Annotated in this window: 43 protein-coding genes and 1 rRNA gene (1 of these 44 running past the window's edge); 17 read left to right on the top strand and 27 right to left on the bottom strand. The window is 59.2% G+C overall.

Annotated elements, in window-relative coordinates; all coding sequences use genetic code 11:
* The 3 genes from relA to cysM form a co-directional block, all read right to left on the bottom strand.
* A protein-coding gene (relA, locus tag BVK86_RS24455) for a GTP diphosphokinase (RefSeq protein ID WP_075948829.1) crosses the window boundary here: on the bottom strand, positions 1 to 640 show its start. 1,604 nt of this gene lie to the left of the window's left edge; the window shows 640 of its 2,244 coding nt (coding positions 1-640); its start codon is at positions 638 to 640; its stop codon lies beyond the left edge, outside the window.
* 121 nt (positions 641 to 761) lie between these two features.
* Entirely contained in the window at positions 762 to 2,114 is a 1,353-nt protein-coding gene (rlmD, locus tag BVK86_RS24460; protein WP_075948830.1) for a 23S rRNA (uracil(1939)-C(5))-methyltransferase RlmD, read from the bottom strand.
* Positions 2,114 to 3,016, bottom strand: a complete 903-nt coding sequence (cysM, locus tag BVK86_RS24465) for a cysteine synthase CysM (protein WP_075948831.1) — start codon at positions 3,014 to 3,016, stop codon at positions 2,114 to 2,116. The genes rlmD and cysM overlap by 1 nt, the downstream gene beginning before the upstream one ends.
* A 416-nt stretch (positions 3,017 to 3,432) precedes the next feature.
* Between cysM and BVK86_RS29605 the strand changes: the two genes are divergently transcribed.
* A complete protein-coding gene (locus tag BVK86_RS29605) occupies positions 3,433 to 3,813 on the top strand; it encodes a hypothetical protein (protein ID WP_139315802.1) in 381 nt (126 codons plus the stop codon).
* Between the two features lie 50 nt (positions 3,814 to 3,863).
* Here the strand turns inward: BVK86_RS29605 and BVK86_RS24470 are convergent, their stop codons facing one another.
* The 3 genes from BVK86_RS24470 to BVK86_RS24480 form a co-directional block, all read right to left on the bottom strand.
* Positions 3,864 to 4,364 (bottom strand): hypothetical protein, encoded by a 501-nt coding sequence (locus BVK86_RS24470; RefSeq protein WP_075948832.1) that lies wholly within the window; start codon positions 4,362 to 4,364, stop codon positions 3,864 to 3,866.
* Between the two features lie 131 nt (positions 4,365 to 4,495).
* On the bottom strand, positions 4,496 to 5,854 hold the full coding sequence (locus BVK86_RS24475; RefSeq protein WP_075948833.1) for a sensor histidine kinase: 1,359 nt from the start codon (positions 5,852 to 5,854) through the stop codon (positions 4,496 to 4,498).
* Complete coding sequence (locus tag BVK86_RS24480; protein ID WP_075948834.1) at positions 5,844 to 6,563, bottom strand: response regulator transcription factor; 720 nt, start codon at positions 6,561 to 6,563, stop codon at positions 5,844 to 5,846. Before BVK86_RS24480 ends, BVK86_RS24475 begins: the two co-directional genes overlap by 11 nt.
* Before the next feature lie 215 nt (positions 6,564 to 6,778).
* Between BVK86_RS24480 and BVK86_RS24485 the strand changes: the two genes are divergently transcribed.
* The 4 genes from BVK86_RS24485 (at position 6,779) to BVK86_RS24500 (ending at position 11,541) form a co-directional block, all read left to right on the top strand.
* Positions 6,779 to 9,532, top strand: a complete 2,754-nt coding sequence (locus BVK86_RS24485) for a response regulator (protein WP_075948835.1) — start codon at positions 6,779 to 6,781, stop codon at positions 9,530 to 9,532.
* Between the two features lie 100 nt (positions 9,533 to 9,632).
* Positions 9,633 to 10,625, top strand: coding sequence for a 2-hydroxyacid dehydrogenase (locus BVK86_RS24490; protein ID WP_075948836.1), 993 nt, complete (start codon positions 9,633 to 9,635; stop codon positions 10,623 to 10,625).
* A gap of 77 nt (positions 10,626 to 10,702) precedes the next feature.
* The gene (locus BVK86_RS24495) at positions 10,703 to 11,137 is read left to right on the top strand and encodes a hypothetical protein (RefSeq protein ID WP_075948837.1); all 435 of its coding nucleotides are present in this window, start codon (positions 10,703 to 10,705) and stop codon (positions 11,135 to 11,137) included.
* Entirely contained in the window at positions 11,137 to 11,541 is a 405-nt protein-coding gene (locus BVK86_RS24500; protein WP_075948838.1) for an META domain-containing protein, read from the top strand. The genes BVK86_RS24495 and BVK86_RS24500 overlap by 1 nt, the downstream gene beginning before the upstream one ends.
* A gap of 72 nt (positions 11,542 to 11,613) precedes the next feature.
* On the opposite strand, the gene BVK86_RS24505 is transcribed toward BVK86_RS24500, so the two are convergent.
* Positions 11,614 to 12,081, bottom strand: a complete 468-nt coding sequence (locus tag BVK86_RS24505) for a TlpA disulfide reductase family protein (RefSeq protein ID WP_075948839.1) — start codon at positions 12,079 to 12,081, stop codon at positions 11,614 to 11,616.
* 115 nt (positions 12,082 to 12,196) lie between these two features.
* Here BVK86_RS24505 and arsC point away from each other — a divergent pair, with 115 nt between their 5' ends.
* Genes arsC through BVK86_RS24520 form a run of 3 tightly spaced genes read left to right on the top strand, consistent with a single transcriptional unit; the run spans position 12,197 to position 13,571 of the window.
* On the top strand, positions 12,197 to 12,550 hold the full coding sequence (gene arsC, locus BVK86_RS24510) for an arsenate reductase (glutaredoxin) (RefSeq protein ID WP_075948840.1): 354 nt from the start codon (positions 12,197 to 12,199) through the stop codon (positions 12,548 to 12,550).
* Positions 12,547 to 13,143, top strand: a complete 597-nt coding sequence (gene wrbA, locus BVK86_RS24515) for an NAD(P)H:quinone oxidoreductase (RefSeq protein WP_075948841.1) — start codon at positions 12,547 to 12,549, stop codon at positions 13,141 to 13,143. The genes arsC and wrbA overlap by 4 nt, the downstream gene beginning before the upstream one ends.
* Before the next feature lie 2 nt (positions 13,144 to 13,145).
* A complete protein-coding gene (locus BVK86_RS24520) occupies positions 13,146 to 13,571 on the top strand; it encodes a DUF2069 domain-containing protein (RefSeq protein ID WP_075948842.1) in 426 nt (141 codons plus the stop codon).
* Between the two features lie 98 nt (positions 13,572 to 13,669).
* On the opposite strand, the gene BVK86_RS24525 is transcribed toward BVK86_RS24520, so the two are convergent.
* Complete coding sequence (locus BVK86_RS24525) at positions 13,670 to 14,344, bottom strand: DNA-3-methyladenine glycosylase I (RefSeq protein ID WP_075948843.1); 675 nt, start codon at positions 14,342 to 14,344, stop codon at positions 13,670 to 13,672.
* A 146-nt stretch (positions 14,345 to 14,490) separates the two neighbouring features.
* Entirely contained in the window at positions 14,491 to 15,315 is an 825-nt protein-coding gene (gene ttcA, locus BVK86_RS24530; RefSeq protein ID WP_075948844.1) for a tRNA 2-thiocytidine(32) synthetase TtcA, read from the bottom strand.
* A gap of 268 nt (positions 15,316 to 15,583) precedes the next feature.
* Between ttcA and BVK86_RS24535 the strand changes: the two genes are divergently transcribed.
* Both BVK86_RS24535 and BVK86_RS24540 read left to right on the top strand, forming a co-directional pair.
* On the top strand, positions 15,584 to 16,186 hold the full coding sequence (locus BVK86_RS24535) for a Yip1 family protein (RefSeq protein WP_075948845.1): 603 nt from the start codon (positions 15,584 to 15,586) through the stop codon (positions 16,184 to 16,186).
* A 158-nt stretch (positions 16,187 to 16,344) separates the two neighbouring features.
* Positions 16,345 to 16,839 (top strand): SprT family zinc-dependent metalloprotease, encoded by a 495-nt coding sequence (locus BVK86_RS24540; RefSeq protein WP_075948846.1) that lies wholly within the window; start codon positions 16,345 to 16,347, stop codon positions 16,837 to 16,839.
* 66 nt (positions 16,840 to 16,905) lie between these two features.
* Here the strand turns inward: BVK86_RS24540 and BVK86_RS24545 are convergent, their stop codons facing one another.
* Complete coding sequence (locus BVK86_RS24545; RefSeq protein ID WP_075948847.1) at positions 16,906 to 18,087, bottom strand: CaiB/BaiF CoA transferase family protein; 1,182 nt, start codon at positions 18,085 to 18,087, stop codon at positions 16,906 to 16,908.
* 143 nt (positions 18,088 to 18,230) lie between these two features.
* Positions 18,231 to 19,565 carry a dicarboxylate/amino acid:cation symporter gene (locus tag BVK86_RS24550; RefSeq protein ID WP_075948848.1) on the bottom strand — a complete coding sequence of 445 codons (1,335 nt, stop codon included), beginning with the start codon at positions 19,563 to 19,565 and terminating at the stop codon, positions 18,231 to 18,233.
* A 339-nt stretch (positions 19,566 to 19,904) separates the two neighbouring features.
* Between BVK86_RS24550 and BVK86_RS24555 the strand changes: the two genes are divergently transcribed.
* The gene (locus BVK86_RS24555; RefSeq protein ID WP_075948849.1) at positions 19,905 to 20,903 is read left to right on the top strand and encodes an AraC family transcriptional regulator; all 999 of its coding nucleotides are present in this window, start codon (positions 19,905 to 19,907) and stop codon (positions 20,901 to 20,903) included.
* A 73-nt stretch (positions 20,904 to 20,976) separates the two neighbouring features.
* Here the strand turns inward: BVK86_RS24555 and BVK86_RS24560 are convergent, their stop codons facing one another.
* The 3 genes from BVK86_RS24560 to BVK86_RS24570 all read right to left on the bottom strand — a co-directional run bounded on the left by BVK86_RS24560 (position 20,977) and on the right by BVK86_RS24570 (position 23,692).
* A complete protein-coding gene (locus BVK86_RS24560) occupies positions 20,977 to 22,323 on the bottom strand; it encodes an ATP-binding protein (protein WP_075948850.1) in 1,347 nt (448 codons plus the stop codon).
* Positions 22,320 to 22,997, bottom strand: coding sequence for a response regulator (locus BVK86_RS24565; RefSeq protein ID WP_075948851.1), 678 nt, complete (start codon positions 22,995 to 22,997; stop codon positions 22,320 to 22,322). Before BVK86_RS24565 ends, BVK86_RS24560 begins: the two co-directional genes overlap by 4 nt.
* Before the next feature lie 92 nt (positions 22,998 to 23,089).
* Positions 23,090 to 23,692 carry a hypothetical protein gene (locus tag BVK86_RS24570; protein WP_075948852.1) on the bottom strand — a complete coding sequence of 201 codons (603 nt, stop codon included), beginning with the start codon at positions 23,690 to 23,692 and terminating at the stop codon, positions 23,090 to 23,092.
* Between the two features lie 274 nt (positions 23,693 to 23,966).
* Here BVK86_RS24570 and BVK86_RS24575 point away from each other — a divergent pair, with 274 nt between their 5' ends.
* Positions 23,967 to 24,692, top strand: a complete 726-nt coding sequence (locus tag BVK86_RS24575) for a 4'-phosphopantetheinyl transferase family protein (protein WP_197678080.1) — start codon at positions 23,967 to 23,969, stop codon at positions 24,690 to 24,692.
* Between the two features lie 23 nt (positions 24,693 to 24,715).
* On the opposite strand, the gene BVK86_RS24580 is transcribed toward BVK86_RS24575, so the two are convergent.
* Entirely contained in the window at positions 24,716 to 26,326 is a 1,611-nt protein-coding gene (locus tag BVK86_RS24580) for an ATP-binding protein (RefSeq protein WP_075948854.1), read from the bottom strand.
* Positions 26,323 to 27,045 carry a response regulator gene (locus tag BVK86_RS24585; protein ID WP_075948855.1) on the bottom strand — a complete coding sequence of 241 codons (723 nt, stop codon included), beginning with the start codon at positions 27,043 to 27,045 and terminating at the stop codon, positions 26,323 to 26,325. Before BVK86_RS24585 ends, BVK86_RS24580 begins: the two co-directional genes overlap by 4 nt.
* A 738-nt stretch (positions 27,046 to 27,783) precedes the next feature.
* Between BVK86_RS24585 and BVK86_RS24590 the strand changes: the two genes are divergently transcribed.
* Positions 27,784 to 30,678 (top strand): ribonucleoside-diphosphate reductase subunit alpha, encoded by a 2,895-nt coding sequence (locus BVK86_RS24590; protein WP_075948856.1) that lies wholly within the window; start codon positions 27,784 to 27,786, stop codon positions 30,676 to 30,678.
* Positions 30,679 to 30,969: 291 nt separating this feature from the next.
* Here the strand turns inward: BVK86_RS24590 and flgE are convergent, their stop codons facing one another.
* From flgE to BVK86_RS24620, 6 genes are all read right to left on the bottom strand, one after another.
* Positions 30,970 to 32,286 (bottom strand): flagellar hook protein FlgE, encoded by a 1,317-nt coding sequence (flgE, locus tag BVK86_RS24595; protein WP_075948857.1) that lies wholly within the window; start codon positions 32,284 to 32,286, stop codon positions 30,970 to 30,972.
* Between the two features lie 31 nt (positions 32,287 to 32,317).
* A complete protein-coding gene (flgD, locus tag BVK86_RS24600) occupies positions 32,318 to 33,040 on the bottom strand; it encodes a flagellar hook assembly protein FlgD (protein ID WP_075948858.1) in 723 nt (240 codons plus the stop codon).
* A 15-nt stretch (positions 33,041 to 33,055) separates the two neighbouring features.
* Positions 33,056 to 33,499, bottom strand: a complete 444-nt coding sequence (gene flgC / locus BVK86_RS24605) for a flagellar basal body rod protein FlgC (protein ID WP_010457154.1) — start codon at positions 33,497 to 33,499, stop codon at positions 33,056 to 33,058.
* A 3-nt stretch (positions 33,500 to 33,502) separates the two neighbouring features.
* A complete protein-coding gene (flgB, locus tag BVK86_RS24610; RefSeq protein ID WP_075948859.1) occupies positions 33,503 to 33,910 on the bottom strand; it encodes a flagellar basal body rod protein FlgB in 408 nt (135 codons plus the stop codon).
* A 359-nt stretch (positions 33,911 to 34,269) separates the two neighbouring features.
* Positions 34,270 to 35,097, bottom strand: a complete 828-nt coding sequence (cheR, locus tag BVK86_RS24615) for a protein-glutamate O-methyltransferase CheR (protein ID WP_075948860.1) — start codon at positions 35,095 to 35,097, stop codon at positions 34,270 to 34,272.
* 46 nt (positions 35,098 to 35,143) lie between these two features.
* Entirely contained in the window at positions 35,144 to 36,076 is a 933-nt protein-coding gene (locus tag BVK86_RS24620; protein ID WP_075948861.1) for a chemotaxis protein CheV, read from the bottom strand.
* 83 nt (positions 36,077 to 36,159) lie between these two features.
* On the opposite strand from BVK86_RS24620, the gene flgA reads away from it, so the two are divergent.
* The 4 genes from flgA (at position 36,160) to BVK86_RS24640 (ending at position 38,769) form a co-directional block, all read left to right on the top strand.
* Entirely contained in the window at positions 36,160 to 36,921 is a 762-nt protein-coding gene (gene flgA / locus BVK86_RS24625; protein ID WP_083659351.1) for a flagellar basal body P-ring formation chaperone FlgA, read from the top strand.
* A gap of 166 nt (positions 36,922 to 37,087) precedes the next feature.
* The gene (flgM, locus tag BVK86_RS24630) at positions 37,088 to 37,414 is read left to right on the top strand and encodes a flagellar biosynthesis anti-sigma factor FlgM (protein ID WP_075948862.1); all 327 of its coding nucleotides are present in this window, start codon (positions 37,088 to 37,090) and stop codon (positions 37,412 to 37,414) included.
* A 48-nt stretch (positions 37,415 to 37,462) separates the two neighbouring features.
* Positions 37,463 to 37,930: a flagella synthesis protein FlgN gene (locus BVK86_RS24635; RefSeq protein WP_075948863.1), complete on the top strand. Its 468-nt coding sequence runs from the start codon at positions 37,463 to 37,465 to the stop codon at positions 37,928 to 37,930.
* A gap of 92 nt (positions 37,931 to 38,022) precedes the next feature.
* On the top strand, positions 38,023 to 38,769 hold the full coding sequence (locus tag BVK86_RS24640; RefSeq protein WP_075948864.1) for a flagellar brake protein: 747 nt from the start codon (positions 38,023 to 38,025) through the stop codon (positions 38,767 to 38,769).
* Positions 38,770 to 38,834: 65 nt separating this feature from the next.
* Here the strand turns inward: BVK86_RS24640 and BVK86_RS24645 are convergent, their stop codons facing one another.
* The 5 genes from BVK86_RS24645 to rrf all read right to left on the bottom strand — a co-directional run.
* Positions 38,835 to 40,208: an MFS transporter gene (locus BVK86_RS24645; protein ID WP_075948865.1), complete on the bottom strand. Its 1,374-nt coding sequence runs from the start codon at positions 40,206 to 40,208 to the stop codon at positions 38,835 to 38,837.
* 68 nt (positions 40,209 to 40,276) lie between these two features.
* Positions 40,277 to 41,518, bottom strand: coding sequence for a glutamine synthetase family protein (locus BVK86_RS24650; RefSeq protein WP_173668880.1), 1,242 nt, complete (start codon positions 41,516 to 41,518; stop codon positions 40,277 to 40,279).
* Between the two features lie 210 nt (positions 41,519 to 41,728).
* Entirely contained in the window at positions 41,729 to 42,421 is a 693-nt protein-coding gene (locus BVK86_RS24655) for a sensor histidine kinase (protein WP_075948867.1), read from the bottom strand.
* The gene (locus tag BVK86_RS24660) at positions 42,418 to 44,022 is read right to left on the bottom strand and encodes a tetratricopeptide repeat-containing response regulator (protein ID WP_075948868.1); all 1,605 of its coding nucleotides are present in this window, start codon (positions 44,020 to 44,022) and stop codon (positions 42,418 to 42,420) included. The genes BVK86_RS24655 and BVK86_RS24660 overlap by 4 nt, the downstream gene beginning before the upstream one ends.
* A 330-nt stretch (positions 44,023 to 44,352) precedes the next feature.
* Positions 44,353 to 44,426, bottom strand: a 5S ribosomal RNA gene (rrf, locus tag BVK86_RS30620); the annotation flags it as partial.

Consider the following 44,426-nt stretch of genomic DNA (forward strand, 5'->3'; position numbering starts at 1 on the left):
AGGACAGGTCCTCCAATTCCCATTTGATATGACCGATACCAAGACGATGGGCGAGCGGCGCGTAGATGTCGAAGACTTCACGGGCCACGCGGTTGCGCTTTTCGTCGTCGGCGGTTTTCACCGCACGAATCGCGCAGGTGCGTTCGGCCAGTTTGATCAGCGCGACACGCACGTCGTCGACCATCGCCACGAGCATTTTGCGCAGGTTCTCGACCTGGCCTTGAGTGCCCATCACCATGGATTTACGCGGACTCAGGCTGTCGCTGATCGCCGCCATGCGTTGCACGCCGTCGATGAGTTTGGCCACCACTGGACCGAAGCGCTGGCTGACCGCCGGCAACGGGATCTGGCCTTCGCGCACGCCTCGGTACAGGACCGCGGCGACCAGCGAATCCTGATCGAGTTTGAGGTCGGCGAGAATCTCGGCGATCTCAAGGCCGGTGCGGAAACTCGAGTTCCCTTCCGACCACAGATTCTTGGCCGCATTGGCCTGCTGCTCAGACTCGCGAGCGAACTCGCAAGCCTCCTTCAAGGCTTCGCGATCCAGTGCCAGATCGACACTGACCGCATGATCGAGCCAAGCCTCGAGATTGATACTGCCGTCCGTGTTGATCGGCTGGTGTGCTCTCACCTGTACCATCTTGCTTACCTTCCCTACGACGCAGATTCAATGCGTCAAATCGCTGACCTTCGTTGCCCGTGCGCCCACGTAGGGCTGGTGCGCGGCTGCACGGGCGGGCCAGTCGGACCAGACGAGCATCCTAGCTCGCTTCAAATAACGCCATGGCCTCGACATGTGCCGTCTGAGGAAACATATCGAGAATCCCGGCACGTTTTAACCGGTAGCCCTGCTTGATCAATTCGACCGTGTCGCGCGCCAGAGTTGCAGGGTTGCACGACACATACACCAACCGTTCGGCACCCAATGTCCTGAGTTTGCGCACGACCTCGAAAGCACCGTCACGCGGTGGGTCCAAGAGTACCGCACAAAAGCCTTCCCGCGCCCATTCGGCGTCGGTCAAAGGCTGGGATAAATCGGCCTGAAAAAACTTCGCGTTATGCAGATTATTGCTAGCCGCGTTCGCCGCCGCCCGGTCAACCATTGTCTGCACGCCTTCCACCGCCACCACTTCGCGAGTGGCTTTGGCCAGCGGCAAGGCAAAGTTGCCCAGACCACAGAACAGATCGAGAACGCGTTCAGCCGCCGTCGGTTTCAACCAGTCCAGCGCCTGGGCAACCATCGCTTCGTTGACCCCGGCGTTGACTTGAATGAAATCCCCTGGACGATAGGCCAGTTCCAGATCCCACTGTTGAAGACGATAGCCCAACGACTGATCGGCCTCGACCGGTTGCGGCTCGCCGTCGCCGTGCAGCCACAACTGGGCTTGATGGAACGCGCAGAAATCCTTGAGGATCACCAGATCGGCTTCCGACAACGGCGCCATGTGCCGCAGCAACACCGCCAGCGAGGAACCGCTGAACAACTCCACATGCCCCAGTGCCTGAGGTTTGCTCAGGCGTGGCAACATCTCCGGCAAGCCGGTCATGATCGGTTGCAAGGGCTGTACCAGCACCGGACATTCATTGATACCAACAATGTCCTGGCTGCCAGCGGCGCGGAAACCGACTTCGAGCTTCCTGGCCTTCATGTCCCAGCGCACGGCGACGCGGGCGCGACGCCGGTAGCCGAACTCCGGACCGCTCAATGGCGCGGCCCACTCTTCGGGCTCGACACCCGCGACCCTGGACAACTGCTCGGCGAGCATGCGCTGTTTCAGGGCGAGCTGTTCGTTATGAGGCAGATGCTGCACGCTGCAACCGCCGCAACGACCGGCATGGGCGCACGGCGCCGGCCGGCGCAATTCACTGGCCTTGAATACCCGTTCGGTGCGCGCTTCGACCACCTTGCCGTGAGCGCCAAGTACACGCGCTTCGATCTCCTCACCGGCCAGTGCGCCGATGACGAACCAGGTCCGACCTTCGAAAAACGCGATACCGCGACCGTCATTGGCCAGGCGCTCGATCGTCAGGCGCTGCTTTTTCCCGGTCGGGACTTGCGGGGCCTTGCTGCCGCCGGTGGGCTGGAAGCGCAGGCCTCTCTCTTGCTTGGCCATCAGTTGGGCGCGTCGAAAATGCCGGTCGACAGGTAACGGTCGCCACGGTCGCAAATGATCGCGACGATCACCGCGTTTTCAACTTCTTTGGACAGACGCAGCATCGCTGCCACGGCGCCGCCCGAGGACACGCCGCAGAAGATGCCTTCTTCACGGGCCAGTCGACGAGTCACGTCTTCAGCTTCGCTTTGTGCCATGTCGACGATCCGGTCCACGCGATCAGCCTGGTAGATCTTCGGCAGGTATTCCTGAGGCCAGCGACGGATGCCCGGAATCGCCGAGCCTTCCATCGGTTGCAGTCCGACGATCTGCACGTTGTCGCTCTGCTCTTTCAAGTAGCGCGAAACGCCCATGATGGTGCCGGTGGTGCCCATGGAGCTGACGAAATGGGTAATGGTGCCCTGGGTCTGACGCCAGATTTCCGGGCCGGTGGTGGTGTAGTGCGCCTCGGGGTTATCGCCGTTGGCGAACTGATCCAGCACCTTGCCGCGGCCTTGCGCTTCCATTCGCTGAGCGAGGTCGCGGGCGCCCTCCATGCCTTCTTCCTGGCTGACCAGAATCAATTCGGCGCCATAAGCAGTCATGGCAGCCTTGCGTTCGGCGCTGGAGTTGTCCGGCATGATCAGGATCATCTTGTAACCCTTGATCGCGGCGGCCATGGCCAGCGCAATGCCGGTGTTACCCGAAGTCGCTTCGATCAGCGTATCGCCAGCGTGGATCTGCCCACGCAACTCGGCGCGGGTGATCATCGACAGCGCCGGACGGTCCTTGACCGAACCCGCCGGGTTATTCCCTTCGAGCTTGAGCAAAAGGGTGTTGCTGGTGGCGCCGGGCAGGCGCTGCAAACGAACCAGCGGAGTGTTGCCGACGCAATCGGCGATGGTTGGGTACTGCAAGGTCATGGCGTATTCGCAATCCAGACTGCGGGGGCGCCTATCATACCGGCAAACGTTCGCCGGCCATATCACGCAAAGTGCGGTGCTTATGGCTTATGGGAATAAGCCGTAGATTTCCTGTTCGTCCGCGTGCGTAAGACGTCTCTCACCTACCTCCATCCTGCCCCTGACAACTCGGGTAAAAAATCGCCTACAAACAACGCGCTTTTCTGTAGGAAAAAAGAATGTGCTCATCGGAAACTTCCTGCACCTTGCAACGGCATGCATGAACTAGTGGACACCAGAAGTAGCAGATAATCTTTTTCAATGTTCAGTCGGACATGACGTCTCGCTGAGCATGGGTACCGGGCAGCACGAAATTTCGTTTGCGATGCTCACCCCCTAATTTTTTGCAATGCTGGATTTAACTCAAGGAAGAAAAAATGAAAACTTTACTCGCCCTGGCTTTCGCTGCCCTGATGTTCACGACCGGCCACGCTTCTGCTGCATGCGTTTACATTCAAAACACTTATAGTGGAATAGTGCCTGCCAATTCATTTGTAGTTGTACAGGGACCATTCACCATCACGGGTGCAAATGGTTGTCGACAGGCAAATATCACTTCTACCATTACAGGTTTGGGACTTGGTTCTCCACCAAGTCTTGTAATCGAAAAACTGGATGGTTCAGTCTGGAAGCACATTGACGGTGGCAACCGCAGCACTGCTTCCACACTTGGAGCGCTAGGGACTTATCGGGTTCGTCATGTAAACGATCATAACGTAGCAAGAGGTTATTCAGGCACAACGCGTTATGGACGCTAAGCTGTAAGATCAACGGCGCCCATAGGCTCTAGCCTCGGGCGCCGGTGATCTCAAGCTTGAATGCTGATGGACAGGTCGCTTTGAACTGAGCTAGCAAAATAGGAGAGCGCGCCCAATACATGATTTGCGCGAATCAGGCCTTTGGTGAATTCATGAAACCCCGCGGCTTCAGTTGCGCCATGTTCCAGTCTTTCCTCAAGCATCTGATTGAGCATGGCTATCGCATTAAATTTGACATCTGCTCCGGCTTGATGACCATTGTCATCCGTCGCCATACTGCCTGAAGTAAAAATGATCGACACATAATTGTCTATCAAACCATTCTCACGAAGCAAAGAGCCAACCTTGGCAAGTTCATAGGTACTCACCGACGTGAAATCATACCCCTTCAAGGAGTTTTTCAACTCATCAAGAGAAAGCTTGCCATTAAGCGCCAACACATCACTAGCATCTTCGGCCGTCGTCTTTGTGTAGCTATTTGTCATCTCAAGTGGATTCTTGACGAAATAGGCCTCTGCCCTCATCGACAAGACTGGATAATTAATATTCATCAACCATCTCCCTGAATTTTATTCTCAAATTGGATATCGCCACCCAACTTCAAACCTTGAGAACTTTACCCAGCGATTGACCTGCGAAGATGTTGCGAATCATCTCAAAACAACAATCTGAACCTCGTCGATTAAACCGGCGACGCATGAACCAACAACTGGATATTCATCCGCAACCCGCTCCCGGTGTTCTGTGCCCACAATTTTCCGCCCTGTCGCTGCACCGCATTCCTGGCGATGCTCAGGCCCAGACCAAACCCGCCGTTGCCCGGTCGCGAGCCATCCAGGCGAGTGAACGGCAGGAAGATTCGCTCCAGATCAGTTTCTTCGACACCGCCGCCCTGGTCCTCCAGCCACAGGTGCCAGAATTCGCCCTCCCGTCGGCCACCCAGGGCGACGACACCACCGGCCGGCGAATGCCGGATGGCGTTGCGCAGCATGTTCTCCAGTGCCTGGGCCAAGGTGTTGAGATTGCCGCGCACCCAACAGCAAGCATCGACCTCGCAGCGTAATTGAGCGGCCGGCCAGCCACTCTCATAACAGGCGTTTTCCGTCAGCATTTCCCACAACGCCTGGATCTGGATCGCTTCGTCAGGCAGTCGGGTGCGTTCAGTGTCGAGCCAGGCCAGTTGCAGCGTATCGTCCACCAAGCGCTGCATGCCGTCGACTTCACGACCAATGCGCTCGCGCAACGCGTCCAGGCTCTGCTCGCTTTCACTGGCCACTCGAAGCCGACTGAGCGGCGTGCGCAGTTCGTGGGACAGGTCGCGCAGCAATTGCTGTTGCAATGCCACCGTGCTTTGCAGGCGCTCGGACATGTGATCGAACGCTCTGCCCAACTCACCCAACTCATCCGAGCGATTGGTCGTCCGACTCGACAGGCGCACATTCAATTGGTCGGCGCGCCAGGCATTGGCCTGCGCTCGCAGGTGATTGAGCGGCACCACCAGCAAACGGTAGAGCCCCACGCACAGCAGCAGCGTGAACAGCCCCGGAATCACGCCGTTGGTAATCACCCGCCAGAAAACCCGGTATTGTCCCGGCAAAAAGCGTTGCGGCAACTCGATCACCAGACTGCCGGTGGACGGATCACCGGGGAACGGTATACGCATCCACGGTCGTCCTTTTTTGTGCACGGGCCAATCGAGGCCGCGCAGAGAGGTCAGGCGTCCGATTTCCTTGTCCGTCAGTGACTGGTTGCTCAAGGACTGCAAATCACCGCCAATGACACCCACCCAGCCTTTTTCCCGCTGATGCATGGTCTGCAGCCAGTCATCGATGCCGGCGCTCTGGCGCTGGTGCCAGGCCTGCTCGGCTTCGGCGGCGTAACGCGTCAGGGTGCCTCGGGCCTCATCGGAGAGGAACTGGTTGCGCTGCTCCATGTAACGCCCCCAGGACCAGCTCAACCAGATCATCAGCAGACAGAACGCCACCAGCAAGCAGGCGAGCTTCCAGAACAGCGAATGCCGGCCCGGCACATTACATGTCATCACTGGCGCTCAGGATGTAGCCCTTGCCCCAGACCGTGCGCACTTCGCGCTCGGTATAGCCGATGGCCTTGAGCTTGCGACGAATCTGACTGATGTGCATGTCCAGGCTGCGATCATGGGCGGCGTAACCGCGTTGCAGCACATGTTGATAGAGGAAGGCTTTGCTCAACACTTCATCGTCGTTGCGGTTCAGGGTTTCCAGCAGCCGGTATTCGCTGCGGGTCAGGCCAGCGGCTTGCTCGCCGTAGAAAACCTCGTAACGTTCATCGTCGAAATGCAGGCTGCCTGCCGACGGGGAGATCGCTGCCGGCGTCGGTCTACGGTCGAGCGCGACGCGGCGCAGAATCGCTTCGATGCGCACCCGCAATTCGACCATGCTGAAGGGCTTGGGCAGATAATCATCGGCACCCAGCCGAAAACCGCTGATGCGATCAGCCTCGGCCCCCAGCGCCGACATCAGCAACACCGGGGTCGAGTGGCTCTGGCGCAATTGCGTCAGCACCGACAAGCCGTCCAGCCCGGGCAACAAAATGTCCATCAGCACCACATCGAAGGCTTGCGCGCGGGCGGCGGCGAGGCCTTCCTGGCCGTTCTGGCACCAGGTGACCTGAAAGCCGCTAAGGCCCAGATGCTCATGAACATAGGCACCGAGTACGAGATCGTCTTCGATGGAAAGGATGCGTGGATGACCAGAGGCGATGGGAGTCATGAGTATCTGTAAATAATTCTCAGTTGATAATTATTGAAGATTGCACCGCCCGAGGCAACCCGACGCTTGTGCAGCCAGCGAAAACACTTGAATTGGCCGACGAATGACGACATCAATTTTACGAAGATTGCCCGCCTGCAAATCGCTACACTGCTCAGGTGGTGCGTGCCGCGCGCCAGTGCAGGTCTATCGATAGCTGGATGCAGGAGAGATGCGTGCTCAAGAAACTGGGAATCAAAGGCCGCGTGCTGCTGCTGACGTTATTGCCCACCAGCCTGATGGCGTTGGTCCTGGGTGGTTATTTCACCTGGATGCAGCAATCCGACCTGCAAACCCAACTCATGCAGCGCGGCGAAATGATCGCCGAGCAACTGGCGCCGCTGGTCGCGCCGGCGATGGGCCATAAGAACAGCGAGTTGCTCGAACGCATCGCCACCCAATCCCTCGAGCAACCGGACGTGCGCGCCGTGACCTTCCTCGCGCCTGACCGCACGCTACTGGCCCACGCCGGTCCGACCATGCTTAACCAGGCGCCGCTGGGCGATGGCTCGCAAATGTTGCGACGCAGTGGCAGCGATGCAACGCGTTATCTGCTGCCGGTGTTCGGCAAACACCGCAACCTGGCCGGTGATGTGATTCCCGAAGAGACCGATCGGCTGTTGGGTTGGGTCGAGCTGGAACTGTCGCACAACGGCATGCTGCTGCGCGGTTACCGCAGCCTGTTCGCCAGCCTGATGATGATTGCCGCCGGCCTGTGTGGTGCGGCGTTGCTGGCCTTGCGCATGGGCCGCACCATCAACCGGCCGCTGACCCAGATCAAGCAGGCCGTAGCCCAACTCAAGGACGGTCACCTCGAAACCCGTCTGCCGCCCCTTGGCAGTCAGGAGCTGGACGAACTGGCGTCCGGCATCAACCGCATGGCCGGCACCCTGCAGAATGCCCAGGAAGAATTGCAGCACAGCATCGACCAGGCCACTGAAGATGTACGCCAGAACCTCGAGACCATCGAGATCCAGAACATCGAACTCGACCTGGCGCGCAAGGAAGCACTGGAAGCGAGCCGGATCAAATCCGAGTTCCTGGCGAACATGAGTCACGAAATCCGCACGCCACTCAACGGTATCCTTGGCTTTACCCATCTGTTGCAGAAAAGCGAGCTGACTCCACGCCAGCTCGACTATCTGGGCACCATCGAAAAGTCCGCCGACAGCCTGCTGGGGATCATCAACGAAATCCTCGACTTCTCGAAAATCGAGGCCGGCAAACTGGTGCTCGACCATATTCCGTTCAACCTGCGCGATCTCCTGCAGGATACCCTGACCATCCTCGCCCCCGCCGCACACGCCAAACAACTGGAACTGGTGAGCCTGGTGTATCGCGACACGCCGTTGTCGCTGGTGGGCGACCCGCTGCGGCTCAAGCAGATCCTCACCAACCTGGTCAGCAACGCCATCAAGTTCACCCGCGAAGGCACCATCGTCGCGCGCGCCATGCTCGAAGAAGAACACGATGACAGCGTGCAACTGCGCATCAGTATTCAGGACACCGGCATCGGCCTGTCGAACCAGGATGTGCGCGCGCTGTTCCAGGCCTTCAGTCAAGCGGACAACTCGCTGTCCCGGCAACCGGGCGGCACGGGGCTGGGGCTGGTGATTTCCAAGCGCCTGATCGAACAGATGGGCGGCGAAATCGGGGTCGACAGTACACCGGGCGAAGGTTCGGAATTCTGGATCAGCCTGAGCCTGCCGAAAACCCGCGACGACGCCGAAGACTTGCCCGGCCCGCCGCTGTCCGGTCGTCGCGTGGCGGTGCTGGAAAACCACGACCTGGCGCGTCAGGCGTTGCAGCATCAACTGGAAGATTGCGGCCTCGCCGTCACCCCGTTCAACACCCTGGAAAGCTTGACCAATGGTGTGACCGGCGCCCACCAGACCGACCAGGCCATCGACCTCGCGGTGTTGGGCGTGACCAGCAACGACATGCCGCCCGAGCGCCTCAACCAGTACATCTGGGACCTCGAGCATCTGGGCTGCAAAGTGCTGGTGCTGTGCCCGACCACGGAACAGACGCTGTTCCACCTCTCGGTGCCCAACCCGCACAGCCAGCTCCAGGCCAAGCCGGCCTGTACCCGCAAGTTGCGACGCGCCCTGTCTGATCTGGTCAACCCGCGTCAGATTCGCAGTGAACCCGGCGAACCGGTTTCCAGTCGAGCGCCCAAAGTGCTGTGCGTCGATGACAATCCGGCCAACCTGCTGCTGGTGCAGACCCTGCTCGAAGACATGGGCGCCAAGGTGCTCGCCGTGGACAGCGGTTACGCCGCGGTCAAAGCCGTGCAGAACGAGACCTTCGACCTGGTGCTGATGGACGTGCAGATGCCGGGGATGGACGGACGACAAAGCACCGAAGCGATCCGCCAGTGGGAGAGCGAGCGGCATTGCACGCCGTTGCCGATCGTGGCGCTCACTGCCCACGCCATGGCCAATGAAAAACGCGCCTTGTTGCAAAGCGGCATGGACGACTACCTGACCAAACCGATCAGCGAACGGCAACTGGCGCAAGTGGTGCTGAAGTGGAGTGGCCTGGCGCTGCGCAATCACAGTCCGGAGCGCGCCAGCGATAACCACGCCGGCGCCTATGAGCTGCAGGTACTCGATCACGAAGAAGGCCTGCGTCTGGCCGCGGGCAAGGCCGATCTGGCGGCGGACATGCTGGCGATGTTGCTGGCTTCGCTGGAGGCCGACCGCGAAGCGATCCGCATGGCCCAGGAAAGCCGTGATCACAACGCGCTGATCGAACGTGTCCATCGCCTGCACGGCGCGACCCGTTACTGCGGCGTACCGCAACTGCGCGCCGCCTGCCAACGCAGCGAAACCCTGCTCAAGCAACAGGACCCGAAAGCCTTCGGCGCACTGGAAGAACTCGACCGGGCCATCAATCGCCTGGCTGCCCAGGCACGCATCAACGCCTGACGTGGCGCAAAGACGCCGCTCGCGCGAAGGGCTAATGTAGGAGCTGCCGCAGGCTGCGCCTGCACAGAAAGTGAATACGCCGAGTCTTCAGGGAGAACACATGCGCACAATTCTATTCAGCAGCCAGACCTACGACCGCGACAGTTTCCTCGCCGCCGACCTGCCCGCCGGCATCGAGTTGCACTTTCAACCGGCGCGTCTGAGCGTTGATACAGCGACGCTGGCCGAACAGCATGAGGTGGTCTGCGCCTTCATTAATGATGACCTCAGTGCGCCGGTGCTCGAGCGCCTGGCGGCGGGCGGCACACGTCTGATCGCCCTGCGCTCGGCCGGTTACAACCATGTCGACCTCGCGACCGCGAAACGTCTCGGACTGGCGGTGGTGCGCGTGCCGGCCTACTCGCCCCATGCGGTGGCCGAACATGCCGTGGCGCTGATCCTGGCGCTCAACCGGCGCTTGCACCGCGCCTACAACCGTACCCGCGAAGGCGATTTCAGCCTGCATGGGCTGACGGGTTTCGACCTGGTGGGCAAGACTGTCGGCGTGGTCGGCACCGGGCAGATCGGCGCAGCGTTCGCGAAAATCATGCACGGTTTCGGTTGCCAGTTGCTGGCCTACGACCCGTACCCCAACCCGCAGGTCGAAGCGCTCGGCGCCCGTTACCTGAGCTTGCCGCAACTGCTGGCCGAGTCGCAGATCATCAGCCTGCATTGCCCGCTCAATGATCAGAGCAAACATTTGATCAACCGCGAATCCTTGGCGCACATGCAACCGGGGGCAATGTTGATCAATACCGGTCGCGGAGGCCTGGTGGACACGCCCGCGCTGATTGACGCCCTCAAGAGCGGGCAACTGGGTTACCTGGGGCTGGATGTGTATGAAGAAGAGGCGCAACTGTTTTTCGAGGATCGTTCCGACCTGCCGCTGCAGGACGATGTCCTGGCGCGGTTGCTGACGTTCCCTAACGTCATCATCACGGCCCATCAGGCATTCCTCACCCGCGAGGCCCTTGGCGCGATTGCCGCGACCACCTTGCACAACATCGCGGCCTGGCATGCCGGTGACCCGCAAAACCTGGTCATGGCTGACTGAACCTGATCGAAGGTCATGCGCCCGCGCCATGCAACGCGAATGCCCGTGCTAGCATATCGCGCATATTTGGAGGACCCATGGTCGAACACGATTTCCGCTACAGCCTGATGAACCCGCAACACACCCTCACCGAATGCCGCGCCCTGGTGCCGGGGCGTTATCAAGTCACCGGCAACGGCGGCTCGATTCGTAACAACGACGTGTTGATTGTGACCCTCAAGGGCGCCAAGGACTTGTCCATGCGCCTGAGCGTCGAAACGGTTCGCCACTTGATCAATCCGCCCGGCCAATGGGTCGCGGTGGCCAGTGGCCCGGTGTTCGGCGAACTGGCGATCCACACCTGGCAAGTCAACTGCGACAACTGTGCGAAAGAGCTGAGCTTCGAGTTCGCGGTCGATGCCAAGCTGGGCAACAAGGCTGAGAAGCCTGCCGCCACCGCGCGGATTGCCGAATTGGGCTGGACCACCGTTGGCGAAAAGCACCTGTGCCCGACATGCCAGGAGTCTGCGTGATGAAACGCCTCGCTCTGGCCGCCATGGTCGGTGCAAGCCTGATGGGCTGCGCTGCCGAGCCGGTGCAATTGCAACAAAACCGCAGCTACATTCTGGAATGGATCGGCGAACGTCCATTGATGGATTACAGCCACCTGACCATCACCCTCGGCGATGATGGTCGCGCCTATGGCAATGGCGGCTGTAACCACTGGTTCGCGCCGTACACGCTGGAAGGCAACAAGCTGAGCTTCGGTAAAATCGGCAGCACCCGCAAACTCTGCGCGCCGGCACTGATGGAGCAGGAAAAACGCTTCCTTCAGGCGCTGGAGAACGTGCAACGCTGGGACGTCTCGTCCATCGAGCAGATGCGTTTCTGGCCGGCCGAAGGCAAGCCACTGCGCTGGTGGCTTGAAGAGGGTTGATCCCCTTTTCAACCTGCAGGAACCGGCTTGCCGGCTCCTGCAGAGTTCGTCTGCTCGTCATCATCACTGCGATTAATTCTTTGCCTGCAACGCCTCCAGCTTCGCCATCACCCCCGCCGCTGTCTGCTCGCCCATCAACTGCTCGCGCACCTTGCCCTTGTCATCGATGATGTAGGTCACCGGTAGCGCCTCACTGCGCGGCAACTCGAACACCTCGGCAGGGTCCTGCGCCAGCACGGTGAATTTGATACCGAGTTTTTCACTGGCGCCTTTCAGTTCTTCGCCCTGCACATTGTCGAAGTTGACCCCGAACACACCGATCTTCTTGTCCTTGAGCTGATCGGCCAACGCGTTCAGTTCCGGAATCTCGGTACGGCACGGTCCGCACCATTCAGCCCAGTAGTTAAGCACCAGCCACTTGCCGTCCAGGCGCTCGGCGGCGACCTTCTGCCCATTCTGATCGTTCCCGAAGTCGTTACCGCAGCCCCCCAGCATCAACGCCCCGATGATCGTCAATGTCGCTGCCAGTCGCCTTGTCATGTCGTGTTCCTTGTCAAAAATTGATTGCGCCTGCGACCCCATCGCCTCCCAAGGTTCTGGATTACGCGCTGCACAGTTAGAATAGCCGCCACCTTACGCAAGATGCGACCCGCTCATGACCGATCTGACGCTTTATCACAACCCGCGCTGCTCGAAATCCCGCGGTGCGCTCGAATTGCTCGAAGCCCGTGGCCTGACCCCGACCGTGGTCCGCTACCTGGAAACCCCACTCGACGCCGCGCAAATCCAGCGCCTGCTGGGCAAACTCGGCATCAGCGCCCGGCAACTGCTGCGCACCGGCGAGGACGAGTACAAAACCCTCAACCTCGCCGACAGCAGCCTCGGCGAAGCGCAATTGATCGCCGCCATCGCCGCCCACCCGAAACTGATGGAGCGGCCGATCCTCGAAGTCGGCGACAAAGCCGTCATCGGTCGTCCACCGGAGCAGATTCTGGAACTGTTGCCATGAGTGCGCCGTACATTCTGGTTTTGTATTACAGCCGCAGTGGCTCGACCAATGAAATGGCCCGGCAAATTGCCCGCGGTGTCGAACAGGCCGGCCTGGAAGCGCGGTTGCGCACCGTGCCGGCCATTTCCACCGAGTGCGAAGCGGTATCGCCGGACATTCCGGACGAAGGCGCGCTCTACGCCAGCCTCGACGACCTGAAAAACTGCACCGGCCTGGCGCTCGGCAGCCCAACCCGCTTCGGCAACATGGCGGCACCGCTCAAGTACTTCCTCGATGGCACCAGTAACCTGTGGCTGACCGGCGCGTTGGTGGGCAAACCTGCGGGGGTATTCACTTCCACGGCGAGCCTGCACGGCGGCCAGGAAACCACCTTGCTGTCGATGATGCTGCCGTTGCTGCACCACGGCATGCTGATTACCGGCCTGCCCTACAGCGAATCGGCCTTGCTGGAAACCCAGGGCGGCGGCACGCCGTACGGCGCCAGCCACCACGCCGGGGCCGATGGCAAAAGCGGTTTGGACACTCACGAAGTGGCGTTGTGCCGCGCGCTGGGCATGCGCCTGGCCAAGACAGCTCAGAAGCTGGAGGGCTAAGGATGGCCAAGAAGCCGAAGATTCTGCCCGCCATCGAATGGCTCGAACCGCGCGTCAAGGCGATGCGCGTCATCAGCCTGCTGTGCTTCTTTGGCCTGGTGGGATTGCTCTGCGTTTACTACCTGATGGTCGCCGATCTGCACGGTGCGCGGCCGTGGGTGATTCTGCTGATCGAGCTGGTGCCATTGCTGTTGCTCGCACCGGGGATGATTGTCGGCAACGCCCGGGGGCATTCCTGGATGTGTTTCGTGGTGAACCTGTATTTCATCAAGGGCGCATTGGCTGCGTATGACCCGAACCGGCAGATCTTCGGGGTGCTGGAGATGGCCGCGAGCCTGGCGGTGTTCTGTTCGGCTTTGTTGTATGTGCGGTGGCGGTATCAGCTGAACCGCAAGCTGGCTGGCGAGGGGGAGGTTTCCGTCGCCTGACAGATTGCAATCGCTAGCAGGCTAGCTGCCACAGGGGACTTGTTCGGCACAGATCCAATGTGGGAGCCAGCCTGCTGGCGATTGATCACAACTCGGTCTCAATGATTGACGGTATAAGCCAGCATCATCGAAATCTCGCTCATCGGCCGCCCGCCACTTTGTTCGTGCCACTGGTTGAACACCTCCTGCACCAACGCCAGGTCGCGCAGACTGGTCGGCACCTTGTCGATGATCTTCTGCGCATTCAACGCCGCGACCACGTCGTAGCTCGGCACAAATGTGTCCTTGCCCACCATGCGCAGGAAACGCGGCGCCGACAGACCACCCAATTGATGGCCGCGCTTTTTCAGGAAGGTCCACAACCCGACGATATCGGTCACTGGCCAGTCGGCGATCATGGCACCGAAACTGCCCTTCTCGTGGGCCACGTCCAGCACGAACTGCGCGTTGCGCGGCACGCTCTTGAGCTTGCCCAGGTGGCGGATGATCCGCGCGTCCTGCATCAGGCGCTCCAGGTGTTCGGCGCTCATCAACACGACTTTTTCCGGGTCGAACTTGAAGAACACTTCTTCGAAGGCCGGCCACTTGGCGTCTACCAGGCTGTGCTTGAGCCCGGCGCGGAACACGCGCAAAGCCATGGTCGAGAGGTAGCGGTCGTCGCTGATCTTGCGCAGTTGTGCCGCAGATTTGGGAACGGGCAGATGGGCTTCCAGTTCAGCCGCCGAACCAAAACGGTTCAAGCAGTATTCATTCAGCCACTTGTAATCGCGCATGCCCTCTCCTGGGGATTGAAAAATGAACGGCCAACTTGTGACAAAACCTGTGGGAGCCAGCCTGCTGGCGATGAAGGGGTGTCAGTCAACAATAAGTGCCTGACACCCCGCCATCGCCAGCAGGCTGGCTCCTACAGTGATTACGGTTAGAGGTTGACCACGTTGACGAAACGCGAAGCCGCGGTCTCGTCGATCTTGAGGTTGGTGAAGTCGAACAGGTTGCGGTCCGCCAGTTGCGACGGAATCACGTTCTGCAAGCTGCGGAAAATGCTCTCGGTGCGCCCAGGTGTCTTGCGGTCCCACTCCTGGAGCATTTCCTTGACCACCTGGCGTTGCAGGTTTTCCTGGGAACCGCAGAGGTTGCACGGGATGATCGGGAACTGCTTGAGGTCGGAATAGGCCTGGATGTCTTTTTCGTTGCAGTAGGCCAACGGGCGGATCACCACGTTGCGCCCGTCATCGGCGCGCAGTTTGGGTGGCATGGCCTTGAGCGAACCGTTGAAGAACATGTTGAGAAAAAAGGTCTCGACGATGTCGTCGCGGTGATGACCCAAAGCCATTTTGGTCGCACCGATCTCGTCAGCAAAGGTGTACAGCGTGCCGCGACGCAGGCGCGAGCACAGCGAGCAGGTGGTTTTCCCTTCGGGAATCAGTTCCTTGACCACCGAATAGGTGTCTTTTTCGACGATGTGATATTCGATGCCCAGCTCTTTGAGGTAAGCCGGCAGGACGTGCTCGGGGAAACCCGGTTGTTTCTGGTCCATGTTCACGGCCACGATCTCGAACTTGATCGGCGCGACCTTCTGCAAGTGCATCAGCACGTCGAGCATGGTGTAGCTGTCCTTGCCGCCGGACAGGCAGACCATGACCTTGTCGCCGTCTTCAATCATGTTGAAATCGGCAACAGCCTCACCGGCCTGACGGCGAAGGCGCTTTTGCAGTTTGTTCTGGTTGACCGTAAGAGTGCCCATGACGCGAAATCCGTGAGGTGTGACGAAAGGCGGGCATTTTACGCAAAAACGCCCCAAGGGCGAAGTCCCTGAGTCCCACAGACACTTCCGCGATTACCCCACCTGTTTACAGCGCAATTTGCTCTAAGCCCCCTCTCCTTGTGCGGTTAACTCCTTTCTATACTGCGACATAAGGTCGCATTCGAATTCAGACCTATGACTTGCTGGGCCGCATTGGCCCGTAGGCGCTCCACTGGGGGGCGACGGTAAAAAAAGAGGAGTGACTGGCATGATCCATCACGTAGTGGGACTCTTCACCCACCCTGACCAAGAATGGAAAGAAATCCGTGGCGACCAGGAGGAAAGCATCAGCCACATGTACCTGACCCACACCCTGATTCTGGCGGCGATCCCTGCCGTGTCGGCGTTTATCGGCACCACGCAGGTCGGCTGGGTGATCGGTAATCGAGCGCCAGTGATGTTGACCATGGAAAGTGCGCTATGGATGACGATCATGTCGTACCTGGCGATGCTCGGTGGCGTTGCGGTGATGGGCGCGTTCATCCACTGGATGGCCCGCACCTATGACGCCAATCCCAGCCTGGCACGCTGCGTAGCGTTTGCGACCTACACCGCGACACCGCTGTTCATTGGCGGCCTGGCGGCACTGTACCCGCATATGTGGCTGGGGATGATCGTCGGCACCGCGGCGATTTGCTACACGGTCTACCTGCTGTATGTCGGGCTACCGACGTTCATGAACATTCCAACTGACGAGGGCTTTCTGTTTTCCAGTTCGGTACTCGCCGTAGGCCTGGTCGTGCTGGTGGCGATCATGGCGTTCACCGTCATTGTCTGGGGACTCGGCGTGGGGCCGGTCTATACCAACTAGCGACAAACCACCTAATAATCAGATCTGCCGACACAGGCCGCCGCAAGGCGGCCTTTTGATGCATCCGCCAGGAGAAACGCAACGACCATTCGGCGCTCAGACGATTCGCAAGGCCCGAGCGTTGCGGCATACTCGACGTCTCTGGAGATCCATCAAGCATGCCCGAGCAACTCTACACCCGCGTCGAAGACTGTTTTCAACAAGCCGAATCATTTTTCAAACGACCTTTCAAACGCCCCGTGGTGAGCCTCAAGCTGCGCGGGCAAAAAGCCGGGGTCGCGCATTTGCACGAGAATCTGCTGCGTTTCAACCCGCAGTTGTACCGGGAAAACACTGAAGATTTTCTCAAACAGACCGTGGCCCATGAAGTGGCGCATCTGATTGCTCATCAACTGTTCGGCGACCGCATCCAGCCCCACGGCGAAGAGTGGCAATTGATCATGCGCGGTGTGTACGAACTGCCGCCCAATCGCTGCCACACCTACGACGTCAAGCGCCGCAGCGTGACTCGTTACATCTATAAGTGCCCGTGCCCCGACAGTGATTTTCCCTTTTCGTCACAGCGCCATGGCTTGGTGCGACAGGGGCGGCGGTATTTGTGTCGGCGCTGTCGCAGTACGTTGGTTTTCAGTGGGGAAATGCGGGTCGAGTAGCTGGGCTTTTGTTGTGGCTGCACTGGCCTCATCGCCAGCAGGCTGGCGATTGCTATTTATCAGGCACTAAAGAACCACCTTGGCCCGCCGCAACTCTTCAATCCGCTGCGCATTGAATCCCAACTCTCCCAGCACCTGATCCGTATGTGCCCCCAACGCCGCGCCAATGTGCCGAGGCTCCGGCAATCCATCCGAGAACTTCAACGGGCACGCCATCTGCGCCTGGCTTGAACCATCGCCCCGCGGCACTTGGGTGACCAGCTCCCGCGCCTGCAACTGCGGATGCCGCAACGCCTCGCCCATGCTCAATACCGGCTCGACACAGGCATCCAGCTCGGCAAACAACGCGCAGAGTTCGGCAAAGTCATGCTTCTCGAACTCAACCGTCAACGCCTCCTTGAGCTTCTTCTGCTGCGCCGGTTGTGGCGACAGTCCGAGTCCCGCCAGTTCCTCCAGGCCCAGCGCCACGCACAATTGCTTCATGAACGCCGGTTCCAGACTGCCCACCGACAACCAGCGTCCATCCCGCGAGCGGTAATAGTCGTAAAAACTGCCACCATTGAGCACCTGGTCTTCCCGGCCCGGCTCGACACCGCAGGCCAGATACCCGGCGCCCGCCATGGCGTTCAGGCTGAAGGCGCAGTCGGTCATGCTCACATCCAGGTGTTGCCCCTGCCCGGTTTGCTGGCGGGCAATCACCGCCGCCAGCAAGCCGATCACCCCGTGCAGCGAACCGCCGGCGACATCCGCAACCTGCGGCCCCAAGGGCAACGGCCCACTGTCGGCTCGGCCTGTGTAGCTCGCCAGCCCGGCCAGCGCCAGGTAATTGATGTCATGGCCGGCGCGATCCTTGTAGGGGCCGGTCTGGCCGTAACCGGTGATCGACACATAGATGAGCTTCGGGTTGATCGCCTTCAAGGCTTCATAGCCCAGCCCCAAACGCTCCATGACACCGGGGCGAAACTGCTCCAGCACGATGTCGTAGTCCTGCAGCAACTGCTTGATGATCTCCTGCGCCCCAGGCTGCTTGAGGTCCAGCGCCAGGCTGCGCTTGTTGCGGTTGAGGTAGGCATGGCTGGCCGATACACCCTGGTCATGGGGCGGCAGCACGCGCAGCAGGTCCATGCGGGTCGGCGACTCGATGCGCAACACTTCGGCGCCCATGTCCGCCAGCAACAATGAGGCGAACGGCCCCGGCAGCAGCGTCGAGAAATCCAGAACCTTGAGTGATGCCAGTGGACCGAGCATGGATGTTCTCCCTGAATGATGCTCCCAGACTAGGCAGCCGGACGCTCAGGGGCAATAACCTTATGTGCCAGTGACGCTGACCGTTGCGCTCAGGTCGCAGGCAGAAAAAAACCCGCCGAAGCGGGTTTTTCATTGCAGCCGATTTACTTGGCGTTAACCGGGGCCAGCTCATCGGCGTGGCCCAGAACGTCGTCTTTAGGCTCTTCGGCAATACCGCGACCGCCCGAGGCCAGCTCGGCTTGCAGCACGTCGGTGTCCAGTTCCTTGACCCACTTGGCCACGACGATGGTCGCCACGGCGTTACCCACCAGGTTGGTCAGGGCACGGGCTTCGGACATGAAGCGGTCGATACCGAGAATCAACGCCAGGCCGGCAACCGGCAGGTGGCCCACGGCGGACAGGGTGGCAGCCAGTACGATGAAGCCCGAACCGGTCACGCCAGCAGCGCCTTTGGAGGACAGCAGCAACACCACCAGCAGGGTGATTTGATGGGTGATGTCCATGTGGGTGTCAGTTGCCTGGGCAATGAACACGGCCGCCATGGTCAGGTAGATCGCAGTACCGTCGAGGTTGAACGAGTAACCGGTCGGGATCACCAGACCCACGACGGATTTCTGCGCACCCAGACGCTCCATCTTGATCAGCATGCGCGGCAGTACCGATTCCGAAGAGGAAGTACCCAACACGATCAGCAGTTCTTCACGGATGTAGCGGATCATTTTCAGGATGCTGAAGCCGTGAGCGCGTGCGATACCGCCCAGCACGATCAGGATGAACAGCAGGCAGGTGATGTAGAAGCAGATCATCAGTTGACCCAACTGCACCAGCGAGCCGACACCGTAGGCACCGATGGTGAACGCCATGGCACCGAAGGCACCGATTGGCGCGAGCTTCATGATCATGTTGATGATGTTGAACATCACGTGGGCGAAACGATCGATGAAGTCCAGCAGCGGCTTGCCGTAGGCACCCAGGCGATGCAGGGCGAAACCGAAGATCACCGAGAACATCAGCACTTGCAGGATGTCGCCCGTGGCGAACGCGCCGACGATGGTGGAGGGGATCACGTTGAGCAGGAAGCCAACGACGCTTTGGTCAGCACCGGCCGACACATAGGCAGCGACTTTGGAGGCGTCCAGCGTGCTCACGTCGATGTGCATGCCATTGCCTGGCTGCACGATGTTGACGACGACCAGGCCCACCAGCAACGCGATGGTCGAAACGATTTCGAAGTAAAGCAACGCGTAACCACCGGTCCTGCCGACCGACTTCATGCTCTGCATGCCGGCGATACCGCTGACAACCGTACAGAAGATGATTGGGGCGATGATCATTTTGATCAGTTTGATGAACCCGTCACCCAGCGGCTTTACGGCCACACCGAGCTGTGGATAGTAGTGACCGAGCAAAATACCGATGACAATTGCAACGATCACCTGGAAATACAGGGATTTGTACAGTGGCTGACGAGTCGTCATTGCAAAGTTCCTCAAGAGTGCGCGCAGACAACATCCATCTGTTGCCCGGGACACCTCAAATGCGAACCCTCCTGCACTGGAGGGATTTGTTTTTTCGAGCTGCGCGACGGCAGGCCTCTGCTCGTTGTATCGCAAAGCCCGTGCCACCTCCGCTGAAACACCCGCAAGCCTTTTGATATCAAGGGTTGCCGGTCGTGCCTGGTCATTGCTCGACTCAAGGGCAATGGCGGATTTCCGCCCTTCAAACAAATCAGGTCCTGCAATCTGGCGGATATCCGCCTTGTTCATCGAGTGGAACCGCAGCTACCATCCGTCGCTCAATGGACGGATTTGCCAGCTATGCGCGAACGCACTATCGCCAGTCACTTTGCCCGCGCCGTCCTGGGTGGCGCGCAACGTCGTGGCCTGGACTACTCCAGCCTGTTGCAACAATTGGCGATCAGCCCCGAATTGCTCGACGAGCCGCGCGCGCGCATTGCCCCGGAACAGTTCACCCGGCTGATTCAGGGGTTGTGGCTGGCACTGGATGACGAATACCTGGGTTTCGGACGTGGCCCCAGCAAGCCGGGCAGCTTCGCGATGATGTGCCATGCGGTGATCCACTGCCGTAACCTGGAGAAGGCGCTGAATCGTGGTTTGTTGTTTTATAGCCTGTTCCCCGACGCCCCGCGCCTGACCCTGAAGCGCGAAGACGACATGATTCGCCTGAGCCTCGACGATTCGCAGCTCTGGGACCCGGATCATTTTCTCAGCGAGAGCTTGTTGGTGATCTGGCATCGCTTCGGCAGCTGGCTGATCGGCCAGCGGATTCGCCTGGAACAGGCTGCCTTCAGTTACCCGCGACCGGAGCACGGTGCCGAGTACGACTTGCTGTTCTCCTGCCCGCTAGCGTTTTCCGAGGATCAGAGCAGCCTGCTGTTTCACAGCCGCTACCTGAACATGCCGCTGCTGCAGGACGAACGCACCCTCAAGCAATTTCTCGAACACTCGCCGGCCGATCTGCTGTCACGCCCGGACGACGGCAACAGCCTGAGTAGCCAGTTGCGCCGCTTGCTCAGCCGCGACAGCGCTCGCTGGCCGGACCTTGACGCCGTGGCCGCGCATTTACACATCAGCCCGCAAACGCTGCGTCGGCATCTGCGTGACGAAGGCACCAGTTTTCAGGAATTGAAGGATCAACTGCGTCGGGACATCGCGATTTATCACCTCAGCCGCGCGGATCTGTCATTGCAACAGATTGCCGAGCAACTGGGGTTTTCCGAGCCTTCGGCGTTTCACCGGGCGTTCAAGAAGTGGACGGGGTTGACGCCAGGGGCGTATCGCGCGCAGGAAAATTGAGCTTCAGACTCGACTTTTTCGGTGCTCAAACCACCCTCAGCGCGGGCAAGCAAGTGCAGTAACGATCTACCGGTCAAACCACCGGAAAATGAATCCGGAACGCCGCGCCGCCTAAGGGTGAATCGTCCAGGGTCAATGTGGCGGTGTAGCTCTCGATAATGTCTTTGACCACCGCCAGGCCGATGCCCTGCCCGGGATGTTGGCGATCCAGACGCTCGCCGCGTTCGAGAATCCGCGCACGCTGGCCCATCGGCACGCCGGGGCCGTCGTCTTCGACGCACAACTCGATACCGATGAAAGATTCCCGCACGCTGATGCGCACTTCGCCCAGGCACAGGCGATAGGCGTTCTCCAGCAAGTTACCGAGCATTTCCAGCAAGGCACCCCGCTCGATTGGCACGAAGCATTCTTCCGGCAGATCGAAGGTGACCCGCACACGCTTGTCGCGGTAAACCTTGTCCAGCGTGTCGCACAGGCTTTGCAGCACCGGCTGCAGGCGCACCTGGTGCCGCACAAGGCCGCTTTTGCGCAGGCTGGCGCGCTGCAGCTGGTAGCTGATCTGCTGGCTCATGCGTTCGATCTGGGTTTGCAGCACCCACGCCTGATCGCGATCTTCCGGGCGTTGCGCCATGTCTTCACTGACGCCTTGCAACACCGCCAGCGGCGTTTTCAGGCTGTGTGCCAGATCATCCAGGGAATCCCGATAGCGACTGCGCTGTTCGCGCTCGCTGTGCAGCAAACGGTTGAGCGAGCCGGTCAGACGCAACAGTTCGCGGGGATGCTCTTCGCTGAGGCTTTCACGGGTGCCGCCTTCAATCTGGTCCAGTTCCTGACTCAACCGGCGCAAGGCTTGCAAACCCCAGGTCAGGCCGAACCACAGTAACGCCAACAGCACCAGCAACGCCGCGCCGAAGCCCAGGTAGAGGTTTTCCCGCAGGCCTTCGAGGGTGACTTCGTATTCGCGCACCGGTTGCAGGGCAACAATGCTGAACGCCGCACTCTTGCCCCCCAGCAGTTTGACCTCGACGTCATAGACAAAGAATTCCGCGCCGTTGGCCTCACTGATTCTCGCGAACTCGTTGCCGCGCCCGTCGTAGCGTGGCTTGTAGTTGATGTGTTCTTCCTGAGTGGCCCTCGACCGCCAGACCAGACGCCCTTCGCGGTCGTAGATGTAGCCGAGCAAACGGCTGTCGGTGAGATTGAAGCGCTCGTCGGGCAGTTGCGCCGGCATCTGCAAGCTGTTGTTCTCAACCCGGGCGGCAGAGATCAGCGTCGTCACATCCGACGCCAGGCGCTGCTCGATGGAGTCCTGCAAGGCGAGACTGAACGCGCCTTGCATGGCCGGCAGCAATGCCAGCATGAACAACACCGCCAGGAGGGTGGCGGCGAGCATCAGGCGAACGCGAAGAGAACGAATCAAGTGCAGCGCTCATTGAACAGGTAGCCAAGGCCACGCACGGTGTCGATCGGCTTGAAGCCTGCCGGGCCTTCAAGTTTGCGGCGCAGACGGCCGACCAGCACTTCGATCACATTCGGATCGCGCTCGTCGTCATCCGGGTAGAGCTGCTCCATCAACCGGTCCTTGGCCACCACTTGTTGATGGTGGCGCATCAGGTATTCGAGGATGCGGTACTCGTAGGCTGTCAGCGCCAGCGGTTGCTCGTCGAGGGACGCCTGCTTGCGATTGAGGTCAAGCAGCAACGGGCCTGCGACGATGGTCGACTGGGTAAAGCCGCTGGAGCGGCGCAGCAAGGCATTAAGCCTGGCGTCGAGTTCTTCGAACTGGAACGGCTTGACCACATAGTCGTCGGCCCCGGCGGCCAGGCCTTCGACCTTGTCCTGCCAGTTGCCCCGGGCGGTGAGGATCAGGATCGGGAACGTCTTGCCACCCGAACGCAACTGGCGAATCAGATCAAGCCCGCCCATGCCCGGCAGACCGAGGTCGATCACCGCCAGATCAAAATTGAACTGTCCGGTTTGATACAAGGCTTCTTCGGCATTGGCCACGGACTCGACCACGTGGCCGCTTTCCTTCAGGCGGGTCTGCAGGTGATGGCGTAACAGCGCTTCATCTTCGACAACCAGCAATTTCATAACGCTCTCCCGGGCAAATCAGAATCTCCAGACCTTAGTAGTCTGTGGGAATTAGCCTGCAAGGCTCCTCCAGACTACTAAGGCGAACCGCTTTAGAACGCGTAGTTGGCCGACAGGTAAGTCTGCGCGCTGCTGGTCAAATCCAGCGAGCCCTGTTTATTACCACCGTTCACACTCATTTCGGTGCTGGCATTGCTGCGCAGGTAGCGGTAACCCAATTCAACCGAGGTGTTTTGCGAAACCTGTTGCAGGACGCCCAGTTGCCCGCCGATGGCGTAACCGATATCGCTGTCGCGGCTGTAGCCGGGCGAGTCCTGGGTCAGCTTGGTCAAACCGGCCGTGACGCCCCCGAACAACTTGGTGCTGCCGCCCACCGGATAGAACAGATCGTAGCTGCCCAGCAGGTTTTCCTGACGCAGTTTAATCCCATTGTGCGAGCCAGACACGTTGTCGTAGGTGGCGTAGTAACGGCCCTGACTGTTTTGCTGCCCCAGACGCACGCCCCAGGTGTTGTCCTTGCCGATCACACCATCGGCATTCGGGTGGTTGAGGTTGGAGTCCAGCGCGTTGGACTTTTTAACCTTGTCGCTGGTCTGTCCAAAAGTAAGGCTGGCAAAATTTTCATCGGCCGCGTGGGCAGCGACGCTGGCGCCCATCACAGTGAAAGCCAACAGCAGTTTTTTGAAAGTAGTCATTGCGGAGTTACCTCATGCGCTATCTTGCTTTTCGGGTATGGCGCAAGGTTACGGCCCCCGCCCTGAACTCCCCCTGAACGCTCTCTGAACCTGAGCTGAACCCACTCGACCTGACTGTTTCGGCACGTTTCAACAGGAGATTCGCCCCTGCGCATGTTTCTCGTTGTTCTCTTGCTGGCCCTGAGCAGCCCCGGCCAAGCCGCCATCAAGCCCCCTCGCCACAAAAGCCCTTTTGCACTACCCAGCCGCAGCTCAACCCGGCAAAATGTCCGCCATGAATTCCGTCCCTGCCCTGCCCGCCTGCTGCTCCGACCTTGATGCCCAATGGCCGCTACCGATTGCGCTGCCCGATACGGTGCTGCTGAGTACCCACTTCGATCCTGCACAACTGCTTGGCGATGACTTCCAGCGCAATGCCATCGAGGTGCCAGCGAGTATTCAGCGCTCCGTCGCCAAGCGGCAGGCAGAGTTTCTCGCCGGGCGAATCTGCGCCCGCGCCGCCCTGCAACAACTCGAAGGTCTGAGCTTCAGTCCGGCCATCGGCGAAGACCGGGCGCCCGTCTGGCCGGCGCACATCACCGGTTCGATCACCCACAGCACCGGTCAGGCAGCGGCCATCGTCGCGAAAAAAAGCCATTGGCGCGGGTTGGGCATGGACCTGGAGAACCTGCTCAACGCCGAACGCGCCGAACGTCTGGCCGGAGAAATCCTCACCGCCCCCGAACTGCAGCGCATGGCCACCGGCCGACGCGATCAATTGGCGTTGTGGGTAACCCTGACCTTTTCGGTGAAGGAAAGCCTGTTCAAGGCGCTCTACCCGATCGTTCAAAAGCGCTTTTATTTTGAACACGCCGAAGTGCTGGAATGGACCGACACCGGTGCCGTGCGGTTGCGGTTGTTGACGGATTTGTCCAGCGAGTGGCGTAACGGTACGGAGCTCGACGCGCAGTTCGGAGTGCGGGATGGGCAGTTGTTGAGTCTTGTCAGCATCAAGGCTTGAAGCCGCCAGCGCCAGCACACCTCTCAACGCTGCTCCTGATTCCTCGGCCAACTCAAGCTGAAACAAGCCCCGCCCAGGCTTTTGCTCTTGCCGATCAACGCCCGTCCGTCATGCCAATGGATAATCCGCCGCACAATCGACAAGCCCAAGCCATGCCCGCCCGATGCCCGGGTGCGACTGTCGTCGAGGCGCAGGAACGGGGTGAAAATTTTCTCCCAGGCGATTTCCGGGACGCCCGGCCCGTCATCCTCGACATCCACCCGACAGCGCTGCTGCCCCACCTGATAACTGATGGTCACCCGTGACTGCGCGTGGCGCATGGCGTTGCTCACCAGATTCTGGATCGCCCGGTGCAGGTAACGCGGTTCGGCCTCGACCCAGGCGTCGTCGTTATCGGCCGCCGACAGGCACAACCCGCGTTGCACCGTAACATCGGCGCGCAACGGCGCCAGTTCCTCGATCACCTGATTGACCAAAGCATCCAGATCGATGCGCTGAAAATTCAGCGCCGGCGATCCCTGCTCCAGTCGCGCATACGTGAGCATTTCATCCACCAGGCGATCAAGGTCCTCGATGTCGTGGTCCATGCCCTCGCAGTACTTTTCCAGGGCTTGCGGCGTCGTGGCCGAGCCGATCATCTCCAGGCCAAACCGCAGTCGCGCCACCGGTGTACGCAGCTCGTGGGACACCGCGCGCACCAGTTCACGCTGGATCGCCAGCAGTTGCTGCAAGTGCTCGGCCATGCCGTTGAAGGCCGAAGCCAGTCGCCCGACCGAGTCCGCGCCGCGCGCCGATACGCGGGTTTCCAGACTGCCCTTGGCAATGCGCGTGGCCGCCGCTTCCAGGCCACGCAGGCGCCGCTCGAGCTGACGCACCAGCAGGTAGACGATCAAACCGATCAAGGTCAGGCCCAGTGCCGCAATCAGCACCAGCCACTCCGGCGGATAAGGATTCATCTGATACAGCGGGCCGATTTCCAGCACCCACGGTGTGCCGACCATACCGGCAAACACCCGGATCGAATCGCCGCCCTTGCCCAGCGCCATCACCGTGTCACCTTCAGACACGCGGCGGCTCTGGTCTTCGTCCATGTCAGCGTCTTCGACCGTCACCAGACGCAAGTCAAAACCGAACCCTTTGTCCTGTTTCAACTGCGCCAGCCGCACCGGTTGCTCGCCTACCGGGTAGCGCACCAGTTCGTCGGCCAACAGGTAAATGGTCGCCCGCGCCAGTTGCTCACTGATTTGCTGCACTTCCCCGGTAAGGATCAGTTGCTCCTTGTCGCTGACCAGGCGGTAAACCTTCGCCGCATGCGGTCCGGTCTGCTCCACCAGCGCTTCGCCATGCAGCACGCGGGTGCGTTGACGCAAGTCGAGGTCGGTTTCGTTGAAGGTTTTCAGCGCCAGCGGAATCCCCAGCAAGCGCTCCCACACCAGCAACGCCCGGTGGCGCTCGGTCTGGTTCATCGGTTGCAGGTTGTCGGCCATCAGCGAAAACGTGCCGTGGGCCAGACGCTCGCGGTACTGCTCGCTGCGCACCTGGTTGAGCATTTGCAATGCCAGCACGCCAAGAACCGCCACCAGAATCAGCGCGGCGCACATGCCGCCGTAAATACGCAGGAAGATCGAGTTCACAGGGTTGGGTCTACGCAGGCCTCGGGAACGAACAAATAACCTTTGCTACGCACGGTCTTGATCAGCCGTGGATGATCCGGGTCGTCGCCGATCTTCGGCCGGATGCGCGAGATGCGCACGTCGATGGAGCGGTCCTGGCCGTCATAGCCGATGCCGCGCAGCGCGGTAAAGATTTCTTCCCGGGACAGAATGCGCCCGGCGTTGGCCACCAGCAGCCAGAGCAAGTCGAACTCGGCGCTGGTCAGTTCGATACCATTGTCATTGAGCCAGGCTTCGCGCAAGGCGTTGTCCACCACCAACGGGCCGAATTGCAGACGCCGTTGTTTTTCCGGGACCGGCTCAGGGGTTTCACTGCGTCGCAGCAACGCCTGGATCCGCGCCAGCAGCAGGCGCGGACGCACCGGTTTGCATACGTAATCGTCGGCGCCCAGGTCGAGGCCGAGGATCTGGTCGGTGTCGTCACTGCGCGCGGTGAGCATCAGGATCGGGCCGTCATAGCGGTCGCGGACCTTGCGGCAAATGCTCAGGCCGTCTTCACCGGGGAGCATCAGGTCGAGGATCACCAGGTCCGGCTGTTCCTTGATGATGCGCGCCGCCGCCAGGGCGCCATTGCCCTCGATCGACACACGCAGGCCATTGGCTTCCAGGTAATCGCGAGTCAGTTCGGCCAGACGCTGGTCGTCCTCCACAATCAATACCTGCCAGGCTTCTTGCTCCACGGATGACCTCTGCTTGCCAATGACTCTTTATAAGGAAGGATCCGCCCGTCTTTTTGTAATGATTCGGGGGATAAAATTGCATACACGCTGGCCGATTGTATAAACGTCGCCCGCGCAGAACACAAGCCGGTAAATGCGTTCGGACATGTCGGTTTTTTGTGATAGGGTTCGCGCCCTTAAAAATCCGCCCGGCCGATTTTGATCGATGAAAATTGATGAAAAAAGGTCCGGTCCAGCAGCATCGCGGCCTACACGCCGATTGGCCCTTTCACACACAATTTACGCACAGGTTTATCCACAGGTAGTACGTTGCAATCGCCCCCCAAAACGCATTATCTTGTACCCCAGCGCCAAAAAAACCCTAGATGTAGGGTTTAGCGCAAAAAACCAAACACAAACCGGACACCAATTTCAAGCGCTTTTCTTGCCTCTGTCCGGTTGATTCAAGCGTATTTTCAAAAGACCAAACCGCGAGTGCGGGTGGCTACTGTATTTCGGCCCGATGGGGTGGAAACGGTACGGGTGTTGCAGTCCTGAACTGTCACCTCAAAGGACTCCGGTCTTGCGCCCAAGGCGCAAGACCAAAGACTTCGGCATGGAAGCGGCGCCCAATAGCCCCCTTCCTGATCTGTCCCGAAGTTGGTATGCCCGGCCCTTGCCGGTTGTAGTGCTTCAGGACGGAACGGTGGGCACTGTGATGGTGCCCAAACAAACATAGAGAATGTGGAGACAACCCCCATGCAAACCGACACAACTCGCGAGAACCCGCAGGGCACCTTGCCGCAGGCTACCGATTCGAATTCGGATCTGTCCGCCACCGCGCCTGGCCAACTGCGCGTGATCAAGCGTAACGGCACTGTCGTTCCTTACACCGATGACAAGATCACCGTCGCCATCACCAAAGCGTTTCTCGCAGTTGAAGGCGGTACCGCTGCCGCTTCGTCGCGAATCCACGACACCGTGGCCCGCCTGACCGAACAGGTCACCGCCACCTTCAAGCGTCGCATGCCATCGGGCGGCACCATCCACATCGAAGAAATCCAGGACCAGGTCGAACTGGCCCTGATGCGTGCCGGCGAGCAGAAAGTCGCTCGTGACTACGTGATCTACCGTGACGGTCGTTCCAAAGAACGCGCGGCCCACGCGCCGGCCGAAGAAGCCGTCAACGCTCACCCGTCGATCCGCATCACCCGCGCCGATGGCACCTTTGCACCGCTGGACATGGGTCGTCTGAACACCATCGTCACCGAAGCATGCGAAGGCCTGGAAGAAGTCGACGGCGACCTGATCCAGCGCGAAACCCTGAAAAACCTGTACGACGGCGTGGCCCTGACCGACGTCAACACCGCCCTGGTGATGACCGCCCGCACCCTGGTCGAGCGTGAGCCGAACTACTCGTTCGTGACCGCCCGCCTGCTGATGGACACCCTGCGTGCCGAAGGCCTGGGCTTCCTCGGTGTGGCCGAAAGCGCTACCCACCACGAGATGGTCGACCTGTACGCCAAGGCCCTGCCGGCCTACATCGCCAAGGGTATCGAATTCGAATTGCTGAACCCGGTCCTGGCCTCCTTCGACCTGGAAAAACTGGGCAAGGCGATCAACCACGAGCGTGACCAGCAGTTCACTTACCTGGGACTGCAAACCCTGTACGACCGTTACTTCATCCACAAGGATGGCGTGCGTTTCGAACTGCCGCAGATCTTCTTCATGCGCGTGGCCATGGGCCTGGCGATCGAAGAGAAGCACAAAGAAGACCGTGCGATCGAGTTCTACAACCTGCTGTCGTCCTTCGACTACATGTCGTCGACTCCGACCCTGTTCAACGCCGGTACCCTGCGTCCACAGCTGTCGAGTTGCTACCTGACCACCGTGCCGGATGACCTGTCGGGCATCTACCACGCGATCCACGACAACGCCATGCTGTCGAAATTCGCCGGTGGCCTGGGCAACGACTGGACGCCGGTTCGTGCGCTGGGTTCGTACATCAAGGGCACCAACGGCAAGTCCCAGGGCGTTGTACCGTTCCTGAAAGTGGTGAACGACACCGCCGTCGCCGTTAACCAGGGTGGCAAGCGCAAAGGCGCTGTCTGTGCCTACCTGGAAACCTGGCACATGGACATCGAAGAATTCATCGAGCTGCGCAAGAACACCGGTGATGATCGCCGTCGTACCCACGACATGAACACCGCCAACTGGATCCCTGACCTGTTCATGAAGCGCGTCTTCGATGACGGCAAGTGGACCCTGTTCTCGCCATCCGAAGTACCGGACCTGCACGACCTGACCGGCAAGGCTTTCGAAGAGCGTTACGAGTACTACGAAGCCCTGACCGAGTACCCGGGCAAGGTCAAGCTGTTCAAGACCATCCAGGCCAAAGACCTGTGGCGCAAAATGCTGTCCATGCTGTTTGAAACCGGCCACCCATGGCTGACTTTCAAAGATCCGTGCAACCTGCGTAGCCCGCAGCAGCACGTCGGCGTGGTCCACAGCTCGAACCTGTGCACCGAAATCACCCTGAACACCAACAAGGACGAGATCGCCGTTTGCAACCTGGGCTCGATCAACCTGCCGAACCACATCGTCAACGGCAAGCTGGACACCGCCAAGCTGGAACGCACCGTCAACACCGCCGTGCGCATGCTCGACAACGTGATCGACATCAACTACTACTCGGTGCCGCAAGCGAAGAACTCCAACTTCAAGCACCGTCCGGTCGGCCTGGGCATCATGGGCTTCCAGGATGCGCTGTACCTGCAGCACATTCCTTACGGTTCCGATGCTGCCGTGCAGTTCGCCGACACGTCCATGGAAGCGGTCAGCTACTTCGCGATCCAGGCGTCCTGCGACCTGGCTGACGAGCGTGGCGCCTACGAGACGTTCCAGGGTTCGCTGTGGTCCAAAGGCATCCTGCCACTGGATTCGCAACAGATCCTGATCGAAGCCCGTGGCCAGAAGTACATCGACGTTGACCTGAAGGAAACTCTGGACTGGGCACCTGTGCGGGCCCGTGTGCAGAAAGGTATCCGTAACTCCAACATCATGGCCATCGCACCGACCGCGACCATCGCCAACATCACTGGCGTATCGCAGTCGATCGAACCGACCTACCAGAACCTGTATGTGAAATCGAACCTGTCGGGCGAATTCACCGTGATCAACCCGTACCTGGTTCGCGACCTGAAGGCTCGCGGCCTGTGGGACTCGGTCATGATCAACGACCTGAAGTACTACGACGGTTCGGTGCAGCAGATCGAGCGTATCCCGCAAGAACTCAAAGAGCTCTACGCGACAGCCTTCGAAGTGGACACCAAGTGGATCGTTGACGCGGCCAGCCGTCGTCAGAAGTGGATCGACCAGGCTCAATCGCTGAACCTGTACATCGCTGGCGCTTCGGGCAAGAAACTGGACGTGACCTACCGCATGGCCTGGTACCGTGGCCTGAAAACCACTTACTACCTCCGTGCCCTGGCCGCGACCAGCACCGAGAAGTCGACCATCAACACCGGCAAGTTGAACGCTGTTTCCAGCGGCGGCAACCACGGTGACGACTCGGTCCTGGCAGCGCCTGCCGGCCCAGCGCCAGTACCGAAGGCTTGCGCCATCGACGAGCCGGATTGCGAAGCTTGCCAATAAGCTGAGCTGATAGGCGCCTGAAGGCGCTTATCTAAAACCCCCGATCAGTCCTCTGGATTGTCGGGGGTTTTCTTTTGCCTTGCCTAAAGTGCTGGCCGGCATGGCGTCTTCGCGGGCAGACCTGCTCTCACAGTTGATCGCGTTTCGCCAAAGCAACTCGGTCACCTGTGGGAGCGGACCTGCCCGCGAAGGCGCCAGACCTGACCACACAAAAAGCCGGTTACACATGACAAATCACGGCCACAAAAAAGCCCCTATCGCGAGGGGCTTCCTGTGCAGCTCAACCCAATATCAGGTCATCTGAATGATGGTCTGCATGATGGTGCTCTGGGTAGAGATGGTCTTGGCGTTCGCCTGGTAGTTGCTCTGCGCCTTGATCAAGTCGACCAGTTCGTTGGTAACGTTGACGTTCGACTCTTCAAGGGAGTTGGAGTGGATCTCACCGAGGGAACCGGTTTGCGGTGCGTCGTAGCCCGGCTGACCCGAGGCGTAGGTTTCCTTCCAACTGGTGCCGCCCACAGGCTGCAGGCCTTGTTCGTTGGTGAAGCTGGCCAGCGCCAGTTGACCGATCGGCTTGGTCTGGTAGTTGCTGAAGTTGGCCAGCATCACACCGCTGCCATCGATGGTCAGGTTGGTGATCTGGCCGGTGGCGTAGCCGTTTTGATCAGGAATGGAACGAGCGCTGTCAGCGTTGAACTGCGTGGTGTTGCCCATGGCGACAGTCACACCCGCCGGGTCGGCGGCTGCGCCGTTGGGTGCCCAAACGCCATTGGTCACTTTGCCCGGAATCCAGCCAGTGATTTTCAGATCAGGGCTGACGACTGGAGGAGTGCCCGGCGTGGTGACCGAAACCAGCTTGCCACTTGTGTCAAAAGCCATGGTCGAAGGGACCGGACGCGAAGCCGCGTTCATCGGATCGCTGCCGTCCGGGTTGCGACCATCGATCAACGTATAGACATCCCAGGTATTGGCCCCCGTCTTGACCATGTATTGGTCCATCTGGTGCTTGTTACCCTGAGTATCGTAGATCTGGGTAGTGAACTGCTTTGTGAAAGCGGTTCCCGGCTTGCTCGGGTCGAACGGGTTGGCCACTTGGTCGATCACATCGGACTTGGAGTCCAGGTTGATCGTCGACGAAACGTTGGTGGTGGTTTTCGGCGCCAGGTTGGACGTGTCGATGCGCAGGTCCGTCAGCACGCCATTGATGATCTTGCCATTGGCGTCCACACCGTAGCCTTGCAAGCGGGCAGTGCCGTCAGTGTTGGTGACGTAACCTTCCTTGTCGACCTTGAAGGTACCGGCACGGGTGTAGGACAGCGAGCCGCTGTCGTTGAGCACGAAGAAACCCGAGCCATTGATGCCCATGTCCAGCACGTTGCCGGTGTTGTTGATGTCGCCCTGGGTGAACTGCTGGGAAACGTTGGCCAGACGCACGCCACTGCCGGTGGTCTTGCTGCCGGTGCCCAGCCTGGTGGCCGAGTACACGTCTTCGAATTCCGCACGGGACGATTTGAAGCCAACGGTCGCGACGTTGGCGATGTTGTTGCCGGTCACGTCCAGTTGCTTGTTGGCGGCATAGAGACCGCTAAGGCCGATGTTGAAAGACATGTTCCACTCCTTTGTGCCGGGTTAGTCGGCTCTATATACCAATGGTTTGCACTTTGGACAGGGCAATGCTGCCCAGCCCGGCGAGGTTGAGCATCAGTTCACCACCGGTCTGGCTGAGCGTCACACTGGTGACGGTCGCCGGCAGGTTGGTGATCAGCGCAACAGCCTGATCATCGATGGTGGTGGTTGCCGCGAAGGTGTAAGTACCCGCCGGAGCCACGTTGCCTGCTTCGTCCTTGCCATCCCATGTGAAGCTGGCATTGCCGGCTTTCTGGTCGGACAGGGTGATGGTGCGAATGACTTTGCCGTCCTTGTCGGTGATTTTCACTTCGGCTTGAGCCACCGACTGTGGCAGTACGACCGCCCCGGTCATTCCCTTGGTGGTGTCGACCACAGCCTTGTCACCCGGCGCGATGACCGAACGGCCCACCAGCGACGAGGCCTGAAGTGCCTGGGATGAACCGAAGGCGCCGGCAATGCCGCTCACCGTATCGTTGAGTGTGGTGATGCCTTCAAGGCTGCTGAACTGCGCCAACTGCGCCACGAACTCGCCGTTGCCTTGCGGCTCCAGCGGGTTCTGGTTTTTCAGTTGTGTCACCAGCAGCTGCAGGAATGCGTCTTTGCCCAGGGCCTTTTTACCGGTGGCGCTGCCGGCCGCTGACGCCAGGGAATCAGTGTCCTTGTTGGTCTTGATCGAGGAGTTGGCCAGGATGTCGTTGAGGGACATACCGCTGGTGGTATCGCTAACACTCATCTGAGTCGCCCCTTATCACTGACCCAGGGTCAGGACCTTCTGCATCATGGTTTTGGCGGTGTTCATCATTTCGGCGTTGGTCTGGAAAGAACGGCTCGCGGAAATCATGTCGGCCATTTCTTCCACCACGTTGACGTTCGGGTAGTAGACGTAACCTTTGGCATCGGCTGCCGGATGGTTCGGTTCATAACGTGCGTCAAGGTTGCTCTGGTCTTCGACTACGCCGAGCACCTGCACGCCTTGACCGGCGGCATCCTGGTTCTGGAACAGTGAATCGCTGCCGCCGCTCTGGCCGCCCTGGAACATGGTGGCGAACACCGGGTGACGTGCGCGGTAGGTCTGATCGATGCTCGACGAAACGGTCTCGGCGTTGGCGATGTTCGACGCGACGGTGTTCAAGCGAGTGGTCTGGGCACTCATGCCGCTACCGGCAATGTTGAAAACACTGGATAGAGACATGGCTTACTCTCCGCGCAGGGCTGACACCAGCCCTTTGAATTTGCTATTGAGCAGGGTGAAGCTGGCCTGGAAGTTCACGGAGTTTTCCGCGTAGTTCGATTGTTCCAGTTGGGCATCCACGGTGTTCTGGTCGATCGAAGGTTGCATCGGCGTGCGGTACATCAGCGACTCGTCGCCATTGCCCAGGCCTTCGGCTTCGATATGACGGCTGTTGGTCATGTTCAAGGCGAACGTGCCGTTCCTGGCTTTGTCGTTCTGGGCCTCGAGCACTTTCGAGAACTCCAGATCCCGCGCCTTGTAGTTCGGGGTGTCGGCGTTGGCGATGTTGTTGGCCAGGACTTCGGCACGCTGGGCGCGGAAGCCCAAAGCCTTTTCGTGAATGCCGAGCGCTTTATCGAAGCTGATGCTCATGTCGGGAAACCTTCGGGTGACCTGATTTTTCGTACGATGAACATAGCAAGCGTCATGCCAATTCAAAAAAGCCCGTAAACCGGGGCTTTACGGGCAGTGGCAAGGCGGCAATGCCAGAAAAGCGGCAACCGGTTTCCGCTGAATGCCGCTTTTCTGCCGCTTTCTCAAGAGCAACGCAGATCCCCTTGTGGGAGCGAGCCTGCTCGCGAAGGCGTCTTGTCAGTGGACATCTGCGTTGCCTGACCCACCGTTCGCGAGCAGGCTCGCTCCCACAGAATTTAGCGGTGTTGCCGGGAAATCATCGGGCATAAAAAAACGGGAGCCCCTGAGGACTCCCGTTTTTCGTTACCGCCAGCCAATCATTTCGCCTGGTAAATGATCCCCGGGCTGCACTGGACCATCTGGTAATGATCCGGCAATCCGTTCAGCGCCTCGGAAGCCCCCAGGAACAGATAGCCACCCGGCTTCAAGGTGCTGTGAATGCGCAACAGGATGTCCTTCTTCACTTCAGCAGAGAAGTAGATCAGCACGTTGCGACAAAACACGATGTCGAACTTGCCCAGGCTCGCGTAACTGTCGAGCAGGTTGAACGAGCGAAATTCAACCCGGTTCTTGATCGGCGCCTTGATCGCCCAGCGTCCCGGCCCTTTCGGATCGAAGTAACGCTGTAAACGCTCCGGTGACAGCCCGCGGCCGATGGCCAGGCTGTCGTACTCGCCGGTCTTGCAGTTGTTCAACATGGTGCCGGAAAGATCGGTGGCAACAATCTGCACGCCCATCCTCAACTGCCCGGCATTGACCCGCTCGAACTCGTCGATGGACATCGACAGCGAATACGGTTCCTGCCCCGACGAACACGCCGCCGACCAGATCCGCAGACGCTGGCCGGGACTGGCTTTGATCGCCTCGGGCAGCACCTTGTTCTTCAAGACTTCAAACGGATAGGTGTCACGAAACCACAGCGTTTCGTTGGTCGTCATCGCGTCCACCACCATCTCGCGCAAACCACTGCGCGGCTGGGTCTGGATGCGCTGGACCAGCTCACCCAGGGACTTGATGCCTTGCTGCTCCATCAGTTTGTTGAGACGGCTCGAGACCAGGTACTGCTTGTTTTCACCGAGCAAAATGCCACAGGCTTTTTCCAGGAATACCCGGAACTGTTCGAAATCCAAATTACCCGTAGACAATGCTGCCGCCTCTTAAATCGTGTTGACTGCCAGGGGCCGAACGCCCCTAGCTGATATCTGCTGCTTTGATCCGGTCAACTACCCGGGATGCCAGGTCATCAGGCCGGAACTTGGCCAGAAAGTCATCGGCACCGACTTTCTTGACCATCGCCTGATTGAACACACCGGACAACGAAGTATGCAGGATGATATGAAGCTTTTGCATGCGAGGGTCGTTGCGGATCTCCGCCGTCAGCGTGTACCCGTCCATCTCCGGCATCTCGATGTCGGAAATCATCATCAGGAACTCTTCTTCCGGCTTCTTGCCCTCGTCGACCAGTTTGCGCAGGTAATCCAGCGCTTGCCGACCGTCGTTCAACGCCACAACTTCAACACCGACGGTCTGCAGGCAACGCGTCACCTGCTTGCGCGCCACCGACGAGTCGTCGACCGTCAGCACGCGCAACGACAGCGCCTTGTGCTGGGTTTCGACATCCACCACGCCAGCCGAAATCGCTTCCGGTGTCGGTGCCACTTCCGCGAGCACCTTCTCGACGTCGATGATTTCCACCAACTGATTGTCGACCCGCGTCACTGCCGTCAGGTAATGATCGCGTCCCGTCCCCTTGGGTGGCGGATGGATCTCCTCCCAGTTCATGTTGACGATGCGTTCAACCGAGCGCACCAGGAAACCCTGGGTCTTGGTGTTGTACTCCGTGATGATCACGAAGGGATTGTTCTTGTCCTTCAAAGCACCGGAGCCAGTCGCCATTGCCAGATCCAGGATCGGAATGGTCGCCCCCCGAATATTTGCCACGCCGCACACGACAGGACTGGATTTGGGCATCAGCGTCAGTTGGGGGCATTGCAGCACCTCCCGAACCTTGAACACGTTGATCCCATACAGCTGCTGGCCGTCGAGACGGAACAGCAGCAGCTCAAGGCGATTCTGCCCCACCAGTTGCGTGCGCTGGTTCACCGAATCCATTACACCAGCCATGCCCAGACTCCTACACCAACGCTAAGTGTTGTTGCGACGCACATTCATCACTAAACGGCACGGCGCTTGCTTTTTATCTTTCTATGAACACAGAACCGACATTTTTCCGACGCCTGATCACACCCTGCCGCCAATGGCTCGGTGTACTGGCCGCTGCTTGCCTGTTCAACGCTGGCAGCCCTGCCCTTGCCGACACGGTTACCTTGCCTGACATGCTTATCGGCGTCACTCAGGGCTTTCTTGAGTTCACCGTAGAAGACTATCTGGCTACCAGTCAAACGGAAGGTCGCTACGAGATCCAGGTCAACCAGCTCGATCCCCGCCTGCGCATGCCAATGTGCGACAAGGAATTGACAGCCACTCTGGAGAGTCCGGCCAAGCCATTGGGCCGTGTAACGGTCAAGGTCCGCTGTGAGGGAACATCCCCGTGGACCGTCTTCGTACCCGCTCAAGTTCGCCTGTTTCGCGACGTTGTGACCACCACCCGGCCCCTGCGCCGCGCCGGTATTGTCGAACCCGCGGACGTCACGTTGCGTGAGCGCGATGTCAGCCTGCTCAGCCAGGGCTACTTGACGTCTTTGGATCAGGCGATCGGGCAGCGATTGACCCGACCAATGGTCAATGATCAGGTGATCAGCCTGGTGCACATCGAACAGGCGGAAGTCATCCGCAAAGGCGATCAGGTGGTGATTACCGCCCGCAGTGGTACGCTCAGCGTGCGAATGCCCGGCGAAGCACTGGCCAACGGTGGCTTGAGTGAACAAATCCGGGTGAAAAATCTAAATTCAAATCGAGTGATCAAGGCGCAAGTCATCGCGCCGGGGCAGGTCGAGGTGTCCATGTAGGGGGCTCTGCCTGTGCAGATGTGGCGCTAACCGAGGCTGTTCCCTAAACTGTGCCCTGTGCAGGGCAAGCGCTGGCGCGCGCAAGCTCATTGATAAATGAGCCTAAAGTTTTTCCGGGTATGGCCGAAAACATGGCAAGCGTCCAAATTCCCAGAGGTTTTTTATCATGGTCATCGATTTCAGCCGTTTGAACAGCTCCTCGTCACTCACGGGCAGTACACGTACCAGCGTTGCCAAGGAAACCGCCGATGCCGGCAAATCCACGCCGCTGAATACCCCGGCCGAACAGGCCAGCACCGTCACGAGCGGGGAATCGGTACATCTCAGCAATGAGGCTCAACAGTTGCAGAAGGTCACTGATACGCTGCGCGATCAGCCAGCTGTCGACAAAGCCCGGGTGGCCGAGTTGAAAGCAGCGATTGCCGATGGCAGCTATAAAGTCGACAGCAACCGTGTAGCCAGCAAACTGCTCAACTTCGAAGCCCAGCGCTAGGCCACGGCCGGCGCGAGGCTTTTGGACGCTTAAAACCCAAGGCCAGCCATGCACGACACTAATTTACTGCAACTGATCACCGACGACTTTGCTCCGGCGCAACAACTGCTGGAGCTACTGCGCACCGAATCCCTTGCCTTGCATGGTCGCGACATGAACCTGCTCGAAGGCATCCTGGCGCAGAAGCAGGCATTGATCATCTTGCTTGAACAGCATGGCCGCAAGCGCAGCGAAATTCTTGCCAGTCTTAATTTGCCAACCAACCGCAGCGGTCTGGAGCAACTCGCCAGCCAATCCAGTGTTGGCGAAGCGTTGCTCGCTCAAAGCGATGTCCTCACCGACCTTCTGTCCCAGTGCCAGGCCGCCAATGCCAACAACGGTCAGTCGATCGTGGTTCAGCAGGTCGCCACGGCCACCCAGCTGAAAATCCTTACCGGCGGCGAACCTCCAGCGCTCTACGATGCCAGCGGAACATTTTCCAAGCTTGTGAAACCGCGTCCGCTCAGTCAGGCTTGAGCCTGTCGATGAGCGCGCTCTATCAAGACGCGATACATGCTGGCAAAATGCTGGCTAGCCGTAGTCAAAATTTGTCTGGAGATTGATTAACCGTGTCCAATGCCTTAAATGCGGAAGATGCTCCGCAGCCACCCAAGGTGCTCAGCACGCCCCTGGAAATCTCCGGCAACCTGCGCCAGCTGCAAGAAAGTCATGACCCGCTGATCATCACGTTCCATGAGCGCACCCAGCGCTTCCAGAGCTATCTGGTGGACATCGACCGTGAAAACAACATGATTGCCCTGGACGAAATGATCCCCCGTGACGGCGAGCGCTTTCTGCTGGCCGGCGAACCCTTCAAGGTCGAAGGCTTTCACGAGGGCGTGCGCATCGCCTGGGAAAGCAATGGTCCGCTGACCATCGACGAATCCGGTGGCGCTCGCTGCTACCGCGGCACGCTGCCCGATGAAGTGGTCTACCACCAGCGCCGCAATGCGTTCCGCGCGGCGTTGAAGCTGGCCCAACTGGTCAACGTCGACCTGGACGGCGAAAAACTCAAGGCGCCCATCAGCGGCAAACTGCTGGACATTTCCGCTACCGGCTGCAAACTGCGTTTTGACGGCGACATCACCGGCAGCCTGCAGCTGGGTCAGGTTTATGACCGTTTCTCGGCCGCCCTGCCGTTCGGCAAAATGACGGCCCCGGTTGAACTGCGCTACCTGCACTTCGAAGAAAGAATCTCCACGACATTCGCCGGCGTTCGCTTCCATAACATGAGCGGGCTGGTGCAACGTCAGGTCGAGCGATTCGTCTATCAGTTACAGCGCGAAGCGCGGCGCTTCGACAAAGACGATTTCTGATAGCAGCACATCAATAAAAACGGGCAGTCCCTCGCGGTGACTGCCCGTTTTTTTGTGCCCGCCGCTTAAGGTCTGGCTTCGGTGAAGCTTTGCTCCCTGCCCGAATCCGGATCGTCATCGGCCGGTGTATCCGATACCGGCTCAGGTTCAGGCGCTGGATCGTGCTCGGAAGGCAGCGGATTCTGCATTTGATCCTGCACCACTTGTTCGTCCACCCGCGGATCGAGTGCAGCCACCAGTGGTGAGCTCGACATACTGTCTGGCATCGCAACGTGATGCAGCGGTGCATCGTCCACCTGATGCAAGTTGGTCACCGCTTTCGGACGAATGCGCCACACCAGTACCAACGCAAAGAAACTGAAGAACGCATAAAGCATCTGACTGCCGAACAACTTCATCAGCACACCAGCCACCAGCGGCCCAATGCTGGCACCCACGCCGTAGGTCACCAGTAACATGGCCGTCAGCGAGACCCGGCGATCCCCCTCGACGTGGTCGTTGGAGAACGCCACCGCCAACGGGTAAAGGCAGAACTGCACCAGCGAACACAGGAAACCGGCGATGAACAACACCTCCAGTGGTACCTGCGTCATGATCGCCAGCGGCATGGCGGCCAGCGCCAGGCTGAACGCAAAACAACGAATCAATAGCGCCCGGTCATAGCGATCGGATAGCCAGCCCAATGGCCACTGCACCAGCAACCCGGCAAAAATGCAACTACCCATGAACAGACCCACCTGCTCGGTGGACAACCCTTGCTGCGAGGCATACAGCGGCGCCAGACCGTAGAACGAGCCAACGATCAAGCCCGCCCCCAGCACCGTACTGAGCGACTGCGGCACCCGCTTGAGAAAGAACCGTGGCTCCATTGGTGCTGGATGCAAAGGCGCAGGGTGAATCCGTCGTGTCAGGGCCACCGGCACCAGGCACAAAGTGAAGCACAAGGCGACCAACATCAGCAGTTCAAGACCGAGCCCCGGGTGCATGACCAGAATCAGCTGACCCAGCACCAAGCCGAGGTAGGAAGCGATCATGTAACCGCTGAATACCAGACCGCGCTGCTTGGCCTCGGCCTGCTCGTTGAGCCAGCTTTCGATGACCATGTACTGGCACATCATGCCAAGGCCGACGATCACCCGCAGGAACAGCCACGCGGGCAGCCAGTTGACCAGTCCATGGCCCAGCACTGCCGCACCGACGATCCCGGCGCAGGCGGAATAGGCTCGAATATGCCCGACCCGGGCGATCAGCCTGTGGCCGATCTTGCCGCCCAGCACCAAGCCGAAATAGTTAGCGGCCATCAGCGCACCCACCCAAAGGCTGTCGACATTATCGGCAGCCAGGCGCAACGCCAGGTAAGTACTCAACAAGCCTGAGCCGATCAACATCATCAGCGAGGCGAAATACAGCGCTCGAAAGGATTTCCAGATTTGGCGCATCGGCGTTCCGAGCGGCTCCTTGCAGTGAGTAACGGGCTATCAAACGATAGCCCGGTGTCGATATTTCGTCAGGCCTGAGCGGCTAGAACACGTCGCTCCCAGGGCGTGATTTCATCATAGAAGCTGGTCAGCTCCATGGTCTTGGAAGCGATGTAGCCTTCGATGAACTCCTTGCCGAACAGTTCCTTCGCCAAGTGACTACGCTTCAGACGTTCGAGAGCAGCGTGCAAGGTACACGGTAACGAAAGATTATCCGGCACGTCGAATTCGCCCTGGATCGGTTCGCTCGGCTCCAGTCGTCGTTCAATACCATGCAACCCCGCTGCAAGGCTCGCGGCAATCGCCAGATAGGGGTTGGCGTCGGCACCTGGCAAGCGGTTTTCAACCCGACGAGCGACCGAAGAACTGGCCGGAATGCGTAAACCTGCCGAGCGATTGTCATGGGACCAGCACGCATTGTTCGGCGATGCGAAGGGATGACACAAGCGCTGGTACGAATTGACGTTCGGAGCAAACAATGCCGTGAAATCCGCCATTCCAGCCTGCTGTCCAGCGATGAAATGCCGGAAGATCGCCGTCGGTTGCCCGGCGTCATCACTGAACACGTTCCGCCCGGTATCGATGTCTACGATGCTCTGGTGAATGTGCATCGAACTGCCCGGCGTGTGCGCCAGCGGTTTGGCCATGCACACCACGGTCAAGCCATGCTTGAGTGCTACTTCCTTGAGCAAGTGCTTGAACAGAAATGTCTGGTCGGCCAACAACAGCGGATCACCGTGCAGCAGGTTGATCTCGAACTGGCTGACACCCATCTCGTGCATGAACGTATCGCGAGGCAAACCCAGCGCCGCCATGCACTCATACACTTCATTGAAAAACGGCCGCAAGCCGCTATTGGAACTGACACTGAACGCCGAATGACCGTCTTCGCGGCGACCATCCAGGCCCACTGGCGGCAGGAAAGGTTGAGTCGGATCAGGATTGGGGGCGAAGACAAAGAACTCGAGCTCAGTCGCTACCACCGGCGCGAGGCCGAGCGCGGTGTAGCGCGCGATGACAGCCTTGAGTTGGCCGCGAGTCGACAGGTTGGAGCTTTCGCCGCTCAGTTCATCTGCATCACAGATGGCAAATGCGCGCGGCTGCCTGCTCCAGGGTAAACGGTGAATCTGCATCGGATCCGGCACCAGTGCAAGATCGCCGTCATCGCTGCCGTAAAAACGCGCTGGCGGATATCCGCCCATGATGCATTGCAGCAGTACGCCCCGCGCCAACTGCAAACGCCGCCCTTCGAGGAAACCCTCGGCAGTCATCACTTTGCCACGTGGCACGCCATTCAAATCCGGCGTAACACATTCAATCTCATCAATCCCCGTCAATCGCTGCGCGAGTGAACCCAGGCCATCGGTTGTCATGACGCTATCCTTGTTATCGTGCAAGCCGCGAACGGCGACCCGTACAAAATAGGCTTCGCGTGTTTGGAATATCAAGCAGCGCCCCTCAAAAAGCTCGCGCGGGAAAAATCAGGGCAGATAAATACTGAACACGCCGCCACCCAACGGGCCGCCGTTGCTGATTTCAGTGCGCCCGCCGATACCGTTGCGCTGATGCAAAGCGGCAATCCGACCGGCAAAATACAAACCAAGGCCAGTGCTGCCACTGCTTTGATTGATGCCCTGTACGTAATCAGCCTGACGCTCGATCATCTCGCCAGGGTAACCGTCACCATCATCATTGATAGTCAGCACCAATTGGCCTGCCTCGTCGCTGACACTGATCAACAGCGCATGACGCGCATAACGAATGGCATTGTTTATGGCGTTGGACAGCACTGACGCGATCAACTCACGGTCGAAGAAACCCAACGGACTCAACGGATCCACTTCAAACGTCGCGGCGATACCGCGACTGACGAACACATCCTGATGACACGCCAACTGCGCCTCGATGAAGTCGTCCAGTTCGTGATAGGCGGGCTGCAAGGGCAGCTGATTGACGCCCAGCTTATACAGGCCGAGTAACTGCACGAGCATTCCGTTGAGGTGAGCAAACTCGAATTCGATCACACCCTGTTCCGGCGAATGCCGAGCCGGCTCTGGCAACCCGGTCAGCCACTGACTGTGGGCCTGCATCAGCATGGCCAACGAGTTCTTCATGTCGTGCACGGTGGATGCGATCACCGTAGAGAAGTCGAGGGATTGCGAGTCGTTATTCATTCGCCAAACGCCTTGCTTTTGAGCTTCTGATATCGCGGATAACGTGCGTCGGAGTCAGGCATCAAACCCACCATTTTCAGGCAGGTAAGGCATTCTTCAAGTTCAGCCGACGCGACGTTTGTATCAGTGCCATGCAACAGTGCTTGGGCCAGGTTCAGCGCGATACTGATGTTCTTCGGCTGCAACGCCAGAGCTTTGCGGAACACCTGTCGGGCCTCTACCAGATTGCCGGTCTTGTACACGCGCACGCCCTGACGATTGAGTTCAGCAGCATCGTTACCCAAATTGAGAATGCTCGGGTCATCGGTGAGTTTGGCAATGCCCTTCATGACCGTCGGATCATCCCCGTAGATTTCCGCACAGTTTTTCAACATCGAGGCGCCCGCATCGGCTTGTCCAAGCATCTGCAATTGCTTGGCGACCAGCAGCGCCGCCTCGGCGCTCATGAACTGTTCCATGCCGTCGAGGCGCATCATCGCTTGCTCAGTGAGCTTGTCGGCGGTTTCGGCATCGTTGAGCAACAAACTGGTGGCCTTCATCAACCGTGCGCGAATCTGCAGGCCCGGATCGGTTGGATTCTCCTTGGCCACGGCACTCAGCGTTGTGTTGATCTCCAGACGGGTCCGGGTATCCAGACCTCTTTCGCTGCCTTTGCTGATCAAGGCATGGGCCAGTCCGAGGTTGCTCTCCGCATCCTTGAAACGGGATTGCGCACCTTGAGCAACAGCCTGGCGATAGGCTTTGGAGGCGGTATCAAAATCCTCGTTGGTCATTGCCAGCTTGCCTAGCTGCGCCTGCCGACGCACTGCCAAGGGCGAGAGGCGAATCGCCTCTTCCAATACTTTCTGGGCGGCCTTGGTATCCCCTTCCGCGACCAGTACATCCGCCATGCCATCGTAGAGCGCCGGCATCATCGGGAACACCTTCAATGCCTTTTCGTAGACACCTTTGGCCTGAGCGACCTGGCCGCGCTTGAACAGTAGCTTGCCAAGCCCGGCGAATGCCCAAGGCAAAGGTCGATCGGCAATGATGCTGTCGTATAGGCGCTCCAGCGCCTCATTCTGATTGAGGTCACGCAGGGCGTCGGCACGGTAACGCAGGCACAACGGCGAGTAACGAATGTCTTGCTTGCACAGGGCGATGCAAGCGTTGAGCACTTCAACCGGTTTGCCCCGATCGAGCGCCTGAAGAATCGGCTTGAGCAAGGTTTTGCGCTGCTCCAGCCGCTCGAGACGCTGGGCCAGACCGGAACGGTTGAAGGGTTTGGTCAGGTAGGCGTCGGGCTCGTGTTCCAGGGCACTCAGCACCATGGCCTGGCTGGTCTCGGCGGTGACCATGACAAACACGCTTTCATGGCTGATCAGCTTTTCGATCATCAGATCTTCAAGCACTTGCTGGCCATTCTTCTTGCCATCGCCCAAGTGAAAATCCTGCAAGATGAAATCATAGGACTTCTGCGAACACATTTTCAGTGCCTGTTCGCCAGTGTCTGCAGTGTCCACATCCTTGACACCCAGCTCCCGCAGCATGGACCTGACGGAACTGCGGAAATCCGAGAAATCATCGACGATCAGAAAACTCTTTTGGTGATACGACAGCATCGAAGATTTCCAGGCAGATTAAGAAGAAGAGCCAAAAGACAAATACACACAGAAGATCAACTGCCCCCTTTAAGGCGCGCAGATGATAGCTAGTAGCCATAGCCTATCAAGCGTTTTCTCTTGAACTGCAATTACGAATGGAAACGGCGAGAAGTGAATATCGCTTGACCCTAAGGTTATCGGCCAGTGGTGGCGTTCCCTTGAAGCCTCATTAGCGCTCGAGCACAAAAAAGGGATGGCCCAATGGGCCATCCCTTTTTTGATTTCGCGACTTTTTTACGCGCAAAACAAAACCCCAACTGCTTTCGCAATTGGGGTTTCGGAATTTAATCTTGACGATGACCTACTCTCACATGGGGAAACCCCACACTACCATCGGCGATGCATCGTTTCACTTCTGAGTT

Source organism: Pseudomonas reinekei (assembly GCF_001945365.1).
Lineage (GTDB): Bacteria > Pseudomonadota > Gammaproteobacteria > Pseudomonadales > Pseudomonadaceae > Aquipseudomonas > Aquipseudomonas reinekei.

Coding starts and splice junctions, on each gene's coding strand:
- BVK86_RS24650 (WP_173668880.1), bottom strand. CDS start 41,518: ATGACTGCCGAGGGTTTCCTCGAAGGGCGGCGTTTGCAGTTGGCGCGG.
- BVK86_RS24540 (WP_075948846.1), top strand. CDS start 16,345: ATGCCCGAGCAACTCTACACCCGCGTCGAAGACTGTTTTCAACAAGCC.
- BVK86_RS24660 (WP_075948868.1), bottom strand. CDS start 44,022: ATGCTGTCGTATCACCAAAAGAGTTTTCTGATCGTCGATGATTTCTCG.
- BVK86_RS24550 (WP_075948848.1), bottom strand. CDS start 19,565: ATGACGACTCGTCAGCCACTGTACAAATCCCTGTATTTCCAGGTGATC.
- flgE (WP_075948857.1), bottom strand. CDS start 32,286: ATGTCTTTCAACATCGGCCTTAGCGGTCTCTATGCCGCCAACAAGCAA.
- flgM (WP_075948862.1), top strand. CDS start 37,088: ATGGTCATCGATTTCAGCCGTTTGAACAGCTCCTCGTCACTCACGGGC.
- BVK86_RS24555 (WP_075948849.1), top strand. CDS start 19,905: ATGCGCGAACGCACTATCGCCAGTCACTTTGCCCGCGCCGTCCTGGGT.
- BVK86_RS24495 (WP_075948837.1), top strand. CDS start 10,703: ATGGTCGAACACGATTTCCGCTACAGCCTGATGAACCCGCAACACACC.
- BVK86_RS24590 (WP_075948856.1), top strand. CDS start 27,784: ATGCAAACCGACACAACTCGCGAGAACCCGCAGGGCACCTTGCCGCAG.
- BVK86_RS24545 (WP_075948847.1), bottom strand. CDS start 18,087: ATGCTCGGTCCACTGGCATCACTCAAGGTTCTGGATTTCTCGACGCTG.
- BVK86_RS29605 (WP_139315802.1), top strand. CDS start 3,433: ATGAAAACTTTACTCGCCCTGGCTTTCGCTGCCCTGATGTTCACGACC.
- wrbA (WP_075948841.1), top strand. CDS start 12,547: ATGAGTGCGCCGTACATTCTGGTTTTGTATTACAGCCGCAGTGGCTCG.
- BVK86_RS24565 (WP_075948851.1), bottom strand. CDS start 22,997: ATGAAATTGCTGGTTGTCGAAGATGAAGCGCTGTTACGCCATCACCTG.
- flgD (WP_075948858.1), bottom strand. CDS start 33,040: ATGAGTGTTAGCGATACCACCAGCGGTATGTCCCTCAACGACATCCTG.
- flgB (WP_075948859.1), bottom strand. CDS start 33,910: ATGAGCATCAGCTTCGATAAAGCGCTCGGCATTCACGAAAAGGCTTTG.
- BVK86_RS24525 (WP_075948843.1), bottom strand. CDS start 14,344: ATGCGCGATTACAAGTGGCTGAATGAATACTGCTTGAACCGTTTTGGT.
- BVK86_RS24570 (WP_075948852.1), bottom strand. CDS start 23,692: ATGACTACTTTCAAAAAACTGCTGTTGGCTTTCACTGTGATGGGCGCC.
- flgC (WP_010457154.1), bottom strand. CDS start 33,499: ATGTCTCTATCCAGTGTTTTCAACATTGCCGGTAGCGGCATGAGTGCC.
- flgA (WP_083659351.1), top strand. CDS start 36,160: ATGAACACAGAACCGACATTTTTCCGACGCCTGATCACACCCTGCCGC.
- BVK86_RS24470 (WP_075948832.1), bottom strand. CDS start 4,364: ATGAATATTAATTATCCAGTCTTGTCGATGAGGGCAGAGGCCTATTTC.
- BVK86_RS24500 (WP_075948838.1), top strand. CDS start 11,137: ATGAAACGCCTCGCTCTGGCCGCCATGGTCGGTGCAAGCCTGATGGGC.
- cysM (WP_075948831.1), bottom strand. CDS start 3,016: ATGACCTTGCAGTACCCAACCATCGCCGATTGCGTCGGCAACACTCCG.
- BVK86_RS24475 (WP_075948833.1), bottom strand. CDS start 5,854: ATGACATGTAATGTGCCGGGCCGGCATTCGCTGTTCTGGAAGCTCGCC.
- BVK86_RS24480 (WP_075948834.1), bottom strand. CDS start 6,563: ATGACTCCCATCGCCTCTGGTCATCCACGCATCCTTTCCATCGAAGAC.
- BVK86_RS24635 (WP_075948863.1), top strand. CDS start 37,463: ATGCACGACACTAATTTACTGCAACTGATCACCGACGACTTTGCTCCG.
- arsC (WP_075948840.1), top strand. CDS start 12,197: ATGACCGATCTGACGCTTTATCACAACCCGCGCTGCTCGAAATCCCGC.
- BVK86_RS24655 (WP_075948867.1), bottom strand. CDS start 42,421: ATGAATAACGACTCGCAATCCCTCGACTTCTCTACGGTGATCGCATCC.
- BVK86_RS24520 (WP_075948842.1), top strand. CDS start 13,146: ATGGCCAAGAAGCCGAAGATTCTGCCCGCCATCGAATGGCTCGAACCG.
- BVK86_RS24535 (WP_075948845.1), top strand. CDS start 15,584: ATGATCCATCACGTAGTGGGACTCTTCACCCACCCTGACCAAGAATGG.
- BVK86_RS24490 (WP_075948836.1), top strand. CDS start 9,633: ATGCGCACAATTCTATTCAGCAGCCAGACCTACGACCGCGACAGTTTC.
- BVK86_RS24620 (WP_075948861.1), bottom strand. CDS start 36,076: ATGGCTGGTGTAATGGATTCGGTGAACCAGCGCACGCAACTGGTGGGG.
- BVK86_RS24645 (WP_075948865.1), bottom strand. CDS start 40,208: ATGCGCCAAATCTGGAAATCCTTTCGAGCGCTGTATTTCGCCTCGCTG.
- BVK86_RS24505 (WP_075948839.1), bottom strand. CDS start 12,081: ATGACAAGGCGACTGGCAGCGACATTGACGATCATCGGGGCGTTGATG.
- BVK86_RS24575 (WP_197678080.1), top strand. CDS start 23,967: ATGAATTCCGTCCCTGCCCTGCCCGCCTGCTGCTCCGACCTTGATGCC.
- ttcA (WP_075948844.1), bottom strand. CDS start 15,315: ATGGGCACTCTTACGGTCAACCAGAACAAACTGCAAAAGCGCCTTCGC.
- rlmD (WP_075948830.1), bottom strand. CDS start 2,114: ATGGCCAAGCAAGAGAGAGGCCTGCGCTTCCAGCCCACCGGCGGCAGC.